The following is a 57671-nucleotide window of genomic DNA, read 5'->3' as shown; positions in this document are numbered from 1 at the left end:
GCAGGGCCGTGCGGTACAGCGACAGGCTGGAGGCCGGGTCGGCGGACTCGGCCTGCGCCGAGTACTCCGCCATCCATGCGGGCTGAGGCAGGTGGGCCTCCCCCGTCCCGAATCCCAGCGACGGGCCGTCCGAGGTCCACGGCAGGGGGACACGGCACCCGTCTCGGCCGACATCGACGCCTGGACTGTGCGCGAAGGTCGGGTCCTCCCGACGGTCGTCGGGGATCTCGGCGACCTCGTGCAGGCCCAGCTCCTCGCCCTGGTAGAGGTAGGTGGACCCGGGGAGCCCCAGGATGAACAGCGTGGCGGCCCGCGCTCGGCGCGCCCCCTGGTCGCGGTCCAGACGGGGAGAGACCCCGCCGGTGAGCAGCCACGCCCCGCCCTGGCGCACGGCCGGTCGCCCGTTGGACAGGCGCTCGGGAGCGGGCAGCCCGTAGCGGGTCGCGTGGCGGACGACGTCGTGATTGGACAGCACCCACGTCGAGGAGGACCCGGAGGCCTGGGCCAGCTCCAGGTTCTCGGTGACGATCCGGTGGAACTGAGGGGCGTCGAAGTCGGCCTCGAGCAGGTCGAAGTTGAAGCTCTGGCCCAGGCTGTCCGGGCTGGCGTAGCGCGGAACCCGATCGGGGGCGACCCACGCCTCGGCGACGGCCGTGCGCGGCGGGTCGTAGGCGTTGAAGACCTTGCGCCACTCGGCATAGACGTCCTGGACGTCGTCGCGGTCCTCCGTCGGGTGGGAGCCGTCGCGCGGCATGGCATCGAGCTCGGCCTGGCTGGGCAGAGGGTCGGCGGACAGGTCCTTCGTCAGGGCGTGAGCGACGTCCACCCGGAACCCGTCCACCCCGCGGTCGGCCCAGAAGCGCAGGGTCGTGAGGAAGTCCGCGCGGACCTCGGGGTTCGCCCAGTTGAGGTCCGGCTGCTCGACGGCGAAGGTGTGGAGGTACCACTGCCCGTCCTCGACCCGCTCCCAGGCGGGGCCGCCGAAGGAGGCCACCCAGTCGCTGGGGGGCTCCGCGCCGCCGGCGCCCCGCCCTTCCCGGAAGATGTAGCGATCGCGGGCCGCGGAGCCGCGCCCCGCTGCGAGGGCCTCCTGGAACCACGGGTGCAGGTTCGAGGTGTGGTTGGGGACGATGTCGACGACGACCCGGATGCCGCGGGCGTGCAGTGCGGCGACCATGTCGTCGAAGTCGTCCAGGGTGCCGAGCCTCGGATCGACGTTCCGGTAGTCGGCCACGTCGTAGCCGCCGTCGGCCAGGGCCGAGGGGTAGAACGGGGACAGCCACACCGCGTCGACCCCGAGGTCCCGCAGGTAGCCGACATGCGAGGTGATGCCGGGGATGTCGCCCAGGCCGTCGCCATTCGAGTCGGCGAAGCTGCGCGGGTAGATCTGGTAGACGACGGCCTGGCGCCACCAGTCGGCCGGCTGGGTGGCGGGGACGAACTCGGCGTCGCCGGAGATGACGTCGATGGGTGCGGTCATGGCGGACGCTCCTGGAAGAATGGGGAGGGAAGAGGACGAGTCGGGCGGTTCCGTGCCTCCCCGCCCGGCGGCGGGGTGCGGGGCACGACCGCAACGACTAGATTCAGCGATCGAATCAAGTCGCCGGACACCATGAAACACCGTCCTCGGAAGGGGGTCAACTCGATGGCATCGCTCGTGGGCACCCTTCGCGCCCTTCCCCCGCCCGGACGCCCCAGCCTCGACGCGACGCTGGCCTTCGCGTGGACGCGGCCGGGGCCCTTCACCGCCGGCGACGCCCTGCCGGTCGTCGGGCTCACGCGCTCGACCACGATCGACGCCATCGACGCCCTCACGCGCCTGGGCCTGCTGCGCGAGCTTTCCAACGCGCGGGCCGACGCCGCCTACACGCGAGGGCGCCCGGCCCGCCGGTTCGAGCTCGCCGCCGACGCCGCCGTGGTGGTCGGCGTCGACGCCGGCCGCGCCCATGCCATCTTCACCCTCGCCGACCTGCGCGGGCGCCCGCTGGTCACGCGCCGGTGCGCCGTGGCGGGCATCGGGGACGAGGACGAGGGCGGCTCCCGTCGCCGACTGCTCGTGACCCAGATCCGGGAGGCGCTCGCCCAGACGGGGCGCGCGGCGGACGCCATCCTGGCGATCTGCGTGGGAGTCCCCGCCCCGGTGGACCGCGAGGGGGCGTCCCCACCGCACCGGGGCGGTTTCTGGCAGGCGATGAACCCCGACCTGCGCGACCTGCTGGAGGAGATCGCGCCGATCGTCGTCGTGCGCAACGACTCGGCGCTGGCGGCCGTCGCGGAGGGCAGCGCGACCTCGGGCGGGGCCGCCGCGGGCTTGGACGACTATGTGACGCTGCTGGCCGGCGACCGGCTGGGCATGGGCGTGGTGGTCGACGGGCACCTGCTGCACGGGGCCCACGGCGGCGCCGGGGAGACCAAGGCCTTCCGGCACGTGCAGGGTGTCGGATCGGACGAGGGCCTGGGCGTGCGGATCGCCCGGTGGGCCCGCGAGGCGCTCGCCGCGCCCTCGCCGCGGGTACCCGGTCGCGGCGCAGCCGCGCCCGCTCCGGCCGACCACCCCCTGCGCGCGCTGCCCCCTGGGCAGGTGACGGCCAGGGAGGTGCTCGACCTCGCGCGGAGGGGCGATCCGGTGGCCCGATCGGTCGAGGCGCGGGCCGGCGAGCTCCTGGCCCGCCTGGCTGCGACGATCGGCAGCCTCTATGACCCCCGCCGGGTCGTCGTCTCCGGAGCGATCGCCGGCGCGCTGGGCGGCGTGATCGACGTGGCGAGGCCGCTGGTCGCGGGGCAGCTGGACCTTCCGGCGCCGGAGCTGGTGGCCTCCTCGCTGGGCGCGGACGTCGTCTCGGTCGGGGCCGTGCGAGCCGCCGTGGACGCGGCGCGAGAGGGGGCGCTCCACATCGGCTGAGGCACGCCGGGCCGCCCCCTCCTCACAGCCCGGGGTCCTCCATCCGGAGCGTCACCAACCCCAGCTGGGTGGCGCGGACGAGCAGCTGGACGCGATTGCGCGTCCCCAGCTTCTCGCCAGCGTGGGCCAGGTAGGACTTCACCGAGCCGACCGAGACACGCATCCGTTCCGCGATCTCCGCGTTCGAGTGACCACGGGCCAGCCAGGCCACCGCTTCCCCCTCCTGGGGCGTGAGAGCCGGGCGGGGGTGCTCCGCGGCGGCGGCCGAGGGCGTCCCCGCCCGGCTCGGCGCCGGGCGATCCTGAGGCCGCTCGTCATGCAGCGCCATCGACACCAGGACGCCCGACACGCGGGGCGAGACGTAGAACTCGTCGGCCAGGACCGCCCGGATGGCCGGAACGAGCTCCTCGGTCCGGTCCTTCACCAGGTAGCCGCTGGCGCCCGCCGCGAGCATCGGCGCGACGTACTCCTGGGTGGTGAAGGTGGTGAGGGCCAGGACCTTGACATCGGGATGATCCGCGGTGATCCGGCGTGTCGCCTCGATGCCGTCCATGCGCGGCATCCGCACGTCCATGACCACCAGGTCCGGAGGATCCGCCAGGCAGCGGACCATGGCCTCCTGCCCGTCCCGCGCCGTCGCCACCTCCGTCTGCCCCAGGCTCGAGTCGAACCGGATGAGGGCGGCCAGACCATCGCGCAGCACAGGGTCGTCGTCGACCACCAGGATTCTCAGGATCGCCATGCTGACAGAGTATCCTCACCATGGGCGGCGGGGCCCGCATCGGCGCCCCCCGATCCCTGGGCGCCCGCGCCGCAAGGGTCTCACCTGCCGGGAATCCCCGGCAGGAAGCCCGGACGCCGCGCCATTTCCCGGTGTTATCCTCGGCAGGGGGACACGGACGCCCGGTCCGGCCCCGGGAGAAGGGGAGCTCATCATGAAGGTCCGTAGATTCGCCGCCGGGCTCGCGGCCACCGCCCTGGTGGGCATGTCCGTCGCCGTCGCGACTCCTGCCGACGCGGCGAGCCTCCAGGGCGACCCCGTCGTGACGCCGGTGTCCTCCTCCGGTGGGGCCACGACACAGGGCTTGGACTGGCTGCTCTGCCGCCTCCAGCCCAAGTTCTGCAGCACCCACGCCTACGACTGATCCCCTGATCAGCCGTGGCCGAGCGAACCGCCGGCGCCCCCGGATCCCCTTCCCGCGTCGGCGGCCGTGATACGCCGCGCTTTCCGCGCGTCCTCGCAGCGGTCGTCACCTGCGTCGCGGTCTTCTTCACCTTCGACGATCTCGTGCAGGTCACCACCGCCGTCCGAGACTCCCACACGGCGCTGGATGCCGCGCGCGTCGTCCTGTGTACGGCCGCGATGGCGCTCGTCTGCTGGTTCCCCCGCCTGGGGGCCGCGCTCTCCTGGGCGGCGCTGGCCGCGAGCCTGGCCAGCGGGACGATCGGGTTAATCCAGGTCGTCATGGTCGTCGTCGCCCTCGCCGTCACCGCGACGACGGCCACGGCCTTCGCCTGCGTCAACATCGGGATCCTCCTCCTCGGCATTGCGGCCACAACGGTGCGGTGGCCCGATTCGGCAGGTCTTCTGTTCTGGCTTGGAACGGCGTTCCTTGCAGCCGGCGTCGCCCTCGGCGTCATCGTCCGGTGGGTGCTGCGCTCCCGCATCGAGCAGCGCCGCCAGCGCGAGCTCCTGGCCCAGGTCCGCCAGCAGGCCGAGGACGCCCGCAGGGACGAACGCGAGCGGCTGGCCCATGACATGCACGACTATGTCGCCCATGAGCTCACCGTCATCGTCGCCACGCTGGCCTCGGCCCGGCTGGAGCGCGAACAAGCGGTGGCCGCGCCCGGCTCCGCCGCCTCCGCACGCCTCGTGGAGGTGCTCGACACCGTCGAGCACTCCAGCCGAACCGCCCTCGACGAGCTACGCCGCGTGCTCCGGGTCCTCGGCGACGACGCCTCCGACGGCCAGGACGTGGCCGCCGCCCTGCATGAGCACGCCCTCAGCGCCGGCGGCCTCTCGCCGCTGGTCACCCACCCCGCTCAACCGCAGCCCCCGATCGAGACGATGGTCCGCGACGCCGCGCAGGACCTCGCGGCGATCCAGGACCGCGTCGACATCGCGATCGACCCGCCCCTGGGGACGCTGGTCCTTCCCGGTGGGCAGGCGGCGCTGCTCGGCCGCTTCCTCACCGAGGGCGTCACGAACGTCGTCAAGCACGGCGGGCTGGGCGCGCACGTCGTCCTGGACGTCCGGCATCCGCCCGACCGGGAGGATATCCGGGTGCGCCTGGCCAACTCCGTCGCCCCGACCGGGACATCCCCGCCCCGCGACTCCACGGGCATGGGGATCCCCGGACTGCACAAGGAAGCCCAGGGGTGCGGGTGCTCGATCGCGGCGGGGCCCCTGGACGAGGGCGACCTGCGGTGGGAACTCGTCCTCGACATTCCCCGCGGCCGCGCCGACTCAGACGACAACGAATGAGGTTCGGCGAGTGTGTCCCATCCTCCTCGCCGAACCCCATTCGTCCTCTCGCAGCCAACCCTCGGGGCGGGGCGCGGGGATCGCCCGAATGCCTGCCGCGGATTGACGAGAATCCAGTCGAATCCCTTCGACCCCTTCATCAAAGTCCTCCCCCGCGCCGGCCACCAGCAACCTTCGGCCAGACTTCCGACAACGCCCTTGACCCAATGGCCAAGGGGCCCCGCCCGGAGATGAGGACGGAAGCCGATACGATCGGTGACGGGTCCGCTCGCCGGTGGGCGGACCCAGGCGTTGGGACAGGAGGCGACGATGCGCTTCATCGCGACCGCCGACTGGCAGCTCGGCATGACCGCACGCTTCCTCGACGGCCAGGCGCGGCCGCGCTTCCTGCAGGCCAGGCTCGACGCCGTGCGCCGGATCGGCGAGCTCGCCGGCGACAGGGGCGCCCAATTCGTCGTCGTGTGCGGTGACGTCTTCGAGTCGAACCAGCTCGACCGCGCGATCATCTCACGGGCCTTCGAGGTCCTGCGGGGGTTCCCCGTGCCGGTCCACCTCCTGCCCGGCAACCACGACCCGCTCGACGCCGCCTCCCTCTACGACTCCGCGACGTTCGCCGCACGGACGCCGGAGGCCGTCCGCGTTCTGCGGGAACCCGGCGTGTGCGAGGTCGCCCCCGGTGTCCAGCTGGTCGCCGCGCCCTGGTTCTCGAAGCGGCCGGGTCAGGACCTGGTGGCCCGGGCCTGCGCGGGCCTGGAGCCCACCCCAGCGGGCACGATCCGCATCGTCGCAGGCCACGGCGCGGTCTCCTCCCTGGACCCGGACGCCGCCGACCCGGCCGCCATCGACGATGCCGCGCTGCGCGGCCTCCTGGACGCCGGCATCGCCCACGTCGCCGTTCTCGGCGACCGCCACTCCACCACGCAGGTCGATCCGCGCATCTGGTACCCCGGCACCCCCGAGGTCACCGACCGCGCGGAGACCGATCCCGGCAACGTCCTCGTCATCGACGTGGACCCCGCCACCGGCGACGTCACGGTCGAACCGGTCCGCGTCGGGCGCTGGGCCTTCACGGTCGTGGAGCAGACCCTCAACGCCGCCGAGGACGTCGCCGCGCTGGAGCGGCGCTTGGCGGCGATCGGCGCCAAGGAGCGCACCGCCGTGTGGCTCAGGCTCTCGGGGACCCTCACCATGGCGGACAACGCGCGCCTCGAGCGCCTCCTCGAGGAGGACCGCGAGCTCTTCGCCCGCCTCGACCTGTGGGAGCGGTACCGCGATCTCGCGGTCCTGCCCGATGGCCACGACTTCGCCGATCTCCACCTGGGAGGCTTCGCCGATCAGGCCGTCGACGAGCTGGCCGGCATGGCCGGCGCGGCCGCCGAGAGCGACACCGACGCAGAGTCGGCGCAGGGGGCCCTGCGCCTGCTCTACCGGTTGGCCGGAGCAGCGGGAGGCCGCTCATGAGGATCCACAGCGTGAGGCTGGTCGACTTCCGCGGGGTCGCGGACGCGACGGTGCGGCTGTCGCCGGGGGTGACCGTCATCGAGGGGCCCAATGAGACGGGCAAGTCCTCGATCGCCGAGGCTCTGCGCCTCGTCCGCGACTTCAAGGCGACCTCCGGCCACAAGGACATCCGCGCCGTCCAGCCCGTCGACCGCGACGTCGGACCCGAGGTCACGCTGTCCCTCACCACCGGCCCCTTCGACCTGGTCTACCGCAAGCGCTGGCTGAGGAAGCCGGAGACCGAGCTCCGTGTGAGCGCGCCCCGCCCCGAGCAGCACGCCGGCGACACGGCGCACGACCGCTTCCTCGACATCCTCGGCCAGACCCTCGACCTCGACCTGCTCCTGGCCCTCGAGGTCCAACAGGGCGCCTCGCTCGCCCAGCCCGACCTGGCCCGCATCGCCGCCCTGCACCGCACCCTCGACGAGGCCGGGGATCCCTCCGCGGACCACGACGAGCTGATGGACCTCATCGAGCAGGAGTACCGGCGGTTCTTCACGCCCACCGGCCGCCCCACCGGCGAGTACCGGGCCGGCGCGGAGGAGCTGCCGGGCCTGGAGAGGGAGGTCGCCGACCTGGCGGAGCAGGGGCGCCGTCTCGACGGCCTGGTGGAGCGCCATCGCGCGCTCTCCGGCCAGCTCGACGCCCTCGATGCCAGGCTGACGCAGGCCACCGCCGACCTGCGCGCACGAGAGGCCGCGGCCCGGGACCTCGACCGCCGCCGCGGCGCAGCGGATCGTTCCGGGCGGGCCCTGGAGGAGGCCACCCGGACCCTTGAGCGCGCCGAGGAGGCCCTGGTGCGCCGCCGCGAGCTGCTGACCGCAGTCGAGGACCGGCGCGGGGAGCTCCAGGAGCTTGCCGCTGCCGCCGCCGAGGAGGAGGACGGGCTCCGAGCCGCCGAGGATGCCTTCGCGTCCGCCGAGCGCGCGGCGTCCGGGGCGCGGGGCGCCCACGAGGAGGCGCGCGACCGGGCCCAGCGGGCCGCTGCGGCCCTGACCCGCCTGCGGGACGCACATGACCGGCGGGAGCTCGCCGGCCGAGTCGAACGCGCCCGAGCGGCGCACGGCCGGCTGGTCGACGCCACGGCCGCCCTCGAGTCGGCCCCGGACCTCCCCGCCGGCGTCCTCGAGGACCTCACCTCGCTGTCGACCGATCTCACCGTGGCCGAACGCACCCGCGATCTGGCCGCGGCCCAGGTGAGTGTCGAGGCGCTGGGCGACCGGCCCGTCCTCCTCGATGGCGAGGCGCTGGCCGCCGGGTCACGGCGCTCGATGCCGGCGCATGCGCCCGTGACGGTGGAGGTCCCCGGGCTCGCCCGGATCACGGTCACCCCCGGGACCACGGGCGGGTCCGCGGAACAGGGGGCCGACCGGGCGCGCGCCGCCCTGTCGGAGGCCCTCGTCCGGGCCGGGGTGGAGTCCGTCGAGCAGGCCGCCGCTCTGATCGACCGGCGCCGCCTGGCCGAGGCGGCCCGGCAGGAGGCCCGCCGCGACCTCGATCGGGAGCTGTCCGGCGATGACCTGGACATGCTCGAGGCGCGGCTCGCGGGTCTCACCGCCCGTCTCCGGGCGGCTGGCGGGCCCGCAGCGGAGCCGGAGCACCCCCTGGACGCGGACGCAGCGGACCCCGAGGCCGCCGCGCATCGGGCCCAGGACGACGAGGAAGAGGCCGCGGAGGCACTCGCGCAGGCCCTCGACGTGCTGGAACAGGCGCGAGCCGCCCGCGACGCCGCCTCCGCGCGGGACGTGAGGGCCGGCGCCAGACGCGACACGGCCCGCGCCGAGCTCGACCGCGCCGAGGCCGCCCTCGCGGCCGCCCGAGCCCAGGAGGACGACGCCTTCCTGGAGGAGGCCCTCACGCGGGCCGCCCATGAGCGCGACGCCTGCCGGGAGGCCGCCCTCGCGGACCAGGGTGCCCTCGAGCAGGCCGACCCCGACACAGTGGAGACCCTGCTCGACAATGCCCGGAGGCTGGTGGACAGCACACGCGAGAACCGCTCGGACACCCACACCGAGGCCGCACAGGCGAAGGCCCTGGTCGACAGCCTCGCCGCGGAGGGCATCGAGACCCGGCTCGCCGAGGCGCAGGCGCGCCTGGCGGAGTCGCGGCTCACCCAGGCGCGCCTCGAACGCGACGCCCGGGCCGCCCGCCTGCTCCGGGACACGATGGTGCGTCACCGCGACCTCGCCCAGCGCCGCTACGTCGCCCCGTTCACGCAGCGGATCGAACGGCTGGGACGCGTCGTCTTCGGACCCGACCTCCGCATCGGCATCACCCCGGACCTCGTCATCGAGTCGCGGACGCTGGGCGGGCGCACCGTGCCCTTCGACTCCCTCTCCGCCGGAGCCCGCGAGCAGCTCGCTCTTCTCGGCAGGCTCGCCTGCGCGCAGCTGGTCTCCGGGGACGAGGGCGCCCCCGTGATCCTCGACGACACGCTCGGCTACTCCGACCCGGAGCGCCTCGCGAGCCTGGGCGCCGTGCTGGGCGCGGTCGGCTCCTCCGCGCAGGTCATCGTCCTCACCTGCCAGCCGGACCGCTTCGCGTCGGTCGGCGGGGCGAAGGTGGTGCGCCTCCCGCCCCCGACCCCATGACCTCAGCGAGGTAGCGGCCCGTCACCGAGGCCGGCTCCGCCGCGATCTCTCGCGGCGTGCCGGTGGCGACGATGCGCCCGCCGGCCTCCCCGCCCCCGGGGCCCAGATCGATCACCCAGTCGGCGTTCGCCAGGACGTCCAGGTCATGCTCGATGGCCACGACCGTCGCCCCGTTGTCCAGGAGGCGCTGCAGGACTCCCAGCAGCACCTCGACGTCCAGGGGGTGCAGCCCGACCGTCGGCTCGTCGAAGACGAAGAGGGTGTCCCCCTGGTCGCGCGTCATCTCCGAGGCGAGCTTGAGGCGCTGCGCCTCCCCGCCGGACAGCGCCGGGGTGTCCTCGCCCAGCGTCAGGTAGCCGAGGCCGAGGCCCGCGAGCGTGCGCAGCCGCGACTCCACGGCGGGCAGCCCCTCGGCGGCCCCCTGGTCCAGGGCCCGGTCGACGGTGAGGGCGAGGACCTCGGGCAGGGTGCGCCCGCCGCGCCTCACGCGGTCCGCCTCCGGCCCGTACCGGCTTCCCGCGCAGTCGGGGCACACGATGTCGACGTCGGGCAGGAACTGGACGTCCAGTGAGATCTGACCGGTGCCCCCGCAGGTCGGGCAGCGCAGCGACCCCGTGTTGTAGGAGAAGTCGCCGGCCCCCCACCCCGCCGCGCGCGCCTCGGGCACGCCGGCATAGGCGCGCCGCAGATCGTCCATGACACCGGAGTAGGTCGCCACCGTCGATCGCACGTTCTGCCCGATGGGCGAGGCGTCGATGAGGTTGACGCGCCGGATGCCCGGGGCGTCGACCGAGCGCACGTGGGCGGGCGACCGGCCCCCTGCCACGGCGGCGCGCACGGCCGGAACCAGGCACTCCAGGACCATCGTCGTCTTGCCGGATCCAGACACGCCGGACACGGCCGTCAGCCGGCCCCTCGGGATCCAGACGTCGAGGGCCCGAACGGTGTGGAGGGGCCCGGTGGACATCCGGATCGCCGGGTCCTCGGGGGAGACGGCGCGCAGAGCGGCGGCCGTCCTCGTTGACGAGGACGCCGCTCCCGCGGGGGCCGGGCGCGCGACGGCGGCGCGACCGCCGAGAAACGCCCCGATGCGGGAACCGGGGCACGCGCCCGGATCCGCGATGCGCGCGACGGGGCCCTCCGCGACCACCCGCCCGCCCGCGGCGCCCGATCCCGGGCCGATCTCGATCAGCCAGTCCGCTTCGCGCAGGAGCTGGACGTCGTGGTCCACCAGGACGACCGAGTTGCCGTCCGCCAACAGGTCGCGGATCACGCCGAGCAGGCCGTCGATGTTCGAGGGGTGCAGGCCGATCGAGGGCTCGTCCAGGACGTAGAGGACGCCCGTGGTGCGGGTGCGCACGGCCCGGGCGAGCTGGACGCGCTGGCGCTCGCCGGTGGACAGCGTGGCGCTGGCGCGGTCCAGCGCGAGATAGCCGAGCCCCAGGTCCTGGAGGCGCCGGGCGGTCCCCCTCATCTGGGAGACGATGGCCCCCGCCATCGCCCGCATGTCGGGACCGGCCGATGCGGCGACGCCCGGCAGCCAGGCGACCACGTCGTCCAGGGTCATCGCGCTCGCCTGGGCCAGCGTCCGGCCGTCGACCAGCGTCGAGCGTGCCTTCCGGCTGAGCCGGGAGCCGCCGCACTCGGGGCAGACCTGCTGGGTGAGGAAGCGTCGGATGCGCTGGAGGCCCTTCTCTGACTTCGCGCCCGCCAGCGCCTCCTCCACCGCTACCCGCGCGTTGCGGTACGTCCAGTTCAGGCTGAAGACGCGGCCGTTCCTCGAGGGCACCATGATGTGCCGCCTCTCGCGGGGGCCGTGGAGGACGGTCTCGCGTTCGGCGGGCGTCAGATCGCGGAAGGGGACGTCCGTGCGCACCCCGAACTCGGCGACGACCTGGGGGTTCGGCGTCGACCCCATGATCTTCCAGGACTCCACCGCCCCTTCCTCGATGGTCTTCGAGGGGTCGGGCACGAGGGCGTCCTCGTCGACGTCGCGGACCACTCCCGTCCCGGCGCAGCGCGGGCAGGCGCCCGCGGAGTTGAAGGCGAAGGACTCCGCGCCGGGTCCGTCGAAGAGCACGCCGCACGCCGGGCAGACGAGGGGGCGCTCCAGGGCGACGTCCATCGAGGGCGGGACGCGGTGGCCGTTCGGGCACAGGTGGGAGCCCAGCCGCGAGTACACGAGGCGCAGGCTGTTGAGCAGCTCGGTCGAGGTCCCGAAGGTCGAGCGCACCCCGGGCACGGCCGGACGCTGGTGCAGGGCGAGCGCGGCGGGGACATGGTCGACCGAGTCGACCGCCGCCGGCGGCGCCTGGGTGAGGCGGCGGCGCGTGTACGTGGACAGCGCCTCCAGGTAGCGCCGGGAGCCTTCCGCGTAGAGCACGCCCAGCGCCAGGGAGGACTTGCCGGACCCGGACACCCCGGCGATGGCGACCAGCTCCCCCAGCGGGACGGAGACGTCGACGTGGTCCAGGTTGTGCACGCGCGCCCCGCGCACCTCGATGGCGGCGGGCGCCCGCCGGCCCTGGAGCGGGGGCGCCGACGTCCGCGCCGCGCCCGTCACGGGGTTCTCCCACCGTGGGCGCGGTTGGCGCGCCCGACGAAGCGGTCCATCGAATCGTTGATCCCCAGCGCGTCGACCAGCCAGTCGAAAGCGCGTGTGGGCAGCGCGCGGGCCAGCGGGGTGATCCGGACGAAGGGAGGCATCACCAGTTGCCCGCGGCCCGACTCGATGGCGTCCAGCACCTTCTCCGCGACGCGGCCGGGCCGCAGGATCGGCAGCAGCGGCGGGCACTTCGTCCGCACGCCCTCGAACATGCCGGTGTCGATGTAGTACGGGCATACGACCAGGGAGGTGACGCCCGTGCGCTCCTTCCTCATCTCGGCGCGCAGCGACTCCGCGAAGCCGAACGCCGCGAACTTGCTGGCCGAATAGTCGGTCTGGCGCGCCACGCCGACCATGCCCGCGGCGCTGGCCACCGTCACGACCGTGCCCCGGTGCCGGGCGATCATGCCGCCCAGGAAGGCGCGGGTCACCCAGTACAGGGACAGGGCGTTGACCCGGAAGGTGCGCTCGATGCCCTCCTCCGTGGCGTCCATCAGGCGCTGGCCTGTGACGACGCCCGCGTCGTTGATGACGACGTCCACGTCCCCGGTGCGCTGCGCCGCTGCGGCGACGGCCTCCCGCTCGGAGACGTCCACCGAGAACGATTCGGCGTTCCCGCCCTCCGCGCGGATCTCGTCGCGCGCCGCGGCCCCCGCGGCCTCGGAGAGGTCCCAGATCACGACGCGCGCCCCGCGCCGGGCGGCACCCAGCGCCATCAGCCGCCCGATGCCTCCTCCTCCCCCGGTCACCAGCACCGTTCGGCCTCGCAGCGGATGCCTCATTCGTCCTCCTCCATGTCGTCCTCCGGCTCTGCGCGCAGAGCCGCCCTCGTCGGGGCGCCGGGGCCCCACTCAGCGGAGCCGGCGCAGGGCGCGGACGCCCCAGGTGAGCGCCGTCCCCCACCGCTCGTGGCTGACCGAGGACGGCCCGGCGATCGGGATCAGCCGCTGCGCGGCGATGGTCTGGGCCTCGGTGTACTTGAGGAGGCCCTCGGCGCCGTGGCGGCGGCCGATGCCCGAGGCTCCCATGCCGCCCATGGGGGCGTCGTGGGAGGCCCAGGCGGCGGCGTAGCCCTCGTTGATGTTGACGGTGCCGGTGCGGATCCGCCGGGCGACGGCGCGCGCATGACGGACATCTCCCGACCAGATGCTGGCGTTGAGGCCGTACTCGGAGTCGTTGGCGGCGGCGATGGCGGCCTCGTCGGAGTCCACCCGATAGAGGCTGAGGAGGGGCCCGAAGGTCTCCTCGGAGAAGACGCGCATATCCGGGGCGACGTCCGCGAGCAGGGTGGGCTCGAAGAAGTAGGGGCCCAGGTCGGGACGGGGATGCCCGCCCGCGAGCACGGTCGCCCCCTTGTCGACGGCATCCCGCACATGGGCTGTCACCTTGCGCAGCTGGGCCTCGCCGGCCAGCGACCCCATGTCCGCGTCCCATGTGGTGCCCGCGGCCAGGCGCAGCGCGCGGGTGCGCTCGACCAGGGCGGGCACGAAACGGCCCCAGACATCGGCGTGGACGAGGCCGCGTTCGACGCTGATGCACAGCTGGCCGGAGTTCGAGAACGCCGCGTGGACGGCGCCTTCCGCCGCCCGCTCCGGGTCCGCGTCCCCCAGGACGAGGAGGGGGTTCTTCCCTCCCAGCTCGGCGGAGAAGCCGATGAGGCGCTCGGCGCACTCCTGGGCGAGGATGCGGCCGGTCGCCGAGGAGCCGGTGAACATCAGGAAATCCGCGTGGCCGGTGAGCGCCGGCCCGAGCTCGCGCCCCGCCCCGACCACGATCTGTGCGGCGCCGGCGGGCAGGCCCGCCTCGCGCAGGAGCCGCAGGGCGAACAGGGCGGTGTCCGGCGTCTGCGAGTCCGGTTTGACGACGACCGCGTTGCCGGCCGCGAGCGCCGGCAGGGCGTCGCCGATGGGCAGGCTGAGCGGGTAGTTCCACGGGGCGATGACGGCGACGACCCCCTTGGGGATGTGCCGTTCGATCGTGTGGGTGAGGACCGGGAACGCGCCGGCGCGGCGGCGCTCCCGCAGGACGCCCGGGGCGTGGCGGGCGACGTGGTGCGCCCACAGGACGGTGTCGGCGAACTCCTCCAGGGCGCTGGCCCGGTTCTTTCCGGATTCGAGCTGGATCCAGTCGAGCATCTCGTCGCGGTGGTCGATGAGCAGCGCGCCGAAGCGTTCGAGGACCGCGGCGCGCTCGCGGACGGGGCGGCGCGCCCACTCCCTCTGCGCCTCCCGGCCGCGGGCGACGGCCCGCTCCGCGTCCTCGGGCGTCGAGCGGGGGAGGACGGCCAGCACGGCTCCGTCGAAGGGGCTGGTCACCTCCAGCGTGGCCCCGCCCTGCGCGTCCTCCGCCGTCACCAGGGCGGCCAACGCGTCGCCGGCCCCCGCCGCGTGCTTCCTCGTCGTCATGCCCCCATGCTGCCACTGTCGGGTGGGCGGGGCTCGGCGCGGTGCGCGTATGGGAGCGGGCCCAGACACCGCATCGGGTCCGCGGATTCCCGCAGAGTCGTTGCCGACTCTGCGGCGCGTGTTCACGCTCAAGTCAGATACGCATGATCAGATGTGTCCTATCCATCAACGACTGGACAAGGAGTCACAGTGATCCGCACCCCTTGGCGCACCTTGCGCCTGCGGACGGCCGGCGCCGTCCTCCTCGCGGGAGCGCTGGCAATCCCAGCGACCGTGGGAGTGACAGCACCCGCCCAGGCCGCATCCGACGGCGACGCCACGCATGTCGCCGACCTGCTCGAAGACGGCAGCGCACACACATTCGAGGTCACCGCCGCACAGAGCGGAGGTGACGCCTCGCAGAGCGGAGACATCGCACAGAGCGGGGACGACACCGCGCAGAGCGGGGACACCGGTTCCGGCGACGGCGGCGATGGCACCGCCGAACCGCCCGCCGACTCCCCTGACGATGTCACGCCGATCGCCGGCATCCAGGGCACGGGAGCGGCCTCGCCTCTGACCGGGCAGACGGTGACCACCCAGGGCGTCGTGACCGCGGCCTACCCCCAGGGCACGGGATCCTTCACCGGGTACGTCATCCAGACCCCGGGAGAGGACACCACGCCCGGCGCCTCGGATGCGCTCTTCGTCTACTCCCAGGCCACTGCCGACCAGGTCGAGGTCGGGGACTCCGTGCGGGTGACGGGCGAGGTCTCCGAGTACAAGAACCTCACCGAGCTGTCGGTCGCGGCCTCGGGCCTCACGATCCTCCCCGAGTCGCTGGGCACGGTCGCGCCCCTGGAGACCGGATGGCCCGCGACTGACACCGAGCGCGAAGCGCTGGAGTCCATGCTGATCCGGCCCACCGGCGACTTCACCGTGTCGAACACCTACTCGACGAACCAGTACGGAGAGGTCGGGCTCGCCTCGGGCGGCACCCCGCTCATCCAGCCCACGGACGCCGCCCCCGCGGGGTCCGAGAAGGCCGCCGAGGTCGAGGCCGACAACGCCGCGCGCGCAGTCACCCTGGATGACGCCACGACGATCAACTATCTGAGCACGGCGAACTCCTCCCTGACCCCGCCCTACATCTCGACCGAGAAGCCCGTGCGAGTGGGCGCGGCGGTGAGCTTCGACGCTCCGGTCATCGTCGACTACCGCAACGACGCCTGGAAGCTCAACCCCACCGAGGCCATCCGCGACGGCGGCCAGGGACCGGTGGCCTTCGAGGACACGCGCACGAAGGCTCCCGAGCCGGTCGGCGGCGACATCCGGATCGCCACCTTCAACGTCCTCAACTACTTCACGACGCTCGGTGCGGACACCGCCGGGTGCGAGCCCTACACGGATCGCGCCGGCGACGGCGTCACCGTGAAATCAGGGTGCGACCCGCGCGGCGCGTGGGATGCGGAGGATCTGGCCCGCCAGCAGGACAAGATCGTCTCCGCCATCAACGCTGTGGATGCTGACGTCATCGGCCTCCTCGAGATCGAGAACTCCGCCGCGCTAGGCGAGAAGCCCGACGAGGCACTCGCCACCCTGGTCGGCGCCCTCAACACCGCCGCGGGCTCCACGAAATGGGCGTACGTGCCCTCCTCCGCCGACCTTCCGGACGCCGCCGAGCAGGACGTCATCACGAACGCGCTGATCTACCAGCCCGCCTCGGTCGAGCGGGTGGGCGACGCCCGCGCTCTGGGCACCGAGTCCGGCGCTGATGGCGCTTTCGCGAACGCGCGGGAGCCCATCGGCCAGAAGTTCGCCCCGGTCGGCGGCGGCGAACCCGTCTTCGTCGCGGTCAACCACCTGAAGTCCAAGGGCTCGGCCGGGCCGCTGCCCGGCGACGAGGACCAGCACGACGGGCAGGGCGCCTCGAACGCCTCGCGGGTGGCGCAGGCCACCGCCCTGCGCGACTGGATCGGGACGGTCACGGACGAGGGCGGCGCCGTGGCCCTGGTCGGCGACTTCAACTCCTACACCCAGGAGGACCCGCTCCGGGTCCTCTACCAGGCGGGCTACACCGACGCCGCCTCGGAGCTGTCGAACGACCAGTGGTCGTACTCCTACTCCGGCCTGTCCGGATCACTGGACCACGTGCTGCTCAACCAGGCCGCCCTCAAGCGCGCCACCGGCGAGGACACCTGGGAGATCAACGCCGAGGAGTCCATCGCCCTGGAGTACAGCCGCTACAACTACCACGGCACGCTGTACGACACGAACGACGCCTACCGCTCCTCCGACCACGATCCTGTCGTCGTCGGGCTGGCTGCCGGGCAGTCCGCGCCGGTCGACCTGGACATCGTCGACATCAACGACTTCCACGGCCGCATCGACGCCAACACCACGGCCTTCGCGAAGACGGTCGAGGACCTCAAGGCCCAGAACCCGGACGGCACCCTGTTCGTCTCCGCCGGGGACAACATCGGGGCCTCTCTGTTCGCCTCCTCCTCGCAGCAGGACCAGCCGACGATCGACGTGCTCAACGCCCTGGGCCTGCAGGTCTCCGCAGTGGGCAACCACGAGTTCGACCAGGGCTACGACGACCTCAAGGGGCGGGTGCATGACGCCGCCGACTTCCCCTACCTCGGGGCGAACGTCTACGAGAAGGGCACGACCACGCCGGCTCTGCCGGAGTACGAGGTCATCAACGCGCGCGGCATCCGCGTCGGCTTCATCGGCGTCATCACGCAGGAGACCCCGACCCTGGTCTCCCCCGGCGGAGTGTCCACGCTGGACTTCGGCGACCCGGTCGACGCGCTCAACCGCGTCACCGGCCAGCTGTCCGACGGGAACGACGCGAACGGCGAGGCGGACGTCCTCGTCGCCCTCGTCCACGAGGGCGCGGGGGCGGGAACGCCGGACGGGGCGACCCTGGATGAGGAGGTCGCCGCGGGCGGCGCCTTCGCCGAGATCGTCACCGGGACCGATGCGCGCGTCGACGCGATCCTGACGGGCCACACCCACAAGGAGTACGCGTGGGAGGCCCCCGTCCCCGGTGAGGACGACGCCACGCGGCCGGTCATCCAGACCGGCAGCTACGGGGAGAACCTCGGGCACACCTCCCTCTCGATCGACCCCGACACCTTCGAGGTCGTGGCCCACGAGGCGGAGAACGTCAAGCGGGGCGCGGCCCCCACCGAGCAGGAGATCGCGGCCAGCCCGGCGCTCACCCGGGTCGACGACATCGTCACCCAGGCCCTCGCCCACGCCGACGAGGTCGGCAGCCAGCCCGTGGGCTCCGTGACGGCGGACATCACGACCGCCTTCGGCGGCGGGTCCTTCGTCGACGGCACGTGGACGGGCGGCACGCGCGACGACCGCGCCAGCGAGTCGGCCCTGGGCAACCTCGTGGCCGACGCGCTGCGCGACTCCGGCAAGCTCGCCGAACTGGGCGGGGCCGACATCGGCATCGTCAATCCCGGGGGCCTGCGCAACGAGCTGTACTACGCGAAGTCCGGGGGCGAGGGCGAGGACGGAGTGGTCACCTTCGCGGAGGCCAACGCCGTCCTGCCCTTCGTCAACAACGTGTGGACCGTGGAGCTCACCGGCGCGCAGCTGCGGGAGGTCCTGGAGGAGCAGTGGCAGACGGACGCCGACGGCAACCGCCCGAGCCGCCCGTACCTGGCGCTGGGCCTGTCGGACAACGTCACGTGGGTGGCGAAGACCGCAGATCCGAACGCCACCCCCGGCGGCAACGTCCTGGCCGTGTACGTCGACGGGACCCTGGTCCGCGACGACGACACGTTCACGGTGTCGACGTTCAGCTTCCTCGCTCAGGGCGGCGACAACTTCCGCGCCCTCGCCCAGGGCACGTCCCGCGACACCGGCCTCATCGACCGCGACGTGTGGATGGACTACCTGGGCGCGAACTCGCCGGTGGCGCCGTCCTTCGCGCGCTCGCGAGTGGTGGCGGGCGCCCTTCCGAACGCGGTGGACGCCGGGAAGCAGGCGTCGGTGACGCTCTCCGGCCTCGACCTCACCTCCTTGGGCTCCCCGCTCAACACGACGGTGAGCGCGAGGCTGGTGCCGGCGGGGGCCTCCTCCGCCGGAGTCCCGCTCGGTGACTTCGCCATCGACGAGGGCGCCGCCGCGATCGCCGCGACGATCCCGGCGGGCACAGCCGCGGGCGAGTACACGGTCGTCGCGACGGCCCAGCCGTCGGGGACGGCCGTGCGGCTGCCGATCACGGTGAAGGCCGGATCCGATCAGCCCGGGCCCGATGACCCGGTGGCGCCCTCCGCCGGGGATCTGACCGACGGGGCGCGCGGAGGCATCACGACCGACATCACGAAGGTCAAGCAGGGCGAGACGGTCAGGGTGTCCGTCGGCGTCGGGCACGCCGGGGAGAGGGTCAACGTGTGGCTGCACTCCGACCCGGTGCTGCTGGCCAGGTCGGTCGTGGTTCCCGAGTCCGGGATCCTCACCGTGACCATTCCCGCCGACACCCCGGTGGGGGCCCACAGGATCTCCGTCACCGCCGAGGACGGCACGCTGCTGGGCTGGGCGCCGATCGAGGTCCTCGCCGCAGACACGCCCGGGACCACACCCCCCGGTTCTGACGGCGCCTCGCCGAAGGCGGCCGCGAAGAGCGGGACTGGGCTGTCCGACACCGGTGCGGAGATCTCCTGGCCCCTCGGGCTGGCGCTCCTGCTGATGGCCGTCGGAGGCGCGCTGGTGACGACGCGCCGGCGGTCGGGTTCCCAGGAGCGGTGACCTCTCCGGCTGCCCGCCGCAGGCCCTGAGGCCTCTGCGGGCGGGTGCCTCCGGCGCCGCGGGTCCGGCTCGGGTCTCCCTGGTGGAGCACCCCGTCGGGCCCGCGGCGTCCGGCATCGTGGCTGCGCCGCCCTCGTCCTCGGCGCGCCTGGGCGGGGCGAGGGCGATGTCCGTGACACGCCGTGAGGCACACGACTTCCTGTGCGGCCGTACGAGACGTTATAGTTGATTCGTCAATCAGTTGGGCGCCCTTTTGACGGCGCCCTCCACTCCAGAACCCCACGAAGAGGAATGCCATGTCTGACCTGCAAGGAAAATGGACCATCGACCACGCCCACTCGACGATCGGCTTCGTCGTCCGCCATGCCGTGTCCAAGGTGAAGGGCGAGTTCACGGACTTCACCTCGGAGGTCGTCTCCACCGGCCCCGACACCGCCGACGTCACCGCCACGGTCCAGGCCGTCTCCTTCAGCTCGCGCAACGAGATGCGTGACAACCACATCAAGAGCGCCGACTTCCTGGACGCGGAGAACTTCCCGACGCTCGACTTCACCGGCAAGGTCGCGGACGGCAAGCTCTCCGGCGACCTCACGATCCACGGCGTCACCCGCCCGATCGCCTTCGACCTGGACTCCATCGAGGTCGCGAAGGACCCCTTCGGCGGGCCGGATTTCGCCGGCACCGAGGCCACCGCGGAGATCTCGCGCAAGGACTTCGGACTGACCTGGAACCAGGCGCTGGAGACCGGCGGCGTGCTGGTGGGCGACAAGATCAAGATCGACCTGGACGTCTCCTTCCTGCGCGTCACCGAGTGATCTGACGGACTCCGCCCCCGGGTGCGGCGCCGTGACGGCGCCGCACCCGGGGGCTCTGCCGTCCGCGGCCGCGTCCGGGGCAGGCCCGCTCCCCGCGCCGGCCGGTTCTCCCGCCGGTGCGCCCTCTCAGGAATGGAGCAGCTGGGAGGCCCTCGCCTGCGACACCCCCAGGACCGCCGCGGTATCGGTGACGCTCAGGCCCCTCGCCCGCAGCGCCCGAGCGATCTCACGGGTGCGCCGCGAGGCCGCCTCCAGGTCCTCCGCCGCGCGCCGGGCGGCGCGCCGCGACGCCCGGGCCTCGACGTCGAGCCCGCCGAGGTCCAGGACCAGGTCGATCTCGCCATCCGAGGCGGCGATCGCCCGGTCTCCGGGGAGGGAGGCGAGGAAGCCGCGCACCTGTGCGCGGGCGGCGGCCAGCGACCGCGCGTGGGCCGATCCGTCGATGCCCTCGACGCGCAGCTGCCACCCCTTGGCCGCAGGAGCGGCGTGGGCCGTGTACCTGTGTTCCTCTTCCATCGCCGCCATCATCGCAGACGCGCGGCTCCCGGTGGGCCGCCGCGCGCGGCGGCCCCCTCTCGCCGGGGACGGCTCATGTCACGACGGCACCCGGACCGGGACGTCGCGGACCGCGCCGCCCTCGCCCGCGCGGGCCCGGCGACCGCGGTCCACCAGACGCCAGATCAACGGCGTGAGGATCAGCTGCAGCGCCAGGTCCATCTTCCCGCCCGGGATCACGATCGAGTTCGCCCGCGACATGAACGAGCCGTCGATCATGGACAGGAGATACGGGAAGTCGATGCCGCGGGGGTCGGCGAAGCGGATGACCACGATCGACTCGTCGGCGGTCGGGATCCACCGCGCGGTGAACGGGTTCGAGGTGTCGACGGTCGGGACGCGCAGGAAGTTGATGTGCGTGTTCGAGAACTGCGGGCAGATGTAGTGCACGTAGTCCGGCATGCGCCTCAGGATCGTGTCCGTCACGGCCTCGGTGCTGTAGCCGCGTTGGGACCTGTCGCGATGCAGCTTCTGGATCCACTCGAGATTGATCGCCGGCGCGATCCCGACCAGCAGGTCGACGTGCCGGGCGACGTCGACGTCGTCCGTGCGCACCCCGCCGTGGAGGCCCTCGTAGTAGAGCAGATCCGTGCCGGCTGGCATCTGCGCCCACTCGGTGAAGGTGCCGGGGGGCCTGTCATAGAGCGCCGCCTCGCAGTCATCGTGGACGTACTGCCGGATCTGCCCCGTGCCCGTGCGCCCGTACTCCTCGAACAGGGTCTCGAGCCGGTCGAACAGGTTCGCGGCGGGTCCGAAGTGCGAGAACGAGGGGTTTCCGGCCGCCGTCGCGCGCGCCTGCGCCGCCCGCATGGCGAGGCGGTCATAACGGTGGAACGAGTCGCCGTGCACGAGGACGGCCTCGACGTGCTCCCGGACGAAGATCTGCTCGAAGACCTCGGTGACCGTGCTGGTGCCGGCACCGGAGGAGCCGGTGATGGCGACCACCGGATGGGCTGTGGACATGAGGCCTCTCCCGTCAGTCGCCTCGGGCGAGGAAGAGCGTCCGGTCGCGGAAGAGAGGAGCCGCCGAGGACCGGTCCATGCCGGCCCCCGGGGACGTCGCCGCCGACCGAACGGGGGCGGCCTCCGGCGTGCCGGCGTCACCGGGACGCCGCGCGGCGCGGCCGGAGGAGGGTCCTGGCGCAGGAGGCCCGTCGGGAGCCTGAGCCTGCGCGGGCAGGGAGGGATGTCTCATGAAGTGCTCCTTCCTGATCGTCGGTCAGTCTAAGAGTGAGCCGTGGGTCACGATCCGGGACTCGTCCAACTCGGAGAGACGTCCAGCAGCGGCGCGCGATGATGCACGAACGTGCATATAGGATGAACGTCTATTCATCCTGTGGCGGGGGACACCTACCATCGACACCATCGGGCCGGGGATCGTCTCCCGGCGGACAGGTGCCGCGACGTCGGCTGCACCGTCCGGGGACCTGCGCAGAAGGACCGACCGTTTCCGATTCGAACCACTGGGGGCATCCATGGACCAGACCGGCCGCTACGTCGACCTGAGTCTCGATGAGGACGAGCTGATCGAAGGCGGGCAGCACATCCTGTGCGCCTACAAGCTGAGGCCGAAACCTGGAGTCGGCTACCTCGAGGCCGCAGCCGCCTTCGCCGCCGAGTCCTCCACCGGCACGAACGTCGAGGTCTGCACGACCGACGACTTCACCAAGGGGATCGACGCCGTCGTGTACCGCGCCGACGAGTCCACCGAGGACGTGCGACTCGCGTTCCCGCTGGTCCTGTTCGACCGCAACATCACGGACGGACGCATGATGCTGGTCTCGTTCCTCACCCTGACCATCGGCAACAACCAGGGCATGGGGGACATCGAGTACGCCAAGATGTACGACTTCCTCGTGCCACGCGCCGCCCTGAGCCTCTTCGACGGGCCCACCCGGGGCATCGCCGATCTGTGGCGGATACTGGGCCGCCCCGTCGTGGACGGAGGCTACATCGCCGGCACGATCGTCAAACCGAAGCTGGGACTGCGACCCGAGCCGTTCGCCCGGGCCGCGCACGACTTCTGGCTGGGCGGGGACTTCATCAAGAACGACGAGCCCCAGGGCAACCAGGTCTTCGCCCCCATGCGCCAGACGATCCCTCTGGTCGTGGACGCCATGCGGAGGGCGATGGACGAGACCGGGGAGGCCAAGCTGTTCAGCGCGAACATCACCGCCGACGATCCCCGAGAGATGGTGGCGCGCGGCGAATTCGTCCTGCAGGCCTTCGGCCCCGACGCGGACAAGGTCGCCTTCCTGGTCGACGGATTCGTCGGCGGCCCCGCCGCGGTGACCACCGCACGGCGGACCTTTCCCGGCCAGTTCCTCCACTTCCATCGCGCGGGGCACGGCATGGTGACGTCCGCCCAGTCCCGCCGCGGATACACGGCGTACGTCCTGGCGAAGATGGCCCGCCTCCAGGGTGCCTCCGGTATGCACGTCGGCACCCTGGGTCACGGGAAGATGGAGGGGACCCCGGCCGACCGGATGATCGCCTACGCGTGCGAACGCGATGTCGCGGAGGGCCCCGCCTACATCCAGGAGTGGTACGGGATGAGGCCGACCGCCCCGATCGTCTCAGGGGGCATGAACGCGCTGCGCCTGCCGGGGTTCTTCGACGATCTGGGCCACGCCAACATCATCAACACAGCGGGCGGCGGCTGCTACGGGCATGTGGACGGTCCGGCGGCCGGGGCCCGGTCTCTGCGCCAGGCCTACGAGTGTTGGGACGCCGGCGCGGATCCGGTGGAGTGGGCCTCCACCCACCGGGAGTTCGCCCGCGCCTTCGAGTCGTTCCCCGACGACGCCGACGCCCTCTACCCGGGATGGAGGACGGCGCTGGACCACTGAGACCGGACCGTGGACTTCCCGTCGAACCGCGGAACTCGCGCCGAATCGAAGCGGCACGCGGCTTCGGTTCGGTGAGAAACCCGCGGTTCGCCAGCAGGCAGTCGACGTTCAGCGCGCGCCCGCCAACCGGGCGAGCACCTCGGGGACGTCCGCGATGCCGGGCACGCGGAACTGCGCGGCCGTCTCGCCGTCCCCGACGTGGACGCCCAGGTCGCCGTGCCCGGGACGCAGGGCCGCGAAGGCGCGCTCGTCCGTCGCATCGTCTCCCGCGTAGAACACCGAGTCCGTGCGGAACCGCTTCCGCAGGACGGCCAACGCCCGCCCCTTGTCGCCGCGGCGCACCGTGAGCTCGACGACGCGCTTGCCGGGCAGGACCTCGACGCCCGGCAGGCCCTCGGACGCCCGGCGCGCCCGGTTCTCCAGCTCCTCGGCCTGCGCCGCGTCAGGCACCGCACGGGTGTGCAGCGTGGCCGAGAGCGGTTTGCGCCCGACCCACGCGCCCGCGGGCCCCGCCTCCGCCAGCCGGTCGAGGCGGGCGACGGCCTCCGCGAGCGCGCTCCTCTCCGCCTCGGACAGCTCGACGGGCTCGACCGAGCCGTCGGGCCACCGGGTCTCCAAGCCATGAGACCCGACCAGGACGAGGCGGTCCAGCGGCAGACCCGACAGGCCCGCGACCTCGGTGAGCGCCTCCAAGGACCGCCCGGACACCAGCGCCACCGCGGTGCCCTCCGCGGCCCGTGTCCCCGCGCCGGCCAGCGACCGGATCGCGTCGACCGCTCCCGGCAGGGCCCGCGCCTGCGCGGGATCCCGGTCGAACGGCGCCAGCGTCCCGTCGAAGTCCAGCCCGACCAGCAGCCGTCCTGCGCGGGCGACCTCGTCGACGGCCTCGGTCAATGCCGGTGGGAGGCTCATCGCCCTCGCGCCTCCCGGCGCCGCCAGGGTCCCATCCGGCTGGCCGAGGCGCGGTCCAACTCCGCGAGGAACCCGGCCGACCAGGCCTCGACGTCGTGGGTGCGCACCGTGCGCCTCAGCTGGCGCATCCGGCGGGCGCGCTCCCTGGGCGACATCCGGGTCGCGCGCACGATCGCCTCCTTGATGGCATCGACGTCGTGGGGGTTGACGATGAGCGCCTGGCGCAGCTCGTCGGCGGCGCCCGTGAACTCGCTGAGGATCAGCACCCCGTCGATGTCGACGGAGGCCGCGATGTACTCCTTGGCCACCAGGTTCATGCCGTCGCGCAACGAGGTCACCAGCAGGACGTCCGCCGCCTCGTACAGGGCCGCGACCTCGCGGCGCGGAAGGTTGCGGTGCATGTACTGCACGGCGCTGCGCCCCACGGTGGAGTGATCGCCGTTGATCCGCGAGACCGCGACCTCCACCTCCTCGCGCAGGTCCTGGTAGGCGGAGACGCCCTCACGTGTGGGGATCGCCATCTCGACCAGGATCGTGTCGCCGACGTCCAGGCGGTGCTCGTCCAGCAGCTCGCCGTAGGCCTTGAGCCGGTGGGAGATGCCCTTCGTGTAGTCCAGCCGGTCGACGCCCAGCAGCACGGTGCGCGGACTGCCCAGCTCGTGGCGGATCTGGGAGGCGCGGGCCCGCACCTCGGGGTCGTTGCCCAGCGCGTCCCAGGAGGCGAAGTCCACGGAGATCGGGAACGCCCCGAAATGGGAGGGACGCCGTCCGGAACCGGCCTCGCGCCCGGCCTCCTCGCGCTCCGAGCGCGTGGGGGGCATCTCCTCGGCGACGAGGGCGGCGCTGCGCCCCGCGTCCGACTGCCCCGCGAGGTCCACGGTGGTGTCCCGACGGGCCGCCCAGCCCGTCCTGGCCTCATCGTCGAGCGGGACCTCGACGACTCCGCGGTGGACCGTCCACCCCAGCAGCTGGCGGACGGCCTGCGCGAAGTTGCGGGCGTCCCCGGCGCGCTGGAACCCCACCAGGTCGGCCCCCAGCAGGCCCCGGAGGATCTGCTGGCGCCACGGCAGCTGGGCGTAGATCCCCGGAGCGGGGAAGGGGATGTGGTTGAAGAAGCCGATCGACACGTCCGGGCGCAGCTCGCGCAGCATCCGGGGAACGAGCTGGAGCTGGTAGTCCTGGATCCACACGCGCGACCCGGGCCGGGCCGCCTCGGCGGCCGCCTGGGCAAAACGGTGGTTGACCTCTTTGTACGCATCCCACCAGATGCGGTGGTACTCGGGCTGCGCGATGACATCGTGGTAGAGGGGCCACAGGGTCCCGTTGGAGAAGCCCTCGTAGTAGCGCTCGACCTCCTCGGCGGTGAGAGGCACCGGCGCGATGGTGAAGGGCCGGCCCGTCGACGGCCCGGCGACCTCGAAGGGCTCGGTGGGGATGCCGGCGCCGTCCTCGTCGCCGCCGCCGGACCCGGATCCCGGTCCCGGGCCGCGCTCCGAGTCGGAGGCGGTCCCCGGCCATCCGATCCACACGCCGCCGGTCCGTTCGACGACGGGCTCCAGGGCCGTCACGAGTCCCCCGGAGGAGGCGCGCCAGTGCCAGCGGCCGTCCTGGTCGCGGACCCGTTCGACGGGAAGGCGGTTGGAGACGACGACCAGCGGGCACGACGCCCCGTCGTCCGGGTCGGCGGACCCCCCGCCCGCCCCGTGATGCTCCGCGTCGCCGCCTGCTTGTGTCTGGGGCATGATGATCACCTCGATCGTGCGCCCGGCCCCGGCTCTCGGGGTGGAAGCGCCGTTCTTCCCACTGTAACGGGGCGCCGTTGCGCTCGCCTGAGGGGTTTCTGCGGCAAGGTCGCCCTCGTCCTCAGCGGGACGGGTCGGGCAGACGCGGGACGGCGGCGATGAGCCTGCGGGTGTAGGCGTCGCGGGGCGAGGCGAGGATCCGCGAGACCGGGCCCTCCTCCACCTGGCGGCCTCCGCGCACGACGACCGCCCGGTCGCAGAGCTGGCTGACGATGGCCAGGTCGTGCGACACCAGCACGAGGACCACGCCTTCGCCGTCGCGCAGGTCGCGCAGGAGTTCCACGATCTGGGCCCGCACGGTGACGTCGAGGGCGCTCACCGGTTCGTCGGCGATGACCACGCGCGGGCGGGGAGCCAGTGCGCGGGCGATGGCGATGCGCTGACGCTGGCCGCCGGAGAACTCCGTCGGGTAGCGGTCGAGGGCGTCCTCGCCGAGGCCGACGGCGCGAATCACCTCGCGGACCCGCTGTCGGCGCTCGGAGCGCGTCCCCATGCCGGGAAGGCTGTCCAGCGGCTCCCCCACGATCGCGCCGACCCGCATCCGGGGATCCAGCGACGAGGCCGGATCCTGGAACACGGGCTGGACGGCGCGCCGCAGGCGCTGGACCTGCCGGCGGTCGCGCAGGCGCAGCGGCCCGCCCTCGAAGAGCACCCGGCCCGAGGTCGGCTCGAGGAGCCCGAGCAGCATCCTGATGAGCGTGGTCTTCCCGGCTCCCGACTCGCCGACGATGCCGATGCCCTGCCCGGCGCGCACGTCCAGGCTGAGACCGGACAGGGCCGGGCGGGAGGCACCCGGATAGGTCTTCGACACGTCCTGGACCTGCAGGATCGGAGGGCCTCCCGCGGTCTCGGGCTCCACGCCCGCGGGGATCGGCCTCTCCGGGTCGAGGGGGTCGGTCCCCCCGGAGGGGCGTCGGCGTGACGGCGTTCCGGCCATGGTCAGCGACCGCCTTCCGTTGCGGGACCGGGAACCTGGAGCCGGCTGATCCGGCGGGCGTCCGCGATGAGCGTCCGCGCGTAGTCGGTCCGCGGGTCTCGGAGGAGGTCCTCGAGGGTGTCGTCCTCCAGGAGCCTCCCTCCGTGCATGACGAGGACCCGCGGCGCGACCTGGGAGATGACGGGCAGGTCGTGGCTGATGAACAGCAGGGCCATGCCGCGCTCCTCGACGACGCGTTCGAGCAGCTCGAGGATCTCGGCCTGGACGGTGACGTCGAGCGCCGTGGTGGGCTCATCGGCGATGAGGAGACGGGGACGGCAGGCCAGCGCGATAGCCAGGGCCACGCGTTGGCGTTGTCCGCCGGACAGCTCATGCGGATAGGCCCGCGCGATCCTGCGGTCGGAGCCGTCCAGCCCGACGTCCTCCAGGCTGCGGGCGATCGCGGCGGCCAGCTCACGGCGGCGCACCCCCTGGATCCGGGCGAGCGGGCCGGCGATCTGGCGGCCGACCCTCATCAGGGGGTCGAGGGAGGTCAGCGGCTCCTGGAACACCATCGCGATCCCGCGCCCGCGCACCGCCGACAGCTCCCTCTCCGTGCGCCCGACCAGTTCCACGCCGCCGAAGAGCACGGATCCGGCGGCCTCCACGGATCCCGGCGCGATGCCCGCGATGGCGGAGGCCGTCATCGACTTGCCCGACCCGGACTCGCCGGCCAGGCCCGCCCGTTCCCCGTCGGCCAGGTCGAAGCTGACGCCGGAGACGATCCGCGCCCCGGTCGCGCGCACCGTGACCGTCAGGTCGCGCACGCTCAGCAGGGGGCCGCCCGCCCCCGTCGCGTCCGGCGCGGCGTCGGCGGCCGCCCGGGCGCCCGGCATGGGTGTCCCCGTCGAAGTCACGAGACCCTCCGCAGCTCGGGGTCGAGGACGTCGCGCAGGCCGTCGGCCAGCAGGTTCACTCCCAGGACGGCGATCACCAGCATGACGCCGGGCGCGATGGCCCCCAGGGGCGCCACGAGCACGGTCGCCTGCGCCTCCTGCAGCATGCGCCCCCACGAGGCGTTCGGGGGTGGCGATCCCAGACCCAGGTAGGACAGCGACGCCTCGGCCAGCACGGCCGCGCCCCACTGCAGGGCGAGCTGCACGACGAGCGTCGGCGCGATGTTCGGCAGGATGTGGCGCCGGATGATCCGCGGGCGCCTCGCCCCGGAGGTCTGGGCGGCCTCGACGAAGTCCTGGTGGAGGACCTGTCCGGCGCTGGCCCGCGTGATGCGGGCGATCGGGGCGCTCATCGCGATGCCCACGGCGACGACGCTCACCCTCAGGGAGGCTCCCATCACGGAGACCAGCAGCATCGCCAGCAAGATGGTCGGGAAGGCGATCATCACATCGATCGCGCTGGTCAGCGTCGAGTCGGCCCACCGGCGGGAAATGGCCGCCCACAGACCCCAGGACACGCCGATGAGGGCGCCGATGGCCACGGCGCCGAGACCGACGACCACCGCCAGGCGCGCCCCGACCATGAGCTGCGCGAGGAGGTCGTGCCCCAGCCGGTCCGTGCCCAGCAGGTAGGCGGCCGTCGGGCCCTCCAGGCGCGGGCCCGACGTGTCGTCGATGGCGTGCGGCGTCCACACCAGCGACACGAGCGCCGTCAGGAGGACCATCCCGAACAGGACGGCGCCGAGGACGAGGTTCCAGGTGCGGGACGGCCCGCCTGCGCGGGAGGAACGGCCCTGCCCGGGCGCTGGCGCCTCCGGCAGGGTCCGCGCACTCGTCGCCGCGGCCTGTCCCTGCGCGCTCATCGTCGTCCCGCCAATCGGCGAAGCCGGGGGTCGACGATCCTCTGGAGGAGATCCCCGAGGAACCCGGCGACCAGGATCGCCACCGTCGAGAAGAAGAGCACGCCCTGGACCACCGGGTAGTCCTTCGACATGATCGAGCTGGTGAGCAGGGAGCCGAGCCCCGGCAGGGCGAAGACGTTCTCGATGACGACCGCTCCGACGAAGGAGGTCGACAGCTCGATGGCGAGCACCGAGATCACGGGGACCACCGCGTTGCGCACGCCGTGGCGGAGGAAGGCCCACCCGGCCGTCAACCCCGTCGCGCGCGCCGAGCGCAGGTAGTCCTGCCCCAGCACGTCGAGCGTGGCCGAGCGGACGTAACGGGTGATGGAGGCGGCCATGATGGCGGCGATCGTGACGACGGGCAGGGCCAGCGACCTCAGCGCGTCGCCCGGAGCGGCCCATCCGGAGCTTGGGAACCCGTTGGGCGGGAACACGTGCAGCCTCAGCGCCAGGATCCACACCAGGAGGATGCCGATCCAGAAGGACGGGACCGCCAGGCCCAGCTGGCTGAGCGCGGAGAGCGCCCGCCCGACGGGGCGGGTGCGGCGGGCCGCCGCGATGTACCCCAGCGGGGCGGAGATCAGCACCGCCACCGTGAACGAGAGGAACGTCAGCGGCAGGGTGACCGGCAGCCGTTCGGCCACCAGCTCGCCCACCGGCGTCCTGTTGAGGTAGGACGTGCCGAAGTCCCCCCGCACGGCGCCCTCCATCCATGCGGCGTACTGCTGCCAGATGGGGCGGTCCGTGCCCAGCTCCGCGCGGGCCTGCTCGATCTGGTCCTGCGTCGCGCCGATGGGGACCAGGGCGTTGGCGGGATCGCCCGGCACGACCCGGAGGAGCACGAACAGCAGGGTCATCGCCACGACCAGGGAGACCAGGAGGATGCCCGCCCTTCTCACGACGAAGCGCGTCAATCCCTCCACGTCACGACGACTTCGTGATGTCCCCGACGAAGAACTGCGAGTTGTAGCCGTTCTTCGGATACCCGCTCACGTCCGCGGTCGAGACCCGCAGCTGCGGGGCGAGGAACAGCCAGACGGCCGCGGCCTCCTCGGTCACCGTCTCGTTCGCCTTCCGCAGGAGCTCGGTCTGCTCGTCGTCGGTGTCGACCGCCTCCGACTGGTCCACCCACTCCTGCACCTGCGTGTTGTCGTACCCCCAGTAGAAGTCGGGGTTCGCGAACCACACCAGGTCGCGGTCGTTGACGTGCTCCTGCAGCGTCGCCTCGAAGTCGTGGTTGGAGTAGACGGTCTCGTACCAGGTGTCGGAGGTGATCGTGTTGATGGTGACGTCGATCCCGACCTTGGCCAGCTCCGACTTGATGAACTCGGCCTCCGCGGGGTGCGGGTCGTAGTTCGGGGTCTCCAGTGTGAAGGAGAACCCGTCCGGGTAGCCCGCCTCCGCGAGCAGTTCCTTCGCGCGGTCCGGGTCGTACCCGTTGACGTCGGAGAGGTCCTCGTACCACGGGTCCTTCGGGGGGACCATCGAGCCGGTCACCTGGCCGTATCCGTTCCACACCTTGTCCAGAAGGGCCTTCTTGTCGATCGCCGAGGACACGGCCTGGCGGACGCGGACGTCGGTGAAGGGCTCGACGCGGTCGTTGAACGCCAGCAGGTCCTTGACCGTGGACTGGCCCTCGACGATCGTGTACTGGCTGGTGTCCTGGAACTCCTCGAGGTAGTCGGGCGAGGGCTCGCCGGAGACGATGTCGATCTGACGGGCGACCAGCGCGTTGTTCAGGGCGGTGGCATCGGTGAAGTAGCGGAACGTCACGCCGGCGTTCGTCGGTTTCTCGCCCCAGTAGCCGTCGAAACGGCTGATCGTCAGGGAGTCGCCCTTCTTCCACTGGTCGAGCTTGTAGGGACCGGTGCCGTCCTCGGTGGTCGCGGGATCGGCGATGTCGCGCTGGAGGATCCACACGCCTGCCAGGTAGTAGATCAGCGACTTCTTCTTCTGGGAGAGCGTGACGGTCACCGTGTCGTCCCCGGAGGTGGTCACGGAGTCGATCACCTCGAGATCGCCCTTGCGCGCGGCCTTCGACTCCGGGGAGATCACACGCTCGATGCTCCACTTCACGTCCTCCGGGGTGAGGGGCTTCCCGGAGTGGAACGTCACCCCTTGACGCAGGGTGAAGGTGTAGGTCAGGCCGTCGTCGGAGACCGAGTAGTCCTCGGCGAGGAGATTGTGGATCTGGCCCTCGTCGTCCAGGGAGAACAGGGACTCGTAGACGTTGAGGTACAGCGCCTCGGTCACCCCTGAGCTGCCGCCGCCGATCGAGTTCAGGCTCGTCGGCTCGTTCTGCGAGCCGACGACGATCGTCGCGTCCGGGTCGAAGCCGGCCGCGGCGCCCGAGGCGCCCTGATCACCAGAGGCCTGGGATCCGGACGCCTGGCCGCCGGAGGAGCACCCGGCCAGGGCGAGCGACACGACGAGGGCCGCGGCCGCCGGGCCGATCCATGACTGTCTCAAGACTGACACCTCTTGCCTTCTGCACTTCGGTCGATGGTCGGGCCCCTGATACCCCGGTGGAGCACCGAAGGTCCCCGGGGCCCTGACATCCAGCGTGTCTCACGTCCGCCGCCAGGTCAGCGGAGATCCAGATGGTGAGCGACCGTGACATCGCGGCATGCGGGTGGCCTCCCGCCGGTCGCCCACCTGCGCGGTCACGGTGGCGCGCGGCGGGGGAACGCGGGCCCCGACGAGGGCGGAGTTCCCTCAGCGCTCGGCCGGCACGTAGCTGCGGAAGCCCGGGACCAGCGCGCCGCAGGCCAGCACGCCCACGAGGACCGCCGCCCCGCCGACGATGATGGTCGGCGCCGCCCCGATCCGGTCCGCCGCCAGCCCGTGGACGACGTCGGCCAGGCGCGGGCCGCCGACCACCACGACCAGGAACACGCCCTGTAGGCGCCCGCGGACCTCATCCGTGGCCGCCGAGAGGAGGATGGACTGCCGGAACGCCGAGGAGGCCATGTCCGCGGCGCCGCCGACCGCCAGCATCGCGACGGCCGCCACGAGGAACGGCCACGCCCGCCCGCCGGCGAGGCGGACGCTCACCCCCGTCCCGATCACGGCCAGCCCCCACACGGCGACGGCGGCGAGCACGGCCAGGCCCTGGCGCCGCACCCGCGAGACCCACCCGGAGAAGACGCCTCCCGCCACCGCGCCCGCGGCCATGCCGGCGGACAGGAGCGCGAAGGCGATGCCGCCGCTGGGCGGGCCGCCGAAGTCGACGTCCGCGATCTGGGGGTACAGGGCCCGCGGCAGGCCCAGGACCATGGCGATGAGATCGACGACGAAGCTGACCAGGAGGACTTTGGACGCCCAGGCGTAGCGGAACCCCTCGACGATGCTGCCCAGCCCGAGGGACCCGATGGCGTGGCCGGGACGCAGGGAGGGAAGGCGCAGCACGGCCCACAGCGTGGCGAGCATCGTCACCGCGTCCAGCGCATACAGGGGGCCCGCTCCGAGCATGGGGAGAAGCGCGCCGCCCACCAGCGGCCCCGCGATCGCCCCGAACTGGGAGACGGTCATGTTCAGCGAGTTCGCGGCCGGGAGCTCGGAGGCCGGCACGAGCATGGGGATGACGGCGTTGCGGGCCGGCTGGTTCATCGCGAAGAAGGACTGCTGCAGGGCGAAGAGACCGAGGATCAGCCAGACGTCGTCCACGTCGAGTAGCGCCTGCGCCGCGAAGGCCCCCGCGCAGACGATCATGCCGATCGTGCTGACGACCAGCACGCGCCGCCGGTCGAAGGCGTCCGCGACCGCCCCGCCCCAGAGCCCGAAGACGATGAGGGGGACCAGCCCGAACAGGCCGGTGAGGCCGACGTACGTGGAGTCGCGCGCGATCGCCCACAGCTGGGCGGGGACGGTGACGACGGTCAGCTGGGCGCCGATCACCGTGACGATGTTCGCGTACCACAGTCGCGCGAACTCGGGATGCCCGAGCGGGCGGGTGTCGGCCAGCGCGTTGCGCAGATGGTGGGCCGTGGGGAGCTCCTGGAGTGATGCGTGGGCGGGCGGGACGGGCGGCGTGTCCACAGGCTAGGACATGGCCGGCCCGGGGGTTCCCTCCGTCCGCCCTCCCCAGGGCGGGGGCGGACCGGGCGGGTCACCTCACCAGCGAGAATCCCCCGGTCCACCCGATCTTCTCCGAGACGGCGAGTGTGAGCTGCAGGAATCCGAGGGCCTCCAGCTCGCGCGCCCGCCTGAGCGATCCCGCGTCGACGGCGACCAGCCCGCCGGCCGTGACGACCTCTGACAGCGCGGTCTTCGCGTCCGCGTCGTCGCAGGCGATGAGGACGGTGACGGGCGCCCCGCCGACGGCTCCGGAGGACAGGGTCGCGGCGAAGGTGGTGTTGAACGCCTTGAGCACGTGCGCCTCCGGGAGCCGGTCGGCCAGCTGCTCCGCGGCGGAGGAGTCGGCGGGGACGACCAGGGAGTCGAAGGTGGAGAAGTCCAGCGGATTCGTGATGTCGACGACCGTCTTGCCGGCGAGCGCCCCGCCCAGGCGCGAGGCGATGTCCGCGAGCGCGGGGTAGGGAACGGCCAGGATGACGATGTCGCCGTTGACCTGCGTGTCCTGGCGCCCGATGAACTCGACGGCGTTGCCTCCGCGCTCCGCGACCGCCTTGATGGCCTGTCCCATGCTGCCGGAACCGATGATCGAGATCGTGCCCATGTCCGGATGTCCTCTCGTGAGTCGGATGCCGGGACCGACGCGTCCCGTCGGCTCCACTCCGGCAGAATAGGCGCATTTAGTTGCGTATGCAACTAGTTTGCCCTCGGTGACGCGGCGCCTTCCGCATCAGACCCGGTCAGACACCCCGTCCCCGATCGGAGGCGGCTCTTACGACAGAGCAATTCTGTTCGGTTGCCATGGTGATATGTGCAATATTCACAATTGTGGTGGTGATCTGCGCGTAATTGATGATGATGTACAGGTATGGCCCGATTCGTGGCTCAGCCAATGGAGACCTGAGAGAGCGAGCAATGTCATCACCGCAACGTCAGCAGAACGGACCCCTGGTCGTCGCCGTCGACTCCTCGACACAGTCGACCAAGGCCATCATCGTCGACACCGCCGGCACCGTCTGGGTGACCGCCAAACGACCCATCCCCCTGCTCACCCCGGGAATGGATCGCTACGAGCACGATCCTCGCCTGTGGTGGACCACGACGCGCGACACGATCGGGGAGGCTCTGGCCTCCCTCACTCCCCGCGACCGTGGGCGCGTCAGCGCCATCGGCCTGACCCACCAGCGCGAGTCCTTCGCGCCCTTCACCGCCGACGGCGCCCCGCTGGCCAACGGAATCCTGTGGCTGGACGGGCGGGCCGCCGAGCAGATCGCCCGCTACGGGAACGCCCACGTCCACGAGCTGTCCGGCAAGCCCGCCGGCGTGACGCCCGCCCTCTACAAGATGGCGTGGGTGCGCCAGCACCATCCCGAGTACTTCGACCGCGCCGACAGGATCGTCGACGTCCTCGGCTACCTGGTCTTCAACCTCACCGGGCTCTGGGCGTCCTCGACGGCCGCCGCGGACTCGCTGGGGCTCTTCGACGTCCGGGCGCGGCGATGGTCCCCGGAGCTGCTCGACATCGCCGGCGTGCGCGCCGACCAGATGTCCCAGCTCTTCCCCCCGGCCAGCGCCATCGCGGACCTCCGCCCGGAACTGGCCGAGCAGTGGGGACTGGAGCAGTCCGTTCCCGTCATCGCCGGCCTGGGCGACGGGCAGGCTGCCGGCATCGGGGCGGCGGCCGTGAGCCCCGGCGTCGGTTACCTCAACATGGGCACAGCGGTCAACACGGGCATCGAGTCCTCGGAGTACATCTACAACCCCGCGTTCCGTACCCATGTCTCGGGGATCCCGGGAAACTACGTCCTCGAAGTCCTCCAGTCGTCCGGCTCCTACCTGGCGGACTGGGTCCGCGACTCCTTCGGCGACCCGGATCACCCCGGAGACCCCGACGTGGCCCGCGATGACCTGGCGGCCGAGGCGATCCCACCGGGATGCGAGGGGCTGCTCACACTGCCCTACTGGAACGCCGTCCAGTCCCCCTACTGGGATGCCCTGGCCCGCGGCGCCGTGGTCGGGTGGCGTGGAACGCACACGCGCGCCCACCTGTACCGCTCCGTCCTGGAAGCCGTCTGCTTCGAGATGCGCCGCAACCTCGATCATCTGGAGTCGGCCACCGGCACGCCCATCACCCGGCTGCGGATCATGGGCGGGGGGACCCGATCGAAGGTCTGGCGCACGATCATGGCCGATGTCACGGGCGTCCCGCTGACCGTGTGCGCCCAGTCTGAGATCTCCGCCCTGGGGGCCGCCGTCCTCGCGATGGCCTCGATCGGGGCCCACGCCTCCTACCTGCCCGACGGAAGCCCGGACGTGGCCGCCTCCGCGACCGCCATGGCGACTTTCGGGCAGACCGTCGAGCCCGACCTCGCCCGATACGACCGCTACCGGGAGATCGGCGCCGTCCAGGCCCGGCTCTATCCCCAGCTTCGGGAGGTCTTCGAGGAGATCGCCCGCCTGTCCACCCCGGTGGAGCGCCGCGGAGGGGACCGCCAGCCCGCAGAGACCGGCGCCTGACATCCCGTCCCTCGCCGTTCCCTCCACCTCACGATGAAAGAAGAACCATGACCACCATCACCATCCTCGGGGCCGGAGCCATGGGCTCGGCACTGTCCAGGCCCGTCACCGACGCCGGTTGGGACGTCCGCCTGTGGGGCACCTGGCTCGACGACCATCTCGTCGACGCGATCGAGGCCGGCGAGCCGCATCCCCGCACCGGGGCGGTCGTCCCCTCCTCGGTGCGCGCCTACCGGTCGGCGCAGCTGGAGGAGGCCCTCGACGGCGCGGACGTGGTGGTCATGTCCGTCGCCTCGGTCGGGGTGCCGAAGGTGACGGAACTGGCTCTGGAGGGCATCTCCCAGGCGGACGCGCTGTGGCTCACCTCGAAGGGGTTCTGCCCCGACGAGGCCGGGCGCATCCAGCTGCTCCCCGACGCCATCCGCGCCATCGCCGCCCGCCGCGGAGCCACCCTGCCGCCGCTCGTCGCGATCGCGGGTCCCGTCAAGGCGAACGAGTGCGCGGCCGGACTGCCCACCGCCACGATCTTCGGATGCCGCGACGGGGAGGTCTCCCGCCGCTACGCCGCCGAGGCCGCCACCCCCGTCTACGCCATCGCGCACACCGATGACGAGGTGGGCGTGGAGGTGTGCGCCCCGATGAAGAACGTCTACGCCATCGCGCTGGGCATCGCCGACGGGCTGGGGGAGGCGACGGGCACGCCCCACCACAACCTCAAGGCGGCCGCATTCGCCCAGGCGGTGCGGGAGATGTCCCTTCTGGGGGCCCGGCTCGGCGCCCATCCGGACACCGCCTACGGCCTGCCCGGCGTCGGCGACCTCGAGGTCACCGGGCTGTCCGGGCGCAACAAGGTCTACGGCGTGCGGATCGGGCGCGGCGAGGAGCCCCGAGAGGCGCTCGCCGAGATGGACCGGCTCGAGCAGACCGTCGAGGGCGTCCCCGCCGCCGGCCTGGCCCGAACGCTCGTGGACCAGCTGGGCGGCGGGCTGGCGGAGGAGCTGCCGCTGCTCGCCGCCGTCTGCGCGATCCTCGAAGGGGTTCCCGACGTCCAGGCAACCGTGGCGGGAGCCGTTCTGCCCCGCCGGGGCTGACCGGACCGGCTGGGGCGCCTCGATAGGCTGTCCGCATGGGCCGACAGAGCGCATCCATCCGCGAGCAGCGCATCCACGAGGTCCTCGACGTCGTCACCCGGCAGGGATCGACGACGGCCGAGGCCCTCGCGGAGCGCCTCGGCGTCTCCCTGATGACGGTCTACCGCGACGTGTCGGCCCTGGAGTCCTCCGGCCTCATCCAGCGGGCCCACGGGCGCATCAGCTCCACGCCCTTCTCCATGGCGGAGTCCTCCTCCCTCATGCGGATCGGGCGCGGATCCCAGACGAAGGCGCGTCTGGCCGCTCGGGCGCTCGAGCTGCTCTCCCCGGGGCAGACCGTGGCGATCGACGACTCGACGACCTGCCTGGGGCTGTTCCCCGGCATCGCCGATCTCGCCCCACTGACGATCGTCACCAACGCCCGCTTCATCGCCGACGCCGTCCTCGAGCACCCCTCCCTGGAGCTCGTCCAGATCGGGGGCACGTATGTGCGCTGGGCGGACGCCTTCAACGGGCCGCTCGCCGAGGCCGAGGTCGCTCGGCTCAGCGTGGACGTGTGCCTGATGTCGACCACCGCGATCGTCTCCGGCCGGTGCTGCCACCCCGACGCCGACATGTCCTCGTTCAAGGGCGCGCTCATGAGGGCCGCCCAGCGCCGGATCCTCCTGGTGGATCGCACGAAGTTCACCCGAAACGCTCTTCACGCCTTCCTCGACCTCGATGACGTCGACGTCGCGGTCACCGAGGAGGCCCTGGGGGAGGACGCCCTCGCCCGGCTGCGCGAGCACGTCGGGACCGTCGTCACGGTGTGACGGGTCCGCCGCGGCGGACGGGCGGCATCACCCCTTGTCGGCGCCGGCCAGCATCCCGCGGATGAAGTACTTCTGCAGGAACACGTAGGCGACGATCATCGGGATCGCTCCGAGGAGCGACCCCGCGACGGCGGCGTTGACCTGGGATCCCTGTTCGCCGAAGAACGCGGCGATCGCGGGGGCGAGCGTCTTCATCGAGTCGCCGCTCATGATGTAAGAGCTGAGCGCGAACTCGTTCCACACGTAGACGCCCGTGAGGATCACGACCGTCACGCTCACCGGCTTGAGGAGCGGAAGCACGATGCGGAAGAAGACCTCGAAGGTGTTGGCCCCGTCCACCCGCGCCGCCTCCTCCAGCGAGACCGGGATAGACCGCAGGAACTGCGTGTACAGGAACACGGCGCGCGGCAGCTCGAGGCACGCGAGGGGAAGGATGAGCCCCGCGTAGGTGTTGAGGAGGCCCGCTCGGTTCAGCATCGAGTACAGGGGCACCAGAATGCTCAGCGGGGGGATCATCATGACGCTGAGCACCAGGATCTCGATGCCTCGGTTGAGGGTCGAGCGGATGCGGGCGAGGGGGTACGCGGCGAGCGCCCCCAGGACGCACACGATCGCCGTCGCGCTCACGGTGACCACGACCGAGTTCCAGATGGCGTGCAGGACGCCGCCCTCCTCGACGGCCATCGAGAAGTTCTCCAGGGTCGCCCCGCCGGCCGGGAAGAGCCATGGCGACGAGAGGTCCGTGAGCGGTTTGAACGCCGTCGTGACCGCGAGGTAGAACGGAATCAGCTGCACCAGGCAGACGAGGACCAGGACGGTCCCCCGAACAACGTGTCCGGACTTCATCGACGTCCTCCCTCCTGGCGCACGCGCAGGCGGTCGAAGGCGGAGTTCAGCACGACCGTGAAGAACGCGATGACGACGAACAGGCACACGCCCTGCGCGGCCGCGAAACCGGCCGCCTGGTTCCCGAAGTAGGTCCGGCCGATCAGAGTGGAGACCGAGTTCGTGGAGTACCCGGGTCCGCCGCCGGTGAGGACCTGGACGATGTCGTAGAGCTTGAGCCCGCCGATGAGGTTGATGACGCAGCTCGACGTGAACGACGGCAGCAGCAGGGGCAGTGTGACGTGGCGGAATAGCCGCACGCCGTCCGCCCCGTCGAGGGCCGCGGCCTCGTGGAGCTCATCGGGGATGGCCTGCAGACCGGACAGGTAGATGAGCATCGAGATCCCGACGAACTGGAGGGAGTTGATGAGGACGATGATGGCCACCGCGAAGCCGGAGTCGCTCAGCCAGGACACGGGATCGTGTCCGAACACCCCGATGACATCGTTCAGGGCGCCCTGGTTGTACCGGAACACCAGGTAGTACATGGTCCCCATGACCACCGGCGACACCAACGCGGGCAGGTAGACGACGGCGCGGAAGAAGCTGCGCCCCCAGGCGTCGCGGTCCAGGAGCAGCGCCAGACCGAGACCCAGGATCTGCTGGATCAGCGTGGACCCGATGCCGTAGACGAAGGTGTTGCGCAGGGCTGTGCCGAAGTTCGCGTCCCTGAACAGCTGGACGTAGTTCGCCAGGCCGACGTTCGACCTCGTCGGCGAGTATCCGTCCCAGTCCGTCATCGACAGGCCGATGCCGTTGACGAACGGATAGATCATGAACACCGCGAACAGCGCCAGCGCCGGGATGTACATGAGGTTGGCGGAATTGAGCCGGGCCCACCTGCTCAGCCGCCGGTGCCTGGACGGGATCGGCCCGCGCGCCACCGTCGGTCCGGACGCCGGCGGCCGGACGGCCCCCACATGAGCGGACGTCATGGATCACTCCTCCCGTCGCCTGGCCCGTCGCCCGTCGTGGCCTCCGCGCCCGGAGCGGAATGCGCAGGCCACGACGGACCGGATCGGCGACCTGGGTCAGTTCGAGTTCTGCGAGTAGAGGGTGTTGTACTGGTCGGCCAGTTGCCGCGTCGCCGACGAGGCGTCCGACTGGCCCGTGATGACGGAGTCCGTGGTCGCGATCATCGTGTCCCAGATGCCGTTGGGCAGGTAGACCCGGTCGAAGAACGGATTCGTCGGCAGTTCCTCGGGCGCGACCCATGTGTCGTAGGAGCTCTGGAGCGTGCCCAGGTCGGGCTCCGCCGTCGTCAGACCGGAGTAGGTGCCCGTGGCCTCCGCCAGGGCGGTCGCGTTCTCGGGCTGGGCGAGGAAGTCGAGGAAGGCCAGGGCCGCTTCCTTGTTCTCCGAGGTCTTGGAGACGCCGTAGGCGTTCACGCCTTCGCCGCCGACCAGATAGCCCTGTCCGGAGTCGGTGGGCATCGGGATGAACCCGATGTTCGCATCGGGGTTGAGGTCCAGCGCCGCCTGGAGCGCAGACGGCTGGCGCATGGCGAAAGCGGCCTCGCCCTGCCCCATCAGGCGGGCGACGTCGTCGTCGGTGGCCGAGGAATAGTCGGGGTTGAAGTATCCCTTCTCGGACCAGTCCGCGACCCGGTCCAGGACGTTGCCCGTCCACGCGTCGGAGAGGAAGTCCCCGTTCGTGAAGGAGGCCAGCTGATCGTCGGCGAAGGCGCCGGAGGCGATGAAGTCGGCGATGTTGCCGGCCCCGCTGCCCTTGCCCGAACACGCGATGGCGGTCTTGCCCGCGGCCTTGACCTTCGCGGCCGCGGCATCGAAGTCATCCCAGGTGGTGATCGAGTCCGGGTCGACGCCGGCCTCCTCCAGCACGTCGAAGTTCACGCTGAGGCCCGTCACCGTGTACTCGATCGGCAAGGCGTAGATGTTGCCGTCGGAGTCCTTCATCGCGCTGTCCAGCCCCGTGTTCACGTCCTTGACCCATGACTGGTCGGTGAGCGGCTCCAGGAAGGGCGAGTAGCGCAGCAACGACCATCCATGGGTCGAGAAGACGTCGGGCAGGTTGCTCGACGCCATCCGGACCTTCATCTCCTTCTCGTAGGACTCGGTCCCGTCGATCGACAGGTCGATCGACGTGCCGGTCTCCTGCTGGTACGTGTCGACCAGCGTCTTCATCTCTGCGTACACCGGGCTGCCGGTGCTCATGTCCAGGTAGACCTCGAGCGTGCCTCCTTCTCCGGAGGCACCGCTCTGACCGGACCCGCCACACGCGGCCAGCCCCATCACTGCCGCGGTCGCCATGGCGACAACGCCAATTGTTCTCTTCATGGTGGTTTCCTCTCTGTGTTGTCCCGCTTCGTGCCCCGTCGATGTGTCATGCCCCGGGAAGGGACCGAGGACTCTCCCCGGACACCGCTGTGACCTCGAACAGAAGCGCCTGATCCGTGAACAGGCGCGGCGCCCTGAGCCCGTATGAGGCGAGTATCCGGCCGGTGGCCTCGACACCCTGGTTCGAGGGGCCGAACCACGGCGGAGGGACAAGCCCCTGTGGACCGGGCCCGACGATGACCGGCCGCACGCGGTAGACGGCTTCGGCCTCCAGCCCTGGCAGGACGAACCGCCCCCGAGGGGCGTCGCCAGAGCGCTCGCGCGTCGTGAACTCATAGAGGGCGCTCCGCCTGTCGCCGGCGACGACGCCCTGCACCCACGCCGATGGGTCCGGCGAGTCCGCGCGGACCAGGTCGCCGGTGAACAGCAGTCCGCGCTTTCGCTTGAACCAGGCGATCCACTCGGCCAGCAGTCCGCGTTCGCCCTCGCCGATCTCGGTCACGTCCCACTCGACGCCGAGGCACCCCCATACCGCGGTCGCAGCCCGGAAGTCGAGAGAGCTCGTGCGACCGGTCGTCCGCGACACCGGGGACTGGATGTGGGCGCCGATCATCTCAAGGGGGAGCAGTTGCGAGGTCCAGCGCACGATCGACTGGCGTTCAAGGGGGTCCAGGCAGTCCGAGGGCCAGAAGCGCGCGGCATGCTCGGCCATGCCGAGGTCGACCCGCGCCCCGCCGGACGAGCAGCCCTCGATCTCCAGACCGGGATGCTCGCGGCCGAGCAGGTCCATCAGGCGGTAGGCGGCCAGCGTCTGTTCGTGGACCCCCGCACGGCCGCCATGGCGCCGGTCGCCCGCGTCGATGAGGTCCCGGTTGTGGTCCCACTTGACATAGTCCACGCCGTAGCGCTCGATGACGGCGCTCATCTGCCGGCGGACGTGATCGAAGGCGCCCTCGTCAGCCAGGTTGAGGACCTGCTGGTGCCGCCATGCGACGGGGAGATCGCGCCGCGCCGACATCATCCACTCCGGATGGGCGCGCGCCAGGTCGGAATCCGGATTGACCATCTCGGGCTCGAACCACAGCCCGAATTCCATCCCCAGTTCATGGACGCGGTCGGCCAGCGGCGCGAGTCCCCCGGGCCAGGTCTCGCGGTCGGGAACCCAGTCCCCCAGGCCGGCGGTGGAGTCGTGACGGCCCTGGAACCATCCGTCGTCCAGGACGAATCGCTCGATCCCGATCCCCGCGGCGGCCTCGGCGAGCCGGACCAGGTGCTCCGTGTCCTGGTCGAAGTACACGGCCTCCCAGACATTGAGGGTGACGGGACGACGCGGCGAGGGGTGGCCGGCCCGCCCACGGAGCCACTCATGGACGGTGTGCGCGGCCTCGTCCAGGCCGGAGCCCCGTCCGAAGTACACCCAGGGGCTCGTGTACGTCGCTCCTGCGGCCAGGCTGACCTCGCCGGGCAGAAGCAATTCTCCTCCACCGATGACCTGATGCCCGTCGGGGCGCTTCTCGATCCACAGTCGATAGTTGCCTGAGAATCCCACGTGGGCTCCCCATACCTCTCCGGAGCGAAATCCGAAAGAGGGCTCTCCGGCGAACATCATCGGCGGGGCGTCGAAGCCGGTGCGGCCGTGGCGGCCCTCGTGGAGGCGGCAGCCGAACTCGAGCGGGAGGCGCAGCGGCGTCCGCTCCCGGGACCACCGGCCCGAGAAGTCGAGGATCTCCCGCGCCTGCGGGGGGAGCGGGAGCACGGGCGAGAGCTCCTCCAGGTGGTAGACGGAGCCGGCCGTGTTCGTCAGCGACGCCCGCAGGCGCACGAGGCCGCTCGGCGCCAGTTCGATCTCGAGGAGCACCTCGAGCCCCGCCTCCGCGTCGATCAGGCGGATCCGCCAGCCGCCCGGTCCCGCGCTGACGGAGGAGCCGTGGCGCGAGATATCCCGGCAGTCCGTCTCGACGCGGTCGACATGCAGACGCGGCGACCAGTCCTCGCCGCCGTCGCGCCAGCCGGCCAGGCCCGGCCTCCCCATCCAGCCGGTGCGCGCCTCGGGGAGGATCGGGACCCGCACCGGCACGGCCGGGGCATTGTGCCCGGCCGGGGCCGTGTCCGCCAGGTCCAGCGACGCCAGGACATCCGGCGGCACGTCGCCCAGATCCTCTCCCCAGTGGAGGACCTGGGGCGCTGCATCCCCCAGGAACGTCGTGACCACGGATGTCCCGCCGGCGCGGAGATGGACGACACCCAGCGGCAGATCCACTGCCGCCCAGCCGCCCCGCCGCCCGTGCTCTGTCGTCGCGTCGACCACCATCGGCCCCATCCGTTCGCTTCTCTCCATCGATCACTCGCCCTGGGAGGCCGGTGTCATCCGTCGACATCGCCCCGTCGGCTCACAGAAGAATCTATTCCAATAGATATGGCCGCACGCACCCTTATCAAGTCTCATTTTGATAACGAATCTTGGAAGTTGATTCGAATAGATCAGCGAAGGGCTCCGGGGGACTTCGCCCGGCGCATACGATGGGCTGGCAGGCGCCGCGCGTCACGCGCCGCGACCGCATCAGCCACCGACAGGAACGGGGGAGTCGACCGTGAGCAGACAGGGTCGGGTCCGCAGACGCCCCCCGACCTTGCAGGACGTCGCACGTCTTGCGGGCGTGAGCACGGCGGTCGTCAGCTACGTCATCAACGACGGGCCGCGCGGGGTCGCGCCCGCCACCCGCGAACGCGTCCTCGACGCCATCGAGACCCTCGGCTACCGGCCCAACAGCAGCGCCCGGGCGCTTCGGCGGGGCGCCACCCATCTCATCGGCGTCCTCCTGCCCGACATCGTGAACCCGTTCCACGCGGAGTTCGTCGCAGCCCTGGACAACGCCGCCGCCGCTCGCCAGTACTCCATCCTGCTCGCGACGACGCACCATGATCCCGAGCGCGAGTACTCGATGCTGGCGAACCTGCTGGACCGCGGCATCGACGGGCTCCTCATCCTCACGTATCTCTACGACAGACGCAGCTACACCGCCGCCGCGGACCGGGTCCCCCGCGTGATGATCGACGAGTCCTCCATGGGACGCCTCTCGCCGCTGGTCGGCCCCGATCTGCGCCAGGGCGCCGAGCTCGCGGCCTCCCACCTCATCGGGCACGGGCACACCCGCATCGGATTCGTCACCGGCGCCCTGCCCGGCGGCTCCGTCGACTTCCGCCGCATCGGGTGGGAGTCGGTTCTGGGCGGGCACGGCCTGACGGCCTCCCTCGTCGAGACCACCGAATGGTCCCGGGCGGGCGGGTACGAGGGCGCCCGCCGGCTGCTCGATCGCGCCGACCCTCCGACCGCGATCTTCGCCGGGTCCGACCTGATCGCCGTCGGCGTGCTCCAGGCGCTCCACGAACGCGGGCTCGACTGCCCCGGGGATATCGCCGTCATCTCCTTCGACGGCACCACGGAGTCCCAGTTCTCCTGGCCGCCCCTCACCACGGTCCGGCACCCGTTCGAGGCCATCTCAACGGCCGCCGTCGACACCCTCATCAGCGGGGACACCGACGTCGAGCCGCGCATCCTCCCGATGGAGCTCATCGTGCGCCAGTCGTGCGGGTGCCCGCCGTCCGGGGACGGGAGCGCCAGGGAGGGGACCTGATCTCCGGGACCGCCCGCCTTCAGTTCTCGGCGCGGCCGAGCCTCCAGTACCCCATGAACGCCACGGCCCGCCGGTCGACGCCGAGGTCGCCGACGAGGTGCCGGCGCAGCGCCGTGATCGCGCCGGCCTCGCCGGCGAGCCAGGCGTACAGCGAGGCGCTCCGCAGCGCCGCCCCGCCCTTGGCCGTGCGGGGGACCTCCCACAGGATGTCGCGGTCGACGTCGATCTCCTCGACCTCGCAGCCCCGCCCCGCCGGGATCAACCGGTCCGCCGACTCCATCGTGGCGGTCAGCAGGTGCGCGTTGCGCTCCCCCCGCTCCCGTGAGGCCACACGAGCCTCGAAGCCGGGATGGGCCGGCAGGTAGGCGGCGTCCTCGTCCCGGGGGACCTCCAGGACGACGGTCCCCCGGGCCCCGGGCGGGAGCTGCTCGAGGATGACGGCGAGCGCGGGCGCGGCCGTCTCGTCCCCGGCGAGCAGGATGTGCCCGGTGCGAGCCGGTGGCACGAAGTCGATGCCCGGATTGGGGGCTGTGACCTGCGATGTCGGCGCGAAGATGAGGATCTCGTCGCCGACGCGGGCATCGAGGATCCACCGGGAGGCCGGCCCGAGCGGCTCGTGGACGACCATGTCGATGTCGACCTCGCACCGCTCTCGGCGGACGCGTCGCGTCGTGTACGTGCGGAACGCCGGCCTGCGGTCCGGGTCCATGGCGCGCCACCGCGGGTACCAGTCAACGCCGGTGGGCATGGCGTCCAGGCCCGCGGACGCGGTCGGGACGACGACCTTGATCCGTTGGTCGAAGCCGGGATCGCCATAGCCGGCGAGCTCGTCGGAGCGCAGGGTGAACCGCCGGAAGCTCGGGGTGACGTCGGTGATGGCGTTGACGGGCGCGCGGAAGAAGCGGTACGCGTCGGCGGGGGGAGGCATGGGTTCTCCTCAGGGTCGTGGGGCGGAGGCCCCGGCGTCGGGAGCCGTCGGGCTGGGACCGGGAGACGCGGACGCGCCGCGTCCGGTCGCCACGTGGTGGCGGCCCAGGGGCGACATCGAGGGCGTCCCGGAGGCGGGGTCGGTGGCGACCACGGCGTCCAGGCCGAAGACGTCGCGGATCATGCCCTCCGACATGATCTGCGAGGGCGCCCCCGAGGCCACGAGGCGCCCGTCGCGCATCGCGAAGAGGTGGTCGGCGTAGCGAGCGGCGAGGTTGATGTCGTGCATGACCATGGCGACGGTGGTCCCGCGCTCGCGGTTGAGATCGGTGAGCAGGTCGAGGATCTCGATCTGGTGGGTGACGTCCAAGAAGGTCGTCGGCTCGTCGAGCAGCAGGATGTCGGTCTCCTGCGCCAGGGCCATCGCGATCCACACACGTTGGCGCTGTCCGCCCGAGAGCTCGTCCACAGGCCGGTCCGCCAGGTCCGCGGTCCCGGTGGCCTCCAGCGACCGCGCGACGACCTCGTAGTCTCGGGCCCCCCATCGGGCGAACATCCTCTGGTGGGGGTGGCGCCCCCGGCCCACCAGGTCGGCGACGGCGATCCCCTCCGGGGCGATCGGATGTTGGGGGAGCAGCCCGAGAATGCGCGCGACGTCCCGCGACGGGCGGCGGCGCAGGTCTGCGCCGTCGAGCAGCACCCGGCCGGCACGGGGGGCCAACAGGCGCGCCAGGCCGCGCAGCAGGGTCGACTTCCCACAGCCGTTGGGCCCGACGATCGCGGTGATCCGCCCGGGCGGGACCGCGAGGTCGAGGCCCTCGACGACGGGGGAGTCCCCCCGTAGGCCAGAGTGAGTCCCTCGGCGATCAGCGAATGCGCGTCTGTCATAGCGATCCTCCGGCCCGGTTCGTCCGGATGAGCAGGAACACGAGATACGGCGCGCCGAGCACGCCGGTGATGACGCCCACCGGGTAGCGGGTGTCGAAGGCGAACTGGCCGGCGAAGTCGGAGACGAGCACCAGCAGGGCGCCGACCAGGGCGGAGGGCACCAGCAGCCGCGATCCGGGCCCCGCCAGGCGGGCCGCGATCGGCCCGGACATGAAGGCCACGAAGGCGATGGGCCCGCTGGCGGCCGTCGCGAAGGCCAGCAGGGCGACGGCTCCGACGATGAGGAGCACCCGCGTCGCTCCGACCCGCACTCCCAGTGCCGTCGCGGAGTCGTCGCCCAGGCGCAGGACGTCCAGGGAGTCCTCCCGCGCGATCATGACGGGGACGAGGACGATCCACGCCGCCGCCAACGGGGCGATGGTCTGCCAGCTCGCGTTGTTCAGGCTCCCGGTCAGCCACTGCATCGCGGTCTGGAGATCCCAGGCGGCCGCACGGGAGAGCACGTAGCTGACGACGCTGTTGAGCATCGCCGCCACCCCGATGCCGATGAGAATCAGGCGCGTCCCCGCGAATCCTCCGCGATGGGCGAGCAGGTAGATCGTCAGCGCCGTGGCGAGCGCCCCGCCCAGCGCCAGCAGCGAGACGGCGCCCTCGTCCATCGACAGGATGACGATGCCGATGACGGCGGCGGCGCTGGCCCCAGAGCTGATGCCGATGACATCGGGGGACGCCAACGGGTTGCGCAGCATCGTCTGCGTGGTGACACCGGCGATGCCGAAGGCCGATCCCGCCAGCGCCCCCAGGACGGCGCGCGGCAGACGCAGCTCCCCCACCGTGAACGACGCTCCAGACACGGGCTCGCCCGCAATGACGCGGAGGACGTCGAGGGGACCGTAGACCGTGCGGCCCAGCATCAACGACGCCGCCAGCATCGCGGCGACGGCGACGACGAGCAGGATCGTGAGGATCCGCCGGCGGCGACGGCGGGCCAGGCGGCCCTCGACGACGTCACGGACGACCGGGGAGGCCGGGGCGGAGGGGGCTCCCGTGCCGGGGGAGGAGGCCGGAGATCCCGGGACGGGGGGCGCCGCAGGGGCGGTCATGGAACGGCTCACAGCTCACGCACCTTCTGGTGGCGCACGATCGCGATGAAGAACGGGGCGCCGATGACGGCGGTGATGATGCCGACCTGGACCTCGGCGGGACGGGCGATGACCCGTCCGACGACATCGGCGCCCACCAGCAGGCTCGCGCCCACCAGGGCGGAGAACGGCAGGAGCCAGCGGTGGTCGGGGCCGACCAGGAGCCGGCACGCGTGGGGGACGACCAGCCCGACGAAGCCGATCGGGCCGGCGACGGCCGTGGCCGCGCCGCACAGGACGACCGCCCCCGCCGAGGCGATCACCCGGATGCGGGGGACGTCCACGCCGAGGCCCGTGGCGACATCGTCGCCCAGGGCCAGGGAGTTCATCCCGCGGGCCACCGCCAGAGTGACGAGGGCGCCGACGGCGAGGACCGGCAGGACGGTCGCGGTGCGCTCCCACGTGGCTCCGCCGACGCCGCCGATCTGCCAGAACCGGAACTCCTCCATGACGTCGACGCGAGGGAGCAGAACGGCGCTCGTCAAGGAGGACAGCGCCGCCGAGGTCGCGGCGCCGGCCAGGGCGAGTTTGAGGGGAGTCGCGCCGCCGCGCCCCAGCGACCCGACGGAGTAGACGAATGCGGCCGCCGCGCCCGCCCCGACGGTCGCCACCGCCATCGTCGGGTAGGGCGCGGACAGGCCGAAGAACGCGATGCCGAGGACCACCGCGAGGGCCGCCCCGTTGGAGACCCCGAGGATCCCGGGGTCCGCCAGCGGATTGCGGGTCACGGCCTGCATCGCGGCGCCCGACAGGGCAAGCGCGGCGCCGACCAGGATCGCCAGGGCCGTGCGCGGCAGGCGCGCGACCACCGCTGCCCGCGCGACGTCGCTGGAGTCCCCCCTGAGCGCGGCCAGCACGTCGGAGAGGGCGACCTCGCGCACCCCGAAGGCCGCGGAGGCGACGCACAGGAGGGCGAGGACGGCGACCCCCGCTCCCAGCCATGCCATCCGCGCCGCTGCCGGGCGCCGCAGGGCAGCGGCGTCCGGTAGCGGCGGACGGTCGAGAACGGCGCTCACTCGTTACTTGTCGAGCGCGCCGGCCAGCAGGTCGAAGTACTGGTCGATGCCCCAGGGGATCGACAGGGGCGACGGGTTCGCCGAGGCCGCCAGCGGCGTCGAGTCCTGGAGGACGGCGATATGGCCCTCCTTGATCGCGGGGATCTTCGACAGGAGGGGATCGGCCTGGAGCTGGGCGACGAGGTCGCCGTCCGGGTCGCCGTAGGTGACGAAGACATCGACGTCGCTGAAGCGGTCCGCCTGCTCGGCGCTGACGGTGGCATAGAACTCCGAGGTCGTCGCCGACTCCTCCTCGACGACGGTCGGCGTGGGCATCCCGAGGCTCTCGAGGAAGCCGGGACGCGTGTCGTTGCTCGTGTAGAAGCCGATCTGGCTGAGATCGGAGGGGTCGATGTAGGAGAACAGGACCTTCGCGTCCTTGAGCTCCGGGTGGGCGTCGAGCGCCGTGTCGACCTGGGCGTGCAGCTGGTCGATGAGGGCGTCCCCCTCGTCGCCCAGTCCGATCGCCTGGGAGTCCATGCGGATCATGTCCTCGTAGGAGGTGCCCCAGGCGACCTCCGGGTAGGCGATGGTCGGCGCGATCTTCGACAGCTTGTCGTAGTCGTCCTGGGTCAGGCCGGAGTAGGCCGCCAGGATGACGTCGGGCTGGGTATCGGCGACAGCCTCGAAGTCGATCCCGTCCGTCTCGTCGAAGAGGACGGGAGTCGGGGCGTCGAGCTCCGCGAGCTTGTCCTCGACCCAGGGCAGCACGCCGTCGTCGTCGTCATCGCCCCAGGTCACCTTCGCCATCCCGACCGGGACGACCCCGAGGGCAAGCGGGACCTCGCCATTGCCCCAGGCGACGGTCGCCACGCGTTCGGGCTTCCTCTCGATGGTGGTCGACCCGTAGACGTGCTGGATGGTCACGGGGAAGGCATCCCCCGTCGCTCCGGAGGCCGCAACCGTGTCCGATTGGCCGTTGGAGGAGGACTCGCCCGAGGTGGAGGCGGAACATCCGGCCAGGGCGAGGGCGGCGGTGGCGATCAGGACGGTGAGGAATGGGGGGCGACGCAAGACGGACCTCCGGTTGCAGGGACAGACCTCTGAGTGAGGGCAGCCTTACTTTACTGGCGGAGGCCCGCCCTGTCACCGGCTGGCCGCTGCGGAGCCCGGCGCCGCCCTCGCAGATCAGGGTCCCGGCCCGCCACCGTGTCAGCGCGAACGCCTGCTCCAGGCCGGATCGACCTCGGCGCCCCACCGAGACCGGGAGGCGGAGCCCGGCCACAGGTCGTCGACGCTGCGGGCGCCGGTGCGCTGGGCGATCACCGTGGCGATGAGGGCGCAGGCCCGGGCATCCGCGCAGGCGTCGTGATGGGCGAATTCGGCGATCCCGAGGTGACGGGCGACCGTGTCGAGCTTGTGGTTGGGCAGATCCAGCGTGCGCCGCGACAGGGCGAGAGTGTCCTCCCACCGGTGGGGCGGGACGGCCAGGGCCAGGTGGCGAGTCGAGCGTTCGAAGACCGAGTGGTCGAAGCCGACATTGTGGGCGACCAGGACCTGTCCGGCAGCGAAGCCCTCGAACCGTGCGAGCGAGGCCTCCCAGTCGATGCCGTGGCGGGCGACGAACTCCGGGGTGATGTGGTGGATGAGGACGTTGCGCACGTTGAAGTTCTCGACCCCGGTCGGGGGGATGACATACCAGGCGTCCTCCGCCACGACCTCGCCTCCGGCGACGCGGGTGAGGCCGACCTGGCACACGGAGGCGCGCGAGCCGTTGGCGGTCTCGAAGTCGACGGCGACGAAGTCCAGTCCGGACATGCGGATCCTTCCCTTCTCTGACTGCGCGAGGCGTTCGGGCCCCGTCGGCGGATCCGCGGCGGGACGTCTGGGCGCCGCACCCCGGACCCGTCCGGGGGCACCAGGAGTATTGTCCCCCACGCCGATCTCATCTCGCCGACCGGGATGGCGACGGCCATATCAAGGCCCATGCGAATGAGCGCACGCACTCGGACGCATGCCCTCCCCAGCAGACATTAAGACCGGCCTGTCGGGCGGAAGGGACCGTCCCCTTATCTAGTCTCGGCATGGCCACTGCTGCGACACTCCGAGATCACCTCGGCAGCCCGACCCGTTCACACGATCCACAGATCGATCAGGCCCACACTCATGCTGACAGAGCCCTTGACGTTCCGAGTCGCACAGAATCTTCGGCGAGGACGTTCGTACTCGGGACAACCGTCGGCGATCCGCCGCCCACGCGCTTTGACCGACCAGCCACGGCATGCGCCCGCGACGCCATTGTCCAGCGTGAGCCGGCACAAAATTGATGGGGATGGGCTCTCCAGTCCGGAGGCGCCCGGTTCCCGCACAACCGCGCACCACTTCGTCAGGTGGGACGTCGAAGGCGGACACCCCTTGAGCAATCGCCCTGAGCCGCGGAATGCTCCACCATCATCAGCACTCTGGACTCGACATGTCGGACAAGTAGCCGTTCTCCGACGCATCAAGATCCCGGACACCCATGTGTCCCGGGGAAATTGGCCGGGTCCGCGAAGAAGACGCCTCGAACACGAAGGTCCGGCCTGCAGCCTCCGGAACATCTCGTTGGAATGACCTGCTCACGATCATCAGACCACAGACCACAGACCATCACCATCCCGGCACTGACACGTTTGCTCTCCCTCTATCGAGGCTACGCCCGCAGAGGAAGCTCATAGAGATCTGCGGCTGTCTGCAAGAAGTACTGATCGAGTTCACGGGAGTTCAACCTCTCGAGCGCCCATTCGTGCAGACTGACCAAGTCAACGTAAGTGATCGTCGCGCTGTCAAAGGGAAAGTTGCTGCCGAACATGCTTCTCCCTGGGCCGAAAAGATCGACCAACCAGTTCACGTAATCCTTGAACCCTGCCGCCTGCCACGTCGCGTCAACAACGCCATACCCTGACACCTTGACGCGAACATTGTTGCATACAGCCATTTTGGCAACAGCTGTCCTCCATAGTTCCTCCACTTCCGGTGTTCGCCGGCCACGAAGTCCTCCATGGTCGAGGACAAAAGTAACCTCCGGGAATCGGGAAACAAGACTCACCACGTACGGGAGCTGGTCGGGAGACGCTTGGACCTCGAAGACGAGTCCGAGATCGCCGAGAATCCGCAACCCTCTCTCCCACTCCGGAGAACCCAGAAGGCAAGGCGGTTGCGAGGCTCCCGGAGCCGGATCCCAGTCAAGCATCTGGCGTACGCCCACGGCTCCTCCACACGATTTCTGCCACAACAGCTCGTCGCGGACACCCGGATGCTCCAAGGCCGCGCCCGCCACCAGCGCGCATGGGAACGGAGCTTCTTCGACGATGCGACGCACCCAGAGAGTCTCCGACTTCTTCTCGTTCCCCTTCCACCCCGCTTCAATGTGCACGAATGCTCGAACGTCAACACCTGCCGCAGCCTTGACGAAGTCCACTGGCATGAAGTCGTGCCTCAGGAACGCTGCCGACGGATTCTCACGTGCCGCCTCCAGAATCCATGGATGATCGCCGATCGGCTCCAGCCTCCAGAAATGGACGTGCGTGTCGATGACAGACCGCATGGTCACCAGACCTCTATCGCATCCAGAAGACACTCGACCTCATACGACATACCTGCGTCGCGCGATCCCATCGCCTCTGAGATCAGATCGTTTTGAAAGACCCCACGGCTGGTGAGGATCGTCTTTTGCAACTGGACGAAATCTTTGAAACTCCGCTCCCCGATCAACATGAGAGGGGCGAGCCGGCTCCATTCCCCGACGGCCTGCTGCCACTTCCCCTCGATGGAGAACCGGAACACCCGCGCGATCTCCGGAAACAGACCTGCTCCAGGCATCGTCCCCTCTGCACCTGCCCTGACTTCACGGTGGAGCTGGACGGCGCCACGACCAGCAAGGATGGGTGCCGACATCATCGTCCTCCTCTCGCTGACCGCCCGGATCTTGGCCACAGCATCAGGAGGTTCGATCTTGAGTGCCGCGATGCCATCGCAGCCCGCGAGCACACCGAGGTCCTCCACCGTGAGATTGACACCGGTGTGCTGAGGCGCATCCTGGACTACCAGGGGAACCGGAGATACTGCGGCGATGCTCGCGATCTCAGCGGCGACAGCCCCACTGCCACGCCCCCGCTCGTCGGTCGGATGCAACATGACGGCATCGGCACCAGCGTCCACGGCCAGATCAAGGCGTCGCAAGGTCGACGAGACGGTACTCGCCTGCCCCACATTGCCGACCACACGCGCCGCCCCGCGCGCCGCCGCGGTACAGCGTTCGAGCCTGCGCGCCTCTTGGGGATCCAGAGAACCGATCTCACTGCCGAAACCGATTGCCAGCCACCTGGCCCCCGAGTCGACGAGCCATCCGATCTCCCGATCGAGCATGGTCTCGTCGACACAGAGATCCGTCGTCAGCGGTGCGGCGAGGACTGGGACGACGCCGCATATTTGTTTCTGTCGCGCTGAACCGCCGGTCACGACCCGGCTCTCCATGCTTTCGCGGACACGTCTTGGCCGGTGCTCGCCGATTGGAAGGCTGCCCATGTGGCGTCAACGACAGCCGCCCCAAACTCACCTGAAACGGGCGGCTCTTCACCTGTCAGTCGACACCGGATCAGCATCTCGACCGGCTTGCCGAGGGGGTTCGCGGAGCCGTCCTCCTTGGAGACCAGCACCAGCGGTGCGGCTTGTGCTCTTCGGACGGTGAGCGTCTGTGCAACTGCGTCGAGTTCCGCATACGCCTCGGTCCCGAAGACGGTGCACCGCTCGATTCGGAGGTCATGCAACGGTGCCATTCCGGTTGCCGCTATCGTGGCCAGAACTCCATCATCCAGCTCCATCGAGATCGAGTCGCTGACGTCGACTGTCCCATATGGCCGACTCGACGTTTTTGCTGACACCGTTGATGCTTGTTGAGCGAATATCCACAGGATCAACGACAATGCGTGCGTTGCCTGGGCCTGCAGATGGCCACCCCCCGTCCTCGGATCGGAGTAGGTCGAGGGACTCGACTGGAAACGGGCTCCTTCAGCCAGCTGCACCGACATGTCTCCCCGGTAGAAGGAATGGACGGCCGTCGCAAACAACGCATCCGAGAAGACGACCTCGCCCAGCCCGCCCTCGCCGAGAAGCCGACGAAGACGTCGCGCATGCCTGGAATGGAGGAACGAATAGCCGACGTGGAGCTTGGCGCCGTGTCGTCGCGCAGTCTCGACGAGACGCCATGCGTCAGCCGGTTCGACCGTCATCGGCTTCTCCACCATCACGTCGACCCCCGCCTCGACCAGCGGCAGCGCGGCGGCGAAATGGGTGTGGTGGGGACTCGCGACGACCGCGCAGTCGACATCCATGTCGAGGACGTCGGCTGTGCTCGTCGTCCAATGCGGCACGTTGAATGCCGCCGCCATCCTCTCGGCACGTCCTCCATCGGGATCACAGATCACGGTGAGCTCAGCGCGCGGATCAGCCAGAATCGCAGGAACGTGGATCCTGCCGCTCCACCAGCCCGCTCCGACTACTGCCGTTCTGAGTACTCCGTTCATCGCGTCACCGCCTTATGCGCGTTGAACAAGACGGGACCTGCACTCTCATCGAACCTCATCTGCTCCATACTCTCGGGGAGGAGCACATTGAGACCGGGGGTCTCAGGAAGGACGACACCACCGCCGTCGAAGCGCAACTGCTCGCGCAACGGGCCTTCGCGGAATGGATTAGGCGGTTGAGGAACCTCCACAAACACGCCATTTGGCGCGACTGCCGCCGCAGTCAAGTTCGCCATCAGTCCCGGTCCCGAACACCATGTGTGGGGGGCGAGCCGAACGCCCCAATGGGCCGCAAGATCGGCCAACTCCAACTGTCTCAGAACTCCGCCGACATAAAGCGCATCCGTCTGCAGAATGTCAATCGCCCCTGCATCCAACCACCGCCGAATGAGATCTTCTCCTCGTTCATTCTCACCCGCAGCAATACGAGTCGGGAGTTCGTCGCGCAGACGAACGTATCCGGACACGTCTCGTCGCGGCAACGGGTCCTCCAGCCAGTAAATCCCATAGGGGTGAAGCCTCTCATACAGGTCGACAACGTCCCGGTGATCCGGAGGACTCGGAAGATAGCTGGCTCCGAGATCCACCATTAGCCGCCGTTCCTCACCGAGCGCGCTGCGGGCTGCGGCGACCCGATCCTCATCCTCGCTAGGACCGAAACCTATGCGGATCTTCACGGCATCGAAGCCGCGGGCCACATAGCCCAAGACCTCCTCATGGATTGCGTCTGCTGACTGAGACAGACCTCCACTCGCGTATGCGGGCATCACCTTCCGTTGCGCGCCCCCGAAGAGAGCGTGCGCCGGAACGCCAACGCGTGTGCCCAAGAGATCGACGACCGCCAGTTCGAATCCCGCGATCACGCTCTGAAACAGGCCCGCCTCCCCCCAGCCCGGCGCCGAGCGCGCCAAGGCGTCGACGACGGTGCGCGGGCACACGGGAAGACCCTCAACCTGGCTCGCTGCACGGTCGAAAATTGCCGGAATCAGTTTCGGAGTGTTGAGACCATCTCCGATCTCCCCCAATCCCTGCCCACCCGAGGTGTCCGTCAGACGGACGAACGCCGTCGTCCAGCCTCGGTAAGTGCCACCCGGCCACCCCCAGATCTCGTCGTCCTTGTACTGGTATGAGAGCACCAGCAGCTCCGCGCGTTCGATGACATTCATGACCGACTCCTCCGATTCGCCCGATCTATTCCTTTGTCGCCCCGCTGGCCAGACCATTGACGATGAATTTCAGGCCCACCACGACGAAAAGAACAGCGGGAAGCGCGAGCAATACCAAGCTCGCGTGGTACTTCGCCAGGTCAGCGACGCCCTGGCCCAGCGCGTTCGAAAACGTCTGCACTGCTTGGGCGGCGGAGGCCATCTGCGGATCCGTGAACAAGAACGACGGCCACAGAAAGTCCTGAAGAGACCATACGAAGCACAAGATGGTGAGGTTCACGATCGCTGGTCGAACCAGGGGCAGGAAGACGTTCCGGAAGACTTGAAATTGGCTTGCCCCGTCAAGTTGCGCCGCCTCCACCAACGAGGGCGAGACACTCATCCCCTGGTTGCGCATCATCAGTACGCCGAACGGGATCGTCAAAGCCGCTTCCGGAAGCGCAACACCGAAATAATTGTTAAAAAGATCTAGCTCAAGGCTGATCCTATAGACTGGGACGACAAGAGCGATTCCGGGCACCGCCAAGAAAAGGACGACCGCCGCAAAAGCCAGTTCACGACCCCAAAAGTGAAGTTTGGAAAAAGCGAAACCGGCCATGCTAGACACGCCCACGACTACAACGGCATGGATAGCTCCGATGACCAGAGAGTTCACGTAGGTCTTCCAAATGGGGACTGATCCGATGGGATCCACGAAGAGATCGACATAGTTTCCTAGTCCGTTGATCTTCAGCGAGTCAACGATGACCGCAAGCAACGGAACGGCGAACACGATCGCTAGGACCACAATCAGAATGTGAAGGATGATCCTGTCGCGTCGACTCGTCACAATTGAACGAAGTGCGTCGTCATCCTTCTCGCGTTCGTGTTGTCCTGCCCAGATCACGGATCTCATGACGCATCCTTCCGTCCTGAGACAAGCATCTGGATGGTCGAGATCACGAAAGCGATCAGGAGGACGACAATCGCCGCCGCGGAGACGAATCCGATGGAAGGTCCTGAGGAAGTGGCGAAATCGTACAGGTATGACCCTACGATTTCCGTCGATCCTCCTGGCCCACCTTGTGTGGAGAACCAAACCACCTCGAGAGCCCGGAACGAACCGAGCAGGAGAGAGAGAATAATCGTCTTGCACGTGGCCGACATCATCGGATAGATGATGGACCGCATAATTCGGAATGTTCCTGCGCCGTCGATGAGTGCCGCTTCCAGAGAATCTGTCGGAAGAGTGGAAAAGTCTGCCGTGAAATACATGATGGGCAACCCGATCAGATAGCAAAAAATGCTCGCGACCACTCCGAATGCTAAGTTGGAATCACTGAGCCAGGGTTGGGCGAAAGCGCCAAGCCCGACCTGCCGAAGCGTCTCGTTGAGAATGCCGAATCTCTCTTGCAACATCGAAGCGAAGATCGTCGCGACGAGAGACGACGGCATCAAAGTCGGAACCAGAAAAATGACGTACAACAGACGTTTCGCATGGAATCCAGTCGCCAGCGCCGCTGAGATAAAGAAGCCCACTGTCAGTGCGGCGACGATGCTGCACGCTGCGAAGACGAGCGTGTTGACGACCGAACGGAGGAACGAGGAGTCCTGGACGAGCGACAAATAGTTTTGAAACCCGACGCTCTCAGGATCCAAGAAGGAGATCGAGACCTTCGTTCTACTGGTGTGCAGAAGGAAAACAATCGAATAGATATAATAGACACCGTATATCAGGGCGAGTGGGGCGAGAAAGAGCATAGCCGCCTTTCCGTCTGACTTCTTCTGCCCGCCGGAACGTTTTCTCATTAGTCCACTCCCAACCGAGACGGTTGCTGATCCGTGGCATCGTCCGGACCGCAGTTAAAGCATCGCGGACGACGCCACGCACATGACATGAATGTGACGGTGACCGATTCTCAGAAGTACTTACCGCTCGACGCGTCCTGCTCGCCGGCGGTCAACGCCTCATCGGGGGTCATCGAACCCCTTGCGACCTCGAGGAAGTAGGAGCCCTGCTGATTCTCGAAGTTGCTCAGGACGAACCTGTCCGACTGCGGATTCGCAACGAGGTTTTGGATCGTCTTCCAACCTTCGACTGCCTGGTCGCTCGTGAGTAGACCCTCCGGAATTGTCCAATCGGCTTTCGCGGGGACGCCAAGCAGAGAAGAAGCCCACTTATCCACACCCTCTCCGGCGACCATGAACTCAATGAACGCAGCGGCCGCCTCCTGATGCTCCGAAGCAGTCGGAATTCCAAGCGCAAGGTCAACGTAGGAGCGAATTCCTCCCTCGGAACCAGTTGCGGAGGGGATCGCCACCGCTCCGACGTTGTCAATGTCGAATCCGTTGGCCTCGCGGTAGCCTTCAGAGAGCAAACCGGCATCCCACGTCCCGCTCATCACCATTGCGGTCTTGCCCTCACCGAAGTTCGTCTTGGCATCTGAATAGCTGATGTCAAGCGTCGATTTGTCGAGTGTGCCGTCACTGAAGATCTGCTGGTACAGATTCAGACCCTGACTCGCGGCGTCGGTGTTCCATTCTCCTTGGTCATATACGAACTTGTTCCAGTACGTCGGGTCGAACTCCTGAATGAATGCAAGACCCACCGAAGACTGGAACCATCCGTCCTGCGGAATGATCGCGGTCGCCACATCCGGCTCGGTGCTCTCGAGTCCCTCAGTGAGCTTCTTGACGTCGTCCCATGTCGCAGGTGGCTCGGTTAACCCCGCCTCTTTGAGCAGATCAACGT

46 protein-coding genes (2 of these 46 only partly in view) are annotated in these 57671 nt (G+C 70.4%); 12 read left to right on the top strand and 34 right to left on the bottom strand.

Translation table 11 applies throughout. From position 1 onward, the window contains the following. Positions 1-1480, bottom strand: partial view of a glycoside hydrolase family 13 protein gene (locus ACFQWG_RS11875; protein ID WP_380975594.1) — the 5' portion only. It extends 224 nt beyond the left edge of the window; the window shows 1480 of its 1704 coding nt (coding positions 1-1480); its start codon is at positions 1478-1480; its stop codon lies off the left edge, out of view. A 165-nt stretch (positions 1481-1645) separates the two neighbouring features. Here ACFQWG_RS11875 and ACFQWG_RS11870 point away from each other — a divergent pair, with 165 nt between their 5' ends. Beyond that, positions 1646-2902: an ROK family protein gene (locus ACFQWG_RS11870; RefSeq protein WP_380975592.1), complete on the top strand. Its 1257-nt coding sequence runs from the start codon at positions 1646-1648 to the stop codon at positions 2900-2902. 22 nt (positions 2903-2924) lie between these two features. On the opposite strand, the gene ACFQWG_RS11865 is transcribed toward ACFQWG_RS11870, so the two are convergent. Continuing rightward, a complete protein-coding gene (locus tag ACFQWG_RS11865) occupies positions 2925-3644 on the bottom strand; it encodes a response regulator transcription factor (RefSeq protein WP_380975590.1) in 720 nt (239 codons plus the stop codon). 193 nt (positions 3645-3837) lie between these two features. Here ACFQWG_RS11865 and ACFQWG_RS11860 point away from each other — a divergent pair, with 193 nt between their 5' ends. The 4 genes from ACFQWG_RS11860 to ACFQWG_RS11845 all read left to right on the top strand — a co-directional run bounded on the left by ACFQWG_RS11860 (position 3838) and on the right by ACFQWG_RS11845 (position 9478). Beyond that, positions 3838-4047: a hypothetical protein gene (locus ACFQWG_RS11860; RefSeq protein ID WP_380975588.1), complete on the top strand. Its 210-nt coding sequence runs from the start codon at positions 3838-3840 to the stop codon at positions 4045-4047. Between the two features lie 14 nt (positions 4048-4061). Then, positions 4062-5387, top strand: coding sequence for a sensor histidine kinase (locus ACFQWG_RS11855; RefSeq protein WP_380975586.1), 1326 nt, complete (start codon positions 4062-4064; stop codon positions 5385-5387). A 309-nt stretch (positions 5388-5696) separates the two neighbouring features. Next, entirely contained in the window at positions 5697-6848 is a 1152-nt protein-coding gene (locus ACFQWG_RS11850; protein WP_380975584.1) for a metallophosphoesterase family protein, read from the top strand. Beyond that, on the top strand, positions 6845-9478 hold the full coding sequence (locus ACFQWG_RS11845; RefSeq protein ID WP_380975582.1) for an ATP-binding protein: 2634 nt from the start codon (positions 6845-6847) through the stop codon (positions 9476-9478). Before ACFQWG_RS11850 ends, ACFQWG_RS11845 begins: the two co-directional genes overlap by 4 nt. On the opposite strand, the gene ACFQWG_RS11840 is transcribed toward ACFQWG_RS11845, so the two are convergent. From ACFQWG_RS11840 to ACFQWG_RS11830, 3 genes are all read right to left on the bottom strand, one after another. After that, a complete protein-coding gene (locus ACFQWG_RS11840; protein ID WP_380975580.1) occupies positions 9405-12041 on the bottom strand; it encodes an excinuclease ABC subunit UvrA in 2637 nt (878 codons plus the stop codon). The two genes, ACFQWG_RS11845 and ACFQWG_RS11840, sit on opposite strands and share 74 nt — an antisense overlap. Next, positions 12038-12865 carry an SDR family oxidoreductase gene (locus ACFQWG_RS11835; protein ID WP_380975578.1) on the bottom strand — a complete coding sequence of 276 codons (828 nt, stop codon included), beginning with the start codon at positions 12863-12865 and terminating at the stop codon, positions 12038-12040. Before ACFQWG_RS11835 ends, ACFQWG_RS11840 begins: the two co-directional genes overlap by 4 nt. Before the next feature lie 69 nt (positions 12866-12934). Then, positions 12935-14488, bottom strand: a complete 1554-nt coding sequence (locus ACFQWG_RS11830) for a succinic semialdehyde dehydrogenase (RefSeq protein WP_380975576.1) — start codon at positions 14486-14488, stop codon at positions 12935-12937. 189 nt (positions 14489-14677) lie between these two features. Here ACFQWG_RS11830 and ACFQWG_RS11825 point away from each other — a divergent pair, with 189 nt between their 5' ends. Continuing rightward, the gene (locus ACFQWG_RS11825; protein ID WP_380975574.1) at positions 14678-19237 is read left to right on the top strand and encodes an ExeM/NucH family extracellular endonuclease; all 4560 of its coding nucleotides are present in this window, start codon (positions 14678-14680) and stop codon (positions 19235-19237) included. 296 nt (positions 19238-19533) lie between these two features. After that, positions 19534-20052, top strand: a complete 519-nt coding sequence (locus ACFQWG_RS11820; protein ID WP_380975572.1) for a YceI family protein — start codon at positions 19534-19536, stop codon at positions 20050-20052. Positions 20053-20178: 126 nt separating this feature from the next. Here the strand turns inward: ACFQWG_RS11820 and ACFQWG_RS11815 are convergent, their stop codons facing one another. The 3 genes from ACFQWG_RS11815 to ACFQWG_RS11805 all read right to left on the bottom strand — a co-directional run bounded on the left by ACFQWG_RS11815 (position 20179) and on the right by ACFQWG_RS11805 (position 21802). Further along, positions 20179-20568, bottom strand: coding sequence for an antitoxin HicB (locus ACFQWG_RS11815; protein WP_380975570.1), 390 nt, complete (start codon positions 20566-20568; stop codon positions 20179-20181). Between the two features lie 78 nt (positions 20569-20646). Next, entirely contained in the window at positions 20647-21570 is a 924-nt protein-coding gene (locus ACFQWG_RS11810; protein ID WP_380975568.1) for a phosphoribulokinase, read from the bottom strand. A 13-nt stretch (positions 21571-21583) separates the two neighbouring features. After that, positions 21584-21802: a hypothetical protein gene (locus ACFQWG_RS11805; protein WP_380975566.1), complete on the bottom strand. Its 219-nt coding sequence runs from the start codon at positions 21800-21802 to the stop codon at positions 21584-21586. A gap of 280 nt (positions 21803-22082) precedes the next feature. On the opposite strand from ACFQWG_RS11805, the gene ACFQWG_RS11800 reads away from it, so the two are divergent. Then, complete coding sequence (locus ACFQWG_RS11800; RefSeq protein WP_380975564.1) at positions 22083-23456, top strand: ribulose-bisphosphate carboxylase; 1374 nt, start codon at positions 22083-22085, stop codon at positions 23454-23456. 108 nt (positions 23457-23564) lie between these two features. Here ACFQWG_RS11800 and otsB read toward each other — a convergent pair whose 3' ends face one another. The 9 genes from otsB to ACFQWG_RS11755 all read right to left on the bottom strand — a co-directional run bounded on the left by otsB (position 23565) and on the right by ACFQWG_RS11755 (position 33625). Then, positions 23565-24368 carry a trehalose-phosphatase gene (gene otsB / locus ACFQWG_RS11795; protein WP_380975562.1) on the bottom strand — a complete coding sequence of 268 codons (804 nt, stop codon included), beginning with the start codon at positions 24366-24368 and terminating at the stop codon, positions 23565-23567. Beyond that, complete coding sequence (locus ACFQWG_RS11790; protein ID WP_380975560.1) at positions 24365-26110, bottom strand: alpha,alpha-trehalose-phosphate synthase (UDP-forming); 1746 nt, start codon at positions 26108-26110, stop codon at positions 24365-24367. Before ACFQWG_RS11790 ends, otsB begins: the two co-directional genes overlap by 4 nt. Before the next feature lie 121 nt (positions 26111-26231). Next, positions 26232-27107 (bottom strand): ABC transporter ATP-binding protein, encoded by an 876-nt coding sequence (locus ACFQWG_RS11785; protein WP_380975558.1) that lies wholly within the window; start codon positions 27105-27107, stop codon positions 26232-26234. Positions 27108-27109: 2 nt separating this feature from the next. Continuing rightward, complete coding sequence (locus ACFQWG_RS11780) at positions 27110-28003, bottom strand: ABC transporter ATP-binding protein (RefSeq protein ID WP_380975556.1); 894 nt, start codon at positions 28001-28003, stop codon at positions 27110-27112. Next, positions 28000-28905, bottom strand: a complete 906-nt coding sequence (locus tag ACFQWG_RS11775; RefSeq protein WP_380975554.1) for an ABC transporter permease — start codon at positions 28903-28905, stop codon at positions 28000-28002. The genes ACFQWG_RS11780 and ACFQWG_RS11775 overlap by 4 nt, the downstream gene beginning before the upstream one ends. Continuing rightward, on the bottom strand, positions 28902-29846 hold the full coding sequence (locus tag ACFQWG_RS11770) for an ABC transporter permease (protein WP_380975552.1): 945 nt from the start codon (positions 29844-29846) through the stop codon (positions 28902-28904). The genes ACFQWG_RS11775 and ACFQWG_RS11770 overlap by 4 nt, the downstream gene beginning before the upstream one ends. A gap of 25 nt (positions 29847-29871) precedes the next feature. Continuing rightward, a complete protein-coding gene (locus ACFQWG_RS11765; RefSeq protein WP_380975550.1) occupies positions 29872-31425 on the bottom strand; it encodes an ABC transporter substrate-binding protein in 1554 nt (517 codons plus the stop codon). Positions 31426-31662: 237 nt separating this feature from the next. After that, a complete protein-coding gene (locus ACFQWG_RS11760; protein WP_380975548.1) occupies positions 31663-32985 on the bottom strand; it encodes an MFS transporter in 1323 nt (440 codons plus the stop codon). A 70-nt stretch (positions 32986-33055) separates the two neighbouring features. Continuing rightward, the gene (locus ACFQWG_RS11755; protein ID WP_380975546.1) at positions 33056-33625 is read right to left on the bottom strand and encodes an NADPH-dependent F420 reductase; all 570 of its coding nucleotides are present in this window, start codon (positions 33623-33625) and stop codon (positions 33056-33058) included. A gap of 311 nt (positions 33626-33936) precedes the next feature. Between ACFQWG_RS11755 and ACFQWG_RS11750 the strand changes: the two genes are divergently transcribed. From ACFQWG_RS11750 to ACFQWG_RS11740, 3 genes are read left to right on the top strand one after another with little or no spacing between them, the layout of a single operon-like run. Next, positions 33937-35538 carry a xylulokinase gene (locus ACFQWG_RS11750; RefSeq protein WP_380975544.1) on the top strand — a complete coding sequence of 534 codons (1602 nt, stop codon included), beginning with the start codon at positions 33937-33939 and terminating at the stop codon, positions 35536-35538. 47 nt (positions 35539-35585) lie between these two features. Next, the gene (locus ACFQWG_RS11745) at positions 35586-36629 is read left to right on the top strand and encodes an NAD(P)H-dependent glycerol-3-phosphate dehydrogenase (RefSeq protein ID WP_380975542.1); all 1044 of its coding nucleotides are present in this window, start codon (positions 35586-35588) and stop codon (positions 36627-36629) included. A 35-nt stretch (positions 36630-36664) separates the two neighbouring features. Then, complete coding sequence (locus tag ACFQWG_RS11740; protein ID WP_291500529.1) at positions 36665-37441, top strand: DeoR/GlpR family DNA-binding transcription regulator; 777 nt, start codon at positions 36665-36667, stop codon at positions 37439-37441. 27 nt (positions 37442-37468) lie between these two features. Here ACFQWG_RS11740 and ACFQWG_RS11735 read toward each other — a convergent pair whose 3' ends face one another. The 4 genes from ACFQWG_RS11735 to ACFQWG_RS11720 all read right to left on the bottom strand — a co-directional run bounded on the left by ACFQWG_RS11735 (position 37469) and on the right by ACFQWG_RS11720 (position 42961). Beyond that, positions 37469-38287 carry a carbohydrate ABC transporter permease gene (locus tag ACFQWG_RS11735; RefSeq protein WP_380975539.1) on the bottom strand — a complete coding sequence of 273 codons (819 nt, stop codon included), beginning with the start codon at positions 38285-38287 and terminating at the stop codon, positions 37469-37471. Next, positions 38284-39261, bottom strand: a complete 978-nt coding sequence (locus ACFQWG_RS11730; protein WP_380975537.1) for a carbohydrate ABC transporter permease — start codon at positions 39259-39261, stop codon at positions 38284-38286. The genes ACFQWG_RS11735 and ACFQWG_RS11730 overlap by 4 nt, the downstream gene beginning before the upstream one ends. Positions 39262-39357: 96 nt before the next feature. After that, the gene (locus ACFQWG_RS11725; RefSeq protein WP_380975535.1) at positions 39358-40623 is read right to left on the bottom strand and encodes an ABC transporter substrate-binding protein; all 1266 of its coding nucleotides are present in this window, start codon (positions 40621-40623) and stop codon (positions 39358-39360) included. Between the two features lie 46 nt (positions 40624-40669). Next, entirely contained in the window at positions 40670-42961 is a 2292-nt protein-coding gene (locus tag ACFQWG_RS11720; RefSeq protein WP_380975533.1) for an alpha-galactosidase, read from the bottom strand. A 253-nt stretch (positions 42962-43214) separates the two neighbouring features. Between ACFQWG_RS11720 and ACFQWG_RS11715 the strand changes: the two genes are divergently transcribed. Further along, entirely contained in the window at positions 43215-44258 is a 1044-nt protein-coding gene (locus ACFQWG_RS11715; RefSeq protein WP_380975531.1) for a LacI family DNA-binding transcriptional regulator, read from the top strand. Between the two features lie 19 nt (positions 44259-44277). On the opposite strand, the gene ACFQWG_RS11710 is transcribed toward ACFQWG_RS11715, so the two are convergent. The 13 genes from ACFQWG_RS11710 to ACFQWG_RS11650 form a co-directional block, all read right to left on the bottom strand. Continuing rightward, positions 44278-45186 (bottom strand): siderophore-interacting protein, encoded by a 909-nt coding sequence (locus ACFQWG_RS11710; protein WP_380975529.1) that lies wholly within the window; start codon positions 45184-45186, stop codon positions 44278-44280. A gap of 9 nt (positions 45187-45195) precedes the next feature. Next, positions 45196-45963 carry an ABC transporter ATP-binding protein gene (locus ACFQWG_RS11705; protein ID WP_380976328.1) on the bottom strand — a complete coding sequence of 256 codons (768 nt, stop codon included), beginning with the start codon at positions 45961-45963 and terminating at the stop codon, positions 45196-45198. Positions 45964-46069: 106 nt separating this feature from the next. Continuing rightward, on the bottom strand, positions 46070-47188 hold the full coding sequence (locus tag ACFQWG_RS11700; RefSeq protein WP_380975527.1) for a FecCD family ABC transporter permease: 1119 nt from the start codon (positions 47186-47188) through the stop codon (positions 46070-46072). Further along, positions 47185-48231 carry a FecCD family ABC transporter permease gene (locus ACFQWG_RS11695; RefSeq protein WP_380975525.1) on the bottom strand — a complete coding sequence of 349 codons (1047 nt, stop codon included), beginning with the start codon at positions 48229-48231 and terminating at the stop codon, positions 47185-47187. The genes ACFQWG_RS11700 and ACFQWG_RS11695 overlap by 4 nt, the downstream gene beginning before the upstream one ends. 3 nt (positions 48232-48234) lie before the next feature. Further along, positions 48235-49284, bottom strand: a complete 1050-nt coding sequence (locus tag ACFQWG_RS11690) for an iron-siderophore ABC transporter substrate-binding protein (protein ID WP_380975523.1) — start codon at positions 49282-49284, stop codon at positions 48235-48237. A gap of 138 nt (positions 49285-49422) precedes the next feature. Continuing rightward, entirely contained in the window at positions 49423-50028 is a 606-nt protein-coding gene (locus tag ACFQWG_RS11685) for an exonuclease domain-containing protein (protein WP_380975521.1), read from the bottom strand. 874 nt (positions 50029-50902) lie between these two features. Further along, positions 50903-51796 (bottom strand): amidohydrolase family protein, encoded by an 894-nt coding sequence (locus tag ACFQWG_RS11680; RefSeq protein WP_380975520.1) that lies wholly within the window; start codon positions 51794-51796, stop codon positions 50903-50905. Between the two features lie 2 nt (positions 51797-51798). Further along, complete coding sequence (locus ACFQWG_RS11675) at positions 51799-52710, bottom strand: dihydrodipicolinate synthase family protein (protein ID WP_380975518.1); 912 nt, start codon at positions 52708-52710, stop codon at positions 51799-51801. Next, on the bottom strand, positions 52707-53774 hold the full coding sequence (locus tag ACFQWG_RS11670) for a Gfo/Idh/MocA family protein (protein ID WP_380975516.1): 1068 nt from the start codon (positions 53772-53774) through the stop codon (positions 52707-52709). Before ACFQWG_RS11670 ends, ACFQWG_RS11675 begins: the two co-directional genes overlap by 4 nt. Continuing rightward, positions 53771-54940 (bottom strand): mandelate racemase/muconate lactonizing enzyme family protein, encoded by a 1170-nt coding sequence (locus ACFQWG_RS11665; protein WP_380975514.1) that lies wholly within the window; start codon positions 54938-54940, stop codon positions 53771-53773. Before ACFQWG_RS11665 ends, ACFQWG_RS11670 begins: the two co-directional genes overlap by 4 nt. Before the next feature lie 25 nt (positions 54941-54965). Beyond that, entirely contained in the window at positions 54966-55835 is an 870-nt protein-coding gene (locus ACFQWG_RS11660; RefSeq protein ID WP_380975512.1) for a carbohydrate ABC transporter permease, read from the bottom strand. Next, entirely contained in the window at positions 55832-56728 is an 897-nt protein-coding gene (locus tag ACFQWG_RS11655; RefSeq protein ID WP_380975510.1) for a carbohydrate ABC transporter permease, read from the bottom strand. The genes ACFQWG_RS11660 and ACFQWG_RS11655 overlap by 4 nt, the downstream gene beginning before the upstream one ends. Before the next feature lie 110 nt (positions 56729-56838). After that, positions 56839-57671, bottom strand: the 3' portion of a protein-coding gene (locus tag ACFQWG_RS11650; protein ID WP_380975508.1) for an ABC transporter substrate-binding protein. It continues 511 nt past the right edge of the window; only the last 833 of its 1344 coding nucleotides appear in the window; the start codon falls outside the window, past its right edge; it ends in the stop codon at positions 56839-56841.

Source organism: Schaalia naturae (assembly GCF_042665795.1).
GTDB lineage: Bacteria > Actinomycetota > Actinomycetes > Actinomycetales > Actinomycetaceae > Pauljensenia > Pauljensenia naturae.
Note: the sequence above shows the minus strand (reverse complement) of the source record. Positions and strands in the feature narration are given on the sequence as shown.

Coding starts and splice junctions, on each gene's coding strand:
- ACFQWG_RS11745 (WP_380975542.1), top strand. CDS start 35,586: ATGACCACCATCACCATCCTCGGGGCCGGAGCCATGGGCTCGGCACTG.
- ACFQWG_RS11775 (WP_380975554.1), bottom strand. CDS start 28,905: ATGAGCGCGCAGGGACAGGCCGCGGCGACGAGTGCGCGGACCCTGCCG.
- ACFQWG_RS11670 (WP_380975516.1), bottom strand. CDS start 53,774: ATGAACGGAGTACTCAGAACGGCAGTAGTCGGAGCGGGCTGGTGGAGC.
- ACFQWG_RS11755 (WP_380975546.1), bottom strand. CDS start 33,625: ATGGGCACGATCTCGATCATCGGTTCCGGCAGCATGGGACAGGCCATC.
- ACFQWG_RS11860 (WP_380975588.1), top strand. CDS start 3,838: ATGAAGGTCCGTAGATTCGCCGCCGGGCTCGCGGCCACCGCCCTGGTG.
- ACFQWG_RS11685 (WP_380975521.1), bottom strand. CDS start 50,028: ATGTCCGGACTGGACTTCGTCGCCGTCGACTTCGAGACCGCCAACGGC.
- ACFQWG_RS11710 (WP_380975529.1), bottom strand. CDS start 45,186: ATGCCTCCCCCCGCCGACGCGTACCGCTTCTTCCGCGCGCCCGTCAAC.
- ACFQWG_RS11785 (WP_380975558.1), bottom strand. CDS start 27,107: ATGGCCGGAACGCCGTCACGCCGACGCCCCTCCGGGGGGACCGACCCC.
- ACFQWG_RS11750 (WP_380975544.1), top strand. CDS start 33,937: ATGTCATCACCGCAACGTCAGCAGAACGGACCCCTGGTCGTCGCCGTC.
- ACFQWG_RS11720 (WP_380975533.1), bottom strand. CDS start 42,961: ATGGAGAGAAGCGAACGGATGGGGCCGATGGTGGTCGACGCGACGACA.
- ACFQWG_RS11730 (WP_380975537.1), bottom strand. CDS start 39,261: ATGACGTCCGCTCATGTGGGGGCCGTCCGGCCGCCGGCGTCCGGACCG.
- ACFQWG_RS11820 (WP_380975572.1), top strand. CDS start 19,534: ATGTCTGACCTGCAAGGAAAATGGACCATCGACCACGCCCACTCGACG.
- ACFQWG_RS11800 (WP_380975564.1), top strand. CDS start 22,083: ATGGACCAGACCGGCCGCTACGTCGACCTGAGTCTCGATGAGGACGAG.
- ACFQWG_RS11735 (WP_380975539.1), bottom strand. CDS start 38,287: ATGAAGTCCGGACACGTTGTTCGGGGGACCGTCCTGGTCCTCGTCTGC.
- ACFQWG_RS11835 (WP_380975578.1), bottom strand. CDS start 12,865: ATGAGGCATCCGCTGCGAGGCCGAACGGTGCTGGTGACCGGGGGAGGA.
- ACFQWG_RS11815 (WP_380975570.1), bottom strand. CDS start 20,568: ATGGAAGAGGAACACAGGTACACGGCCCACGCCGCTCCTGCGGCCAAG.
- ACFQWG_RS11845 (WP_380975582.1), top strand. CDS start 6,845: ATGAGGATCCACAGCGTGAGGCTGGTCGACTTCCGCGGGGTCGCGGAC.
- otsB (WP_380975562.1), bottom strand. CDS start 24,368: ATGAGCCTCCCACCGGCATTGACCGAGGCCGTCGACGAGGTCGCCCGC.
- ACFQWG_RS11790 (WP_380975560.1), bottom strand. CDS start 26,110: ATGCCCCAGACACAAGCAGGCGGCGACGCGGAGCATCACGGGGCGGGC.
- ACFQWG_RS11660 (WP_380975512.1), bottom strand. CDS start 55,835: ATGAGATCCGTGATCTGGGCAGGACAACACGAACGCGAGAAGGATGAC.
- ACFQWG_RS11665 (WP_380975514.1), bottom strand. CDS start 54,940: ATGAATGTCATCGAACGCGCGGAGCTGCTGGTGCTCTCATACCAGTAC.
- ACFQWG_RS11655 (WP_380975510.1), bottom strand. CDS start 56,728: ATGAGAAAACGTTCCGGCGGGCAGAAGAAGTCAGACGGAAAGGCGGCT.
- ACFQWG_RS11740 (WP_291500529.1), top strand. CDS start 36,665: ATGGGCCGACAGAGCGCATCCATCCGCGAGCAGCGCATCCACGAGGTC.
- ACFQWG_RS11725 (WP_380975535.1), bottom strand. CDS start 40,623: ATGAAGAGAACAATTGGCGTTGTCGCCATGGCGACCGCGGCAGTGATG.
- ACFQWG_RS11810 (WP_380975568.1), bottom strand. CDS start 21,570: ATGTCCACAGCCCATCCGGTGGTCGCCATCACCGGCTCCTCCGGTGCC.
- ACFQWG_RS11870 (WP_380975592.1), top strand. CDS start 1,646: ATGGCATCGCTCGTGGGCACCCTTCGCGCCCTTCCCCCGCCCGGACGC.
- ACFQWG_RS11850 (WP_380975584.1), top strand. CDS start 5,697: ATGCGCTTCATCGCGACCGCCGACTGGCAGCTCGGCATGACCGCACGC.
- ACFQWG_RS11865 (WP_380975590.1), bottom strand. CDS start 3,644: ATGGCGATCCTGAGAATCCTGGTGGTCGACGACGACCCTGTGCTGCGC.
- ACFQWG_RS11680 (WP_380975520.1), bottom strand. CDS start 51,796: ATGCGGTCTGTCATCGACACGCACGTCCATTTCTGGAGGCTGGAGCCG.
- ACFQWG_RS11805 (WP_380975566.1), bottom strand. CDS start 21,802: ATGAGACATCCCTCCCTGCCCGCGCAGGCTCAGGCTCCCGACGGGCCT.
- ACFQWG_RS11830 (WP_380975576.1), bottom strand. CDS start 14,488: ATGACGACGAGGAAGCACGCGGCGGGGGCCGGCGACGCGTTGGCCGCC.